At 42.7% G+C, this 53,345-nt stretch carries 64 protein-coding genes and 4 tRNA genes (1 of these 68 only partly in view); 46 read left to right on the top strand and 22 right to left on the bottom strand.

Annotated features, from left to right (window positions below):
- The coding region (locus FTU66_RS08085; protein ID WP_180112604.1) for an RNA-guided endonuclease TnpB family protein at positions 1-919 on the top strand (919 nt) is incomplete at its 5' end.
- 127 nt (positions 920-1,046) lie between these two features.
- On the top strand, positions 1,047-1,382 hold the full coding sequence (locus tag FTU66_RS08080) for a type II toxin-antitoxin system HicB family antitoxin (RefSeq protein WP_004974672.1): 336 nt from the start codon (positions 1,047-1,049) through the stop codon (positions 1,380-1,382).
- A 90-nt stretch (positions 1,383-1,472) separates the two neighbouring features.
- On the opposite strand, the gene plsB is transcribed toward FTU66_RS08080, so the two are convergent.
- Positions 1,473-4,037 (bottom strand): glycerol-3-phosphate 1-O-acyltransferase PlsB, encoded by a 2,565-nt coding sequence (plsB, locus tag FTU66_RS08075; protein WP_180112603.1) that lies wholly within the window; start codon positions 4,035-4,037, stop codon positions 1,473-1,475.
- Between the two features lie 304 nt (positions 4,038-4,341).
- On the opposite strand from plsB, the gene FTU66_RS08070 reads away from it, so the two are divergent.
- Together FTU66_RS08070 and FTU66_RS08065 are read left to right on the top strand one after the other, a co-directional pair.
- Positions 4,342-5,214, top strand: coding sequence for an acyl-CoA thioesterase II (locus FTU66_RS08070; RefSeq protein ID WP_004974677.1), 873 nt, complete (start codon positions 4,342-4,344; stop codon positions 5,212-5,214).
- 165 nt (positions 5,215-5,379) lie between these two features.
- Positions 5,380-6,621: a dicarboxylate/amino acid:cation symporter gene (locus FTU66_RS08065; RefSeq protein WP_180112602.1), complete on the top strand. Its 1,242-nt coding sequence runs from the start codon at positions 5,380-5,382 to the stop codon at positions 6,619-6,621.
- Positions 6,622-6,699: 78 nt separating this feature from the next.
- Here the strand turns inward: FTU66_RS08065 and FTU66_RS08060 are convergent, their stop codons facing one another.
- The 6 genes from FTU66_RS08060 to FTU66_RS08035 all read right to left on the bottom strand — a co-directional run bounded on the left by FTU66_RS08060 (position 6,700) and on the right by FTU66_RS08035 (position 13,155).
- Positions 6,700-7,113: a VOC family protein gene (locus tag FTU66_RS08060; protein ID WP_019836869.1), complete on the bottom strand. Its 414-nt coding sequence runs from the start codon at positions 7,111-7,113 to the stop codon at positions 6,700-6,702.
- A 215-nt stretch (positions 7,114-7,328) separates the two neighbouring features.
- A complete protein-coding gene (gene yihA, locus FTU66_RS08055; protein ID WP_180112601.1) occupies positions 7,329-8,201 on the bottom strand; it encodes a ribosome biogenesis GTP-binding protein YihA/YsxC in 873 nt (290 codons plus the stop codon).
- A gap of 130 nt (positions 8,202-8,331) precedes the next feature.
- Positions 8,332-8,775, bottom strand: a complete 444-nt coding sequence (locus FTU66_RS08050; protein ID WP_004974689.1) for an Rrf2 family transcriptional regulator — start codon at positions 8,773-8,775, stop codon at positions 8,332-8,334.
- A 91-nt stretch (positions 8,776-8,866) separates the two neighbouring features.
- Entirely contained in the window at positions 8,867-10,078 is a 1,212-nt protein-coding gene (gene hmpA / locus FTU66_RS08045; RefSeq protein ID WP_004974691.1) for an NO-inducible flavohemoprotein, read from the bottom strand.
- 239 nt (positions 10,079-10,317) lie between these two features.
- Positions 10,318-11,901 (bottom strand): helicase HerA-like domain-containing protein, encoded by a 1,584-nt coding sequence (locus tag FTU66_RS08040; protein WP_180112600.1) that lies wholly within the window; start codon positions 11,899-11,901, stop codon positions 10,318-10,320.
- Positions 11,902-11,961: 60 nt separating this feature from the next.
- Positions 11,962-13,155 carry a PLP-dependent transferase gene (locus FTU66_RS08035; protein ID WP_180112599.1) on the bottom strand — a complete coding sequence of 398 codons (1,194 nt, stop codon included), beginning with the start codon at positions 13,153-13,155 and terminating at the stop codon, positions 11,962-11,964.
- A gap of 160 nt (positions 13,156-13,315) precedes the next feature.
- Between FTU66_RS08035 and FTU66_RS08030 the strand changes: the two genes are divergently transcribed.
- From FTU66_RS08030 to FTU66_RS07885, 30 genes are all read left to right on the top strand, one after another.
- Positions 13,316-14,053 carry a type 1 glutamine amidotransferase gene (locus FTU66_RS08030; RefSeq protein ID WP_019836863.1) on the top strand — a complete coding sequence of 246 codons (738 nt, stop codon included), beginning with the start codon at positions 13,316-13,318 and terminating at the stop codon, positions 14,051-14,053.
- 278 nt (positions 14,054-14,331) lie between these two features.
- A complete protein-coding gene (gene rpsJ / locus FTU66_RS08025) occupies positions 14,332-14,643 on the top strand; it encodes a 30S ribosomal protein S10 (protein WP_000070912.1) in 312 nt (103 codons plus the stop codon).
- Between the two features lie 59 nt (positions 14,644-14,702).
- A complete protein-coding gene (rplC, locus tag FTU66_RS08020; protein WP_026438075.1) occupies positions 14,703-15,341 on the top strand; it encodes a 50S ribosomal protein L3 in 639 nt (212 codons plus the stop codon).
- A gap of 11 nt (positions 15,342-15,352) precedes the next feature.
- Complete coding sequence (rplD, locus tag FTU66_RS08015) at positions 15,353-15,955, top strand: 50S ribosomal protein L4 (RefSeq protein ID WP_019836861.1); 603 nt, start codon at positions 15,353-15,355, stop codon at positions 15,953-15,955.
- Positions 15,952-16,272, top strand: coding sequence for a 50S ribosomal protein L23 (rplW, locus tag FTU66_RS08010; protein WP_004974703.1), 321 nt, complete (start codon positions 15,952-15,954; stop codon positions 16,270-16,272). Before rplD ends, rplW begins: the two co-directional genes overlap by 4 nt.
- Before the next feature lie 11 nt (positions 16,273-16,283).
- Positions 16,284-17,108, top strand: a complete 825-nt coding sequence (gene rplB / locus FTU66_RS08005; protein ID WP_004974706.1) for a 50S ribosomal protein L2 — start codon at positions 16,284-16,286, stop codon at positions 17,106-17,108.
- Positions 17,109-17,127: 19 nt separating this feature from the next.
- Positions 17,128-17,403, top strand: coding sequence for a 30S ribosomal protein S19 (gene rpsS, locus FTU66_RS08000; protein ID WP_004673001.1), 276 nt, complete (start codon positions 17,128-17,130; stop codon positions 17,401-17,403).
- Positions 17,404-17,414: 11 nt separating this feature from the next.
- Positions 17,415-17,744 (top strand): 50S ribosomal protein L22, encoded by a 330-nt coding sequence (rplV, locus tag FTU66_RS07995; RefSeq protein WP_001982638.1) that lies wholly within the window; start codon positions 17,415-17,417, stop codon positions 17,742-17,744.
- 1 nt (position 17,745) lies between these two features.
- Positions 17,746-18,498, top strand: a complete 753-nt coding sequence (gene rpsC / locus FTU66_RS07990; protein WP_004974711.1) for a 30S ribosomal protein S3 — start codon at positions 17,746-17,748, stop codon at positions 18,496-18,498.
- Between the two features lie 3 nt (positions 18,499-18,501).
- Positions 18,502-18,915: a 50S ribosomal protein L16 gene (gene rplP / locus FTU66_RS07985; protein WP_004691317.1), complete on the top strand. Its 414-nt coding sequence runs from the start codon at positions 18,502-18,504 to the stop codon at positions 18,913-18,915.
- Positions 18,915-19,112: a 50S ribosomal protein L29 gene (gene rpmC / locus FTU66_RS07980; protein ID WP_004650482.1), complete on the top strand. Its 198-nt coding sequence runs from the start codon at positions 18,915-18,917 to the stop codon at positions 19,110-19,112. Before rplP ends, rpmC begins: the two co-directional genes overlap by 1 nt.
- A complete protein-coding gene (gene rpsQ, locus FTU66_RS07975) occupies positions 19,109-19,366 on the top strand; it encodes a 30S ribosomal protein S17 (protein ID WP_004974714.1) in 258 nt (85 codons plus the stop codon). The genes rpmC and rpsQ overlap by 4 nt, the downstream gene beginning before the upstream one ends.
- Before the next feature lie 91 nt (positions 19,367-19,457).
- Complete coding sequence (rplN, locus tag FTU66_RS07970; protein WP_001982634.1) at positions 19,458-19,826, top strand: 50S ribosomal protein L14; 369 nt, start codon at positions 19,458-19,460, stop codon at positions 19,824-19,826.
- Positions 19,827-19,835: 9 nt separating this feature from the next.
- Positions 19,836-20,153, top strand: a complete 318-nt coding sequence (gene rplX / locus FTU66_RS07965; RefSeq protein ID WP_004974717.1) for a 50S ribosomal protein L24 — start codon at positions 19,836-19,838, stop codon at positions 20,151-20,153.
- Between the two features lie 16 nt (positions 20,154-20,169).
- Positions 20,170-20,706, top strand: a complete 537-nt coding sequence (gene rplE / locus FTU66_RS07960; protein ID WP_004974719.1) for a 50S ribosomal protein L5 — start codon at positions 20,170-20,172, stop codon at positions 20,704-20,706.
- A 9-nt stretch (positions 20,707-20,715) separates the two neighbouring features.
- Positions 20,716-21,021: a 30S ribosomal protein S14 gene (rpsN, locus tag FTU66_RS07955; protein ID WP_180112598.1), complete on the top strand. Its 306-nt coding sequence runs from the start codon at positions 20,716-20,718 to the stop codon at positions 21,019-21,021.
- Between the two features lie 12 nt (positions 21,022-21,033).
- The gene (rpsH, locus tag FTU66_RS07950; RefSeq protein WP_004974720.1) at positions 21,034-21,429 is read left to right on the top strand and encodes a 30S ribosomal protein S8; all 396 of its coding nucleotides are present in this window, start codon (positions 21,034-21,036) and stop codon (positions 21,427-21,429) included.
- Positions 21,430-21,445: 16 nt separating this feature from the next.
- Complete coding sequence (gene rplF, locus FTU66_RS07945; protein WP_004974722.1) at positions 21,446-21,979, top strand: 50S ribosomal protein L6; 534 nt, start codon at positions 21,446-21,448, stop codon at positions 21,977-21,979.
- A gap of 14 nt (positions 21,980-21,993) precedes the next feature.
- The gene (rplR, locus tag FTU66_RS07940) at positions 21,994-22,344 is read left to right on the top strand and encodes a 50S ribosomal protein L18 (RefSeq protein ID WP_004281497.1); all 351 of its coding nucleotides are present in this window, start codon (positions 21,994-21,996) and stop codon (positions 22,342-22,344) included.
- Positions 22,345-22,346: 2 nt separating this feature from the next.
- A complete protein-coding gene (gene rpsE, locus FTU66_RS07935) occupies positions 22,347-22,844 on the top strand; it encodes a 30S ribosomal protein S5 (RefSeq protein ID WP_004974725.1) in 498 nt (165 codons plus the stop codon).
- Between the two features lie 6 nt (positions 22,845-22,850).
- Entirely contained in the window at positions 22,851-23,027 is a 177-nt protein-coding gene (rpmD, locus tag FTU66_RS07930; RefSeq protein WP_004786899.1) for a 50S ribosomal protein L30, read from the top strand.
- A 3-nt stretch (positions 23,028-23,030) separates the two neighbouring features.
- Positions 23,031-23,471: a 50S ribosomal protein L15 gene (gene rplO, locus FTU66_RS07925; RefSeq protein WP_004974728.1), complete on the top strand. Its 441-nt coding sequence runs from the start codon at positions 23,031-23,033 to the stop codon at positions 23,469-23,471.
- 45 nt (positions 23,472-23,516) lie between these two features.
- Positions 23,517-24,836 carry a preprotein translocase subunit SecY gene (secY, locus tag FTU66_RS07920; protein ID WP_171062591.1) on the top strand — a complete coding sequence of 440 codons (1,320 nt, stop codon included), beginning with the start codon at positions 23,517-23,519 and terminating at the stop codon, positions 24,834-24,836.
- A gap of 20 nt (positions 24,837-24,856) precedes the next feature.
- The gene (rpmJ, locus tag FTU66_RS07915) at positions 24,857-24,973 is read left to right on the top strand and encodes a 50S ribosomal protein L36 (RefSeq protein ID WP_000867907.1); all 117 of its coding nucleotides are present in this window, start codon (positions 24,857-24,859) and stop codon (positions 24,971-24,973) included.
- Positions 24,974-25,080: 107 nt separating this feature from the next.
- Positions 25,081-25,437, top strand: a complete 357-nt coding sequence (rpsM, locus tag FTU66_RS07910; RefSeq protein ID WP_004974734.1) for a 30S ribosomal protein S13 — start codon at positions 25,081-25,083, stop codon at positions 25,435-25,437.
- Positions 25,438-25,456: 19 nt separating this feature from the next.
- The gene (gene rpsK, locus FTU66_RS07905) at positions 25,457-25,843 is read left to right on the top strand and encodes a 30S ribosomal protein S11 (RefSeq protein ID WP_001040166.1); all 387 of its coding nucleotides are present in this window, start codon (positions 25,457-25,459) and stop codon (positions 25,841-25,843) included.
- A 12-nt stretch (positions 25,844-25,855) separates the two neighbouring features.
- A complete protein-coding gene (gene rpsD, locus FTU66_RS07900; protein ID WP_004974744.1) occupies positions 25,856-26,482 on the top strand; it encodes a 30S ribosomal protein S4 in 627 nt (208 codons plus the stop codon).
- A 17-nt stretch (positions 26,483-26,499) separates the two neighbouring features.
- Positions 26,500-27,507, top strand: coding sequence for a DNA-directed RNA polymerase subunit alpha (locus FTU66_RS07895; RefSeq protein WP_004974745.1), 1,008 nt, complete (start codon positions 26,500-26,502; stop codon positions 27,505-27,507).
- 18 nt (positions 27,508-27,525) lie between these two features.
- Positions 27,526-27,891, top strand: coding sequence for a 50S ribosomal protein L17 (rplQ, locus tag FTU66_RS07890; RefSeq protein ID WP_004974746.1), 366 nt, complete (start codon positions 27,526-27,528; stop codon positions 27,889-27,891).
- Between the two features lie 201 nt (positions 27,892-28,092).
- On the top strand, positions 28,093-29,583 hold the full coding sequence (locus FTU66_RS07885; protein WP_180112597.1) for an NAD(P)/FAD-dependent oxidoreductase: 1,491 nt from the start codon (positions 28,093-28,095) through the stop codon (positions 29,581-29,583).
- 75 nt (positions 29,584-29,658) lie between these two features.
- Here FTU66_RS07885 and FTU66_RS07880 read toward each other — a convergent pair whose 3' ends face one another.
- Entirely contained in the window at positions 29,659-30,831 is a 1,173-nt protein-coding gene (locus FTU66_RS07880) for an acyl-CoA dehydrogenase family protein (protein WP_179993949.1), read from the bottom strand.
- Between the two features lie 185 nt (positions 30,832-31,016).
- Here FTU66_RS07880 and FTU66_RS07875 point away from each other — a divergent pair, with 185 nt between their 5' ends.
- From FTU66_RS07875 to FTU66_RS07855, 5 genes are all read left to right on the top strand, one after another.
- Positions 31,017-31,274 carry a succinate dehydrogenase assembly factor 2 gene (locus tag FTU66_RS07875; protein ID WP_004974752.1) on the top strand — a complete coding sequence of 86 codons (258 nt, stop codon included), beginning with the start codon at positions 31,017-31,019 and terminating at the stop codon, positions 31,272-31,274.
- A complete protein-coding gene (locus tag FTU66_RS07870; protein ID WP_096901367.1) occupies positions 31,267-31,689 on the top strand; it encodes a protein YgfX in 423 nt (140 codons plus the stop codon). Before FTU66_RS07875 ends, FTU66_RS07870 begins: the two co-directional genes overlap by 8 nt.
- Positions 31,690-32,134: 445 nt before the next feature.
- Positions 32,135-33,181: a hypothetical protein gene (locus FTU66_RS07865; RefSeq protein WP_179989878.1), complete on the top strand. Its 1,047-nt coding sequence runs from the start codon at positions 32,135-32,137 to the stop codon at positions 33,179-33,181.
- A 103-nt stretch (positions 33,182-33,284) separates the two neighbouring features.
- Positions 33,285-33,866, top strand: coding sequence for a rhombosortase (rrtA, locus tag FTU66_RS07860; protein ID WP_179989929.1), 582 nt, complete (start codon positions 33,285-33,287; stop codon positions 33,864-33,866).
- A 220-nt stretch (positions 33,867-34,086) separates the two neighbouring features.
- Positions 34,087-36,294 carry a TRAP transporter large permease subunit gene (locus FTU66_RS07855; protein ID WP_154320307.1) on the top strand — a complete coding sequence of 736 codons (2,208 nt, stop codon included), beginning with the start codon at positions 34,087-34,089 and terminating at the stop codon, positions 36,292-36,294.
- Between the two features lie 105 nt (positions 36,295-36,399).
- Here FTU66_RS07855 and FTU66_RS07850 read toward each other — a convergent pair whose 3' ends face one another.
- From FTU66_RS07850 to rnr, 6 genes are all read right to left on the bottom strand, one after another.
- Positions 36,400-37,293 (bottom strand): DMT family transporter, encoded by an 894-nt coding sequence (locus FTU66_RS07850; RefSeq protein ID WP_180112596.1) that lies wholly within the window; start codon positions 37,291-37,293, stop codon positions 36,400-36,402.
- A gap of 101 nt (positions 37,294-37,394) precedes the next feature.
- Entirely contained in the window at positions 37,395-37,805 is a 411-nt protein-coding gene (locus FTU66_RS07845; protein ID WP_180112595.1) for a hypothetical protein, read from the bottom strand.
- Positions 37,806-37,826: 21 nt separating this feature from the next.
- Positions 37,827-38,036, bottom strand: coding sequence for a YheV family putative zinc ribbon protein (locus tag FTU66_RS07840; RefSeq protein WP_171324836.1), 210 nt, complete (start codon positions 38,034-38,036; stop codon positions 37,827-37,829).
- A gap of 40 nt (positions 38,037-38,076) precedes the next feature.
- Positions 38,077-40,116, bottom strand: a complete 2,040-nt coding sequence (locus FTU66_RS07835; RefSeq protein WP_131260579.1) for a M3 family metallopeptidase — start codon at positions 40,114-40,116, stop codon at positions 38,077-38,079.
- Between the two features lie 74 nt (positions 40,117-40,190).
- Positions 40,191-40,775 carry a hypothetical protein gene (locus tag FTU66_RS07830; RefSeq protein ID WP_111885424.1) on the bottom strand — a complete coding sequence of 195 codons (585 nt, stop codon included), beginning with the start codon at positions 40,773-40,775 and terminating at the stop codon, positions 40,191-40,193.
- A gap of 79 nt (positions 40,776-40,854) precedes the next feature.
- Entirely contained in the window at positions 40,855-43,278 is a 2,424-nt protein-coding gene (gene rnr / locus FTU66_RS07825; protein ID WP_180112594.1) for a ribonuclease R, read from the bottom strand.
- A gap of 264 nt (positions 43,279-43,542) precedes the next feature.
- Between rnr and FTU66_RS07820 the strand changes: the two genes are divergently transcribed.
- The 6 genes from FTU66_RS07820 to FTU66_RS07795 all read left to right on the top strand — a co-directional run bounded on the left by FTU66_RS07820 (position 43,543) and on the right by FTU66_RS07795 (position 45,509).
- Positions 43,543-43,632: transfer RNA gene (locus tag FTU66_RS07820), tRNA-Ser, on the top strand.
- A gap of 15 nt (positions 43,633-43,647) precedes the next feature.
- Positions 43,648-43,724: transfer RNA gene (locus tag FTU66_RS07815), tRNA-Arg, on the top strand.
- Positions 43,725-43,773: 49 nt separating this feature from the next.
- A tRNA-Arg gene (locus tag FTU66_RS07810) sits at positions 43,774-43,850 on the top strand.
- A 212-nt stretch (positions 43,851-44,062) separates the two neighbouring features.
- Positions 44,063-44,139, top strand: a tRNA-Arg gene (locus FTU66_RS07805).
- Positions 44,140-44,332: 193 nt separating this feature from the next.
- Positions 44,333-44,830 carry a YcxB family protein gene (locus FTU66_RS07800; RefSeq protein WP_096901373.1) on the top strand — a complete coding sequence of 166 codons (498 nt, stop codon included), beginning with the start codon at positions 44,333-44,335 and terminating at the stop codon, positions 44,828-44,830.
- A 40-nt stretch (positions 44,831-44,870) separates the two neighbouring features.
- Complete coding sequence (locus FTU66_RS07795) at positions 44,871-45,509, top strand: fumarylacetoacetate hydrolase family protein (RefSeq protein ID WP_179997259.1); 639 nt, start codon at positions 44,871-44,873, stop codon at positions 45,507-45,509.
- Between the two features lie 71 nt (positions 45,510-45,580).
- Here the strand turns inward: FTU66_RS07795 and msrA are convergent, their stop codons facing one another.
- The 7 genes from msrA to lgt all read right to left on the bottom strand — a co-directional run bounded on the left by msrA (position 45,581) and on the right by lgt (position 50,761).
- Entirely contained in the window at positions 45,581-46,102 is a 522-nt protein-coding gene (msrA, locus tag FTU66_RS07790) for a peptide-methionine (S)-S-oxide reductase MsrA (protein WP_070153293.1), read from the bottom strand.
- Between the two features lie 62 nt (positions 46,103-46,164).
- Entirely contained in the window at positions 46,165-46,632 is a 468-nt protein-coding gene (locus tag FTU66_RS07785; protein WP_004974787.1) for an META domain-containing protein, read from the bottom strand.
- A 153-nt stretch (positions 46,633-46,785) separates the two neighbouring features.
- A complete protein-coding gene (locus tag FTU66_RS07780) occupies positions 46,786-47,841 on the bottom strand; it encodes a DUF4105 domain-containing protein (RefSeq protein WP_180044017.1) in 1,056 nt (351 codons plus the stop codon).
- A 70-nt stretch (positions 47,842-47,911) separates the two neighbouring features.
- On the bottom strand, positions 47,912-48,424 hold the full coding sequence (locus FTU66_RS07775; protein ID WP_004974792.1) for a dihydrofolate reductase: 513 nt from the start codon (positions 48,422-48,424) through the stop codon (positions 47,912-47,914).
- 91 nt (positions 48,425-48,515) lie between these two features.
- A complete protein-coding gene (thyA, locus tag FTU66_RS07770) occupies positions 48,516-49,358 on the bottom strand; it encodes a thymidylate synthase (protein ID WP_004974795.1) in 843 nt (280 codons plus the stop codon).
- 98 nt (positions 49,359-49,456) lie between these two features.
- Positions 49,457-49,840 carry an AzlD domain-containing protein gene (locus tag FTU66_RS07765; RefSeq protein ID WP_004974797.1) on the bottom strand — a complete coding sequence of 128 codons (384 nt, stop codon included), beginning with the start codon at positions 49,838-49,840 and terminating at the stop codon, positions 49,457-49,459.
- 111 nt (positions 49,841-49,951) lie between these two features.
- Complete coding sequence (lgt, locus tag FTU66_RS07760; RefSeq protein WP_096901379.1) at positions 49,952-50,761, bottom strand: prolipoprotein diacylglyceryl transferase; 810 nt, start codon at positions 50,759-50,761, stop codon at positions 49,952-49,954.
- Positions 50,762-50,854: 93 nt separating this feature from the next.
- Here lgt and FTU66_RS07755 point away from each other — a divergent pair, with 93 nt between their 5' ends.
- Entirely contained in the window at positions 50,855-51,637 is a 783-nt protein-coding gene (locus tag FTU66_RS07755) for an NRDE family protein (protein ID WP_180112593.1), read from the top strand.
- Between the two features lie 40 nt (positions 51,638-51,677).
- On the opposite strand, the gene FTU66_RS07750 is transcribed toward FTU66_RS07755, so the two are convergent.
- A protein-coding gene (locus FTU66_RS07750) for a PhoX family phosphatase (protein WP_180112592.1) crosses the window boundary here: on the bottom strand, positions 51,678-53,345 show its 3' portion. The gene runs 648 nt beyond the window's last position; only the last 1,668 of its 2,316 coding nucleotides appear in the window; the start codon falls outside the window, past its right edge — the gene reads right to left on this strand; its stop codon occupies positions 51,678-51,680.

Here is a 53,345-nt window from a genome sequence, read left to right as displayed (position 1 = left end):
TGATATTGCCAAATATACGAAAGGCACATCCAAAGAATGTAATTTACATAGTCAAACCATTCAGGCTGTAACTGAAGAATTAGTCACCCGAAGAAAGCAATTTAAAAAGGCAAAGCTGAAATGGCGTATCAGCAATAAAAAATCAGCAAGGCGCTCTTTGGGATGGGTTCCCTTTAAAAAGGTGGCTATCAAATATGCCACTGGATATGTCCAGTATGGAAAACACCAATTTAAGCTTTGGGATAGCTACGGTTTAAGCAAATACACGTTAAAAATAGGTTCATTTGTAGAGGATAGCCGTGGGCGTTGGTATGTATGTCTTGTTGTTGAATCGCCTAAGCAAGATAAATCGACAGCAACCAAAGCGATTGGTATTGATCTAGGCTTGAAAGATATTGCCACCTGTTCTGATGGCACTGTAATTTCAAATCCAAAATTCTATCGAAAATATGAGCAGACATTAGGTATTGCTCAGAGAGCCAGGAATAAGAAGCGTGTTCGTGCATTACACGCCAAGATTGCAAATAGTCGAAAAGATCATTTGCATAAAGCAAGCACCAAGCTTGTGAATGAAAATGCATTGATTATTGTAGGTGACTTGAGTGCTAAAAAATTAGTAAAAACCAAAATGGCAAAATCTGTTTTGGATACAGGATTTTCGGCACTAAAAACAATGCTCAAGTATAAATGCGAGAACGCAGGCGTATTGTTTGAAGAAGTCCAAGAAGCCTATACCACCCAAATCTGTTCGTGCTGCGGTGAGATCACCTCAAGTAGTCCCAAAGGTAGGACAGATCTTGGAATAAGAGAATGGGAGTGCATGAGCTGTGGTACAGCTCATGATCGAGATATAAACTCAGCTTTAAACATTCTTGCGCTTGGGCATAAGCGTCTAGCTGTAGGAATCACCCTCTTTTAAGGGGGGGAGGATGTCAAAACCTCAAAACCGAGCACATGATTTTACTGCATCGACCTCACCCTGAAAATGAAATCAAAGGTGGGGCATTGAAAGCTGTAAAGCAAGCACTCAAGCAGGAGGGTTTTTTATGAGTTATTTTAAATACAAAGGTTATCTCGGGACGATTGAACCAGACCTTGAAACAGGTGAGTTGTTTGGAAAATTGGCGTTCATTCGAGATCTTATTACTTATGAGGCTGAAACCTTAAAAACACTTGAGCAAGCTTTTCAGGAATCGGTAGATGGATATTTAGATTCTTGTGCAGAATTAGGGAAGAAACCTGATCAGCCATTCAAGGGAACATTTAATGTTCGTATCAGTCCTGAATTACATCGCAAAGCTGTTTTAGCTTCGGAGGAGAGTTCTTTGAATGCATTTGTGAGTGATGCAATTCAAGAGAAATTAATGCGCTTAGGTGTATGATTTTATCAATGCTATAAACTTTATTCTATATTCAATTTAAAGCATAGCGACCTATTGCTATACAGATCGCTATGTTTTTTTGTGTGAAAATTACTTCTTCTTACGTTTTAAGCGTTTCTTCGCCTGTTGTGCAGCAAGAGCCTCTAACGCCTCACGCAATTCTTCATCGCTAAAGGTGGTGATGTGTTGCAGCATCTGTAAAGTCACATCATCCAACACCAAATTGGCGTATTGTGCGACGTTTTTAAAGTTATCATCAAACACAATCGCATTGTCACTGTTGGTGCTGATATAACCTTGCTGAGTTAAGACTTTAATAAAGCTTTGGAACAAGGCTTTGTCAAAGAATTCAGGTGAGTTGAATTCATACAGCACCGACAAACGCTGACCGACCAAATGGCTGAGTTCTTCGACCTGACGTGCCGAAATATTGCCTGAGCCGCGTTGTGTAATCAGCGCCAGTGTCATGTAATAACGCTCTAAACTCTGCATTACAGGTGCAGCCAATACTACCAACTGGTTATGGTCTTCACTATTTGGTGCAGGTGAAATTAAGTTGCCTTCCACATCTTCAGAAATCAATTTGGCCTGAATTAACGCTTCTACATAGGCACAAATCCGTTCTTTGAGTTCCTGATCTTGCCATTTCAAGAACAACTCAGCTTTCAGGAACGGATATAAAGTACGAATGACGTTGATTAAATCACCACGACGAATCGAACCATTATGTTTCACCAATGCTGCAATTAAAGATGGTAAGACAAAGGCATGCAAAATATTGTTGCGGAAGTAGGTGAGTAACACCGCCTGATGGTCTTCAATCGCGATAATATCGCCCAAAACGTGCTGCACTCGTTTAATCAGTTTGAGTTTTAAGCCGTAGGCAATAATTTCTTTACCTGATAATGGTGTGACTTGAGTGCGCTCATCATAAGGCAGGGCAGTGAGCAGATTACGGTAAGTGTCTAACTGCTTCACACAAATTTCTTCATCCAAGGTATGTTTTGGTGTTGCCAGTAAAATCAGCGATAACAAAGATACCGGGTTAATTACCGCAGCACGGTTAATGTTTTCCAAAATCGCATGTGCTGAAGTATTCACTGCATCTGACACTTGTGGTGGAATAGGATCATCATTTTTTTCAATGCTGATGTGTTCGGCATCGTGTTGTTTTAGAACATCATCTAAAAACACAGGTTCGCCAAAATTGACATGCACCTTGCCAAAAATCCGTTCAATCTTGCGCATGGTTTTTAAAATGCCCATTAGCGATTCAGATTCTTTTGGCTTGCCTTGCATTTCACCGACATAGGTTGAACCTTCCATCAGGCGTTCATAACCAATATAAGTTGGCACAAAAGCAATCGGTTTAGCACGACCACGCAAATGACTGTGAATGGTCATGGCGAGCATGCCTGTTTTTGGTGGCAACAAGCGGCCTGTACGTGAACGTCCACCTTCAATAAAGTATTCAAGCGGCGTGTTACGCGACAAAATACTGAATAAATATTCTTTAAAGACGGTTGTGTATAAGCCGTTGCCACGGAAAGTACGACGGATAAAAAACGCACCGCCACCACGAAGCAATTGACCTACAAATGGCATATTCAGGTTATCGCCCGCAGCAATGTACGGCACCATCATGCCGCGTTTGTAAATCACATAAGACAGCAATAAATAGTCGATATGACTGCGGTGACATGGGGTATAGATAATTTCATAGTCTTTGGCCAGTTCGCGCACGGTACTAAAATTATGCACTTCCACGCCATCGTACAATTGTGTCCATAAGCGGGTCAGTGCCATATCGGCAAAGCGTACCGCTGCATGAGAGTAGTCCGACACGATTTCATTTAAATAACCAATCGCACGACGCTCGGCTTCAATCACGCTAATTTTACTGCGTAAACTTTCACGACGAATGGCATCTTGCACATCGGGAGATTTAATCAGACTGAGCATGACATTGCGGCGGTCAGACAAGTCTGGGCCAAGTACGACTTCACGTTGTCCATCTAAGTAATTATTTAGAGTGTTAACAATAAAGGTCGCAGACGACAGGTTCGGATGCTCAGTTTTGGCATGTTCAATTAAAGCGCGTAATGATTGTGGCTCGTGAAATTCCAAATAAGACTGACGACCATGCACCCCAATATTCATTAACTGCTTGACTGTGCCAGGCGTTGCCCACGTATCGGTAAACAGTAGTTTAAACCACGAATCCTCTTTGTCTGGAGAACGTCCCCACAACACGGTCACAGGTACCAATTCAATATCAAGTTCTGGGTGTTGTTCTAATTGTTCAATTAAACGTAACAAGCGTGGCGGAAAAGCATAAGGTGGTGGATTGAGTAGGTTGTTCTCATCGTGATGCTGTAAAAACAGAATCGAGGCTTTTTCTTTATGTGAACCCATCACCAATGGATCAAGCGCAGGCGTGAGTTTTAAGCGACGTGTTTCGCCATCGACCACCAAGGCATTGCTGCGTGAGTGATTTTGCAATACGTAGCAAGTTATCTTGGTGCGAGTGGCATTTGAGTCTACACTTTGCGCATCCTTGACAGGGACTTCACCCAAAACATGCGGTGTCACCACAAGGTCAAGCAGCTTACCAGAAAGCTGACGATACATTTGACCAAAACCACGCTTGGACATATTCACTCCTACTTCATCACCTAAGTCCCTAGCCAGTAGGGAATTTATTTTGCGTCATTGTATCTAATAATCGCGCTGCATTTTTAGATAATTTGCATGAATATTGTTAGATTTTATCGTTAAAAATCGTATTTTTAGCAAAATTGATCGGCTAAGTTGTGACACAGCGGTCAGTCTTTGATGGGTAAAAGATGCAGAATCTATGGCAAAATAGCAGGCTTAAAATAGTCAGTTTATTTTGACGATTTATTTTTTCATCGACGTCGATCTTGCATCCCCAATTTCCGCCATACATAGGTTAGTTATGAACGCACTCACACAAGAGCTGGTTGAACTTCTTTGTTTAGAAAAGTTAGAAGAAAATATCTACCGAGGTATCAGTCGTAACTTGGTGGGTAAACGTGTTTTTGGTGGACAGGTTTTGGGACAGGCTTTACGTGCTGCATCTTATACCACTGATCGTCCTGCGCACTCATTGCATGCCTATTTCTTGTTTGGTGGCGATGTCAACGCACCTATTATTTATGAAGTTGACCGTTTGCGTGATGGTAAAAGTTTTTCTAGCCGTCAAGTACGTGCCATTCAGCATGGGCGTACCATTTTTACTGCGATGGTGTCCTTTGCGCCGTTGGAAGACGGTCTGAATTATCAAATTTCAGAGCCAAACTATCCTGCAGCAGAAGCTTTAAAAAACGAAGCGGAACTCAAACAGCATATTGTCGAGTTTGTACCTGAAAATGTGCGTGCCAGTTTTATGCGTGATCGCTTGGTGGAGATTCGCCCGATTAATCCGAGCAATCCATTTTTACCGCAGCCTGAAGCACCTGCTTATGCACACTACATTCGTACCCATGACAGCATTTCACCAGAGGTGGATGAAGTGTCTTTGCATCAGGCAATTGCGGCATTTTATTCAGACTTCACGTTAATGACCACAGCACTGCGTCCGCATGGTTTGAGCTATTTATCACCAAGTTTGCAGTGTGCCAGTATTGACCATGCCATGTATTTCCATAAACCGTTCCGTGTGGATGACTGGATGCTGTACGACATGGAAGCCACCATTAGCACTAGTTCGCGTGGTTTGAACTTTGGGCGCATGTGGCAAAATGGTGAATTGGTGTGTAGCACCAGTCAGGAAGGCTTGATTCGTTTACGTGAAATCGAAACGCAATAAAATATAGCCTTTAAAATCTACATTCATCAGCCGACATTCATGTCGGCTTTTTTACATCCTGAAGCACGATCTGAACCTAATCAAAGTGCGCTAGAAAAATAATACTCGATTCAATTTCAGCCACATGGCATAGTCCACACATCACATTAAAAAACTCAATTGCGTATGAGCCTCAATACACAAATTCTAATTGCCGCAATTTTGGGTGTGGTGTTTGGTTTTATTCTGAATCTATTTCCAGACAGCACATTTTTTAGCGCCAGTTTGTATGGCATTGGTTTAATGAGCAGTATTTTTATTGGTTTACTGAAAATGCTGCTGATCCCACTAATTTTTAGCTCAATTGTGGTCGGTGTGTCGAACTTACAGGCTGTAGGGCAATTGAGTCGAGTCTGGAAAATTACGTTGGCGTGTTGTGTCACCACCACGACTTTGGCTTTAATTTTAGGTTTGGCGTGTGCGCATTTATTTGCAGTGGGTAAAGGCGTAGATATTGTGATGTTTCAAGATGCTATGGCGCAGCATCAAAGCCCAGACACGCTTACGCCGTCTTCGTTTTTTACCAATTTCATTCAAAACACCTTAATCAATCCGTTTAAAGCTTTTGCCGAGGGTAATGTTTTGGCAGTGGTGATATTTGCCTTATTGGTGGGTGTGGCGCTGGTCAAAGGCGGGGAGCACTTTAAAACGGTACGTAAACTCAGTCAGCAATTTTTTGAAATTATGATGTTGATGATTGGCTGGGTAATGAAACTGGCACCTTTGGGGATTTTTGCTTTATTGACTAAGTTGGTTGCGACCGAAGATATTTCAGTCCTGAGTCGTTTGGCAGAGTTTGCTGCAGTGGTCACGGGCACCACGATTTTTCATGGTGTGGTGGTCTTGCCTTTGCTGTTGTGGATATTTGGCAAAATGGATCCGATCACCTTTTTTAAAGGCACACGTGCTGCCTTAATTACGGCTTTTGCCACCAGTTCCAGTTCTGCCACTATGCCACTTTCGATGAAATGTGCGCAGGAAAATTTAGGTGTGCGTCCGCAAACTGCAGGCTTTGTGATCCCGTTAGGTACACAACTGAATATGGATGGAACGGCATTGTATGAAGCTGCAGCGGCTTTGTTTGTTGCCAATTTAATGGGGCTGGATTTAAGTTTAGGACAGCAATTAATTGTCTGTGCCACAGCCATGATCGCTTCTTTGGGCGCGCCTGGTATTCCAAGCGCAGGTATGGTGACGATGATTATGGTATTACAATCGGTGGGCTTGCCTGCAGAAGCGATTGCGATTTTATTGCCGATCGACCGTTTGTTGGATACTGTGCGTACTGTGGTCAATGTGCAGGGCGATATGATGATTAGTGTGGTGGTCGATCGGCATACTCGTGATGACCCTGCACTGCATTCCTGATAATGGGTTTAAAATCGAATCAAGTTTTCAGCATCATTCTGTTTTATTGTGCTATGTAAAGACATGAGCCAAAGCAGATTAATCCCAACATGGGCTGTAGGCCACTTCCCAAATATGACCATCTAAGTCCTGAAAATAACCTGCATAACCGCCGTAAAAGGTGCTCTGTGCAGGTTTTAAAATTTTCGCACCTGCATTTTTTGCTTGTTTCAATACCTGATCGACCTCGAGTGGGCTATGTACATTATGTCCTAAAGTGATTTGTGCAGCACTGCTGGCTGTACCTGTTAAGCCTGTATCTTGTTGTAAACTTTGTTTAGACCATAAAGCCAGTTTTAAGCCTGCTTGCAGTTCAAAAAAGACCACCGCACCTTGTTCAAATTCCTGTCCAATAATGCCTTCAGTTACAAGTCCTAAGCCGTCGCGGTAAAAATCGAGTGCACGTTGTAAATCTTCTACCGCTAAGGTAATCACTGAAATGTGTGCCTGCATGTTTGATCTCCATATCTCATGTCATTATTGAAGTGGCTAATTGTTATGATCTTGACAGTAGGGCATTTCTTGAGGGGTTGTAAAGTGCAACTTTGGTGGTGAGGCAAATTGTGATTACGCTGTAAAATGTAGGTGGACATACAAATAAAAAGTCCTATTCGAGATTGAACGAATAGGACTTTATTTGATAGACCAATAGTCAGTAATTTAATGGATTATTTGGTTTCGGTATTAGATGCAGTTGGCTTGTCAGTTTCTAAAAATTCAGGCTGATCAACATCAACATCAACATCAACATCAACATCAACATCAACATCAACATCATCGCCTGTTGCTTCAGGAATGCTGTCTAAATCAAATTGATGCGCTTGTTCTAAGGTAAAGTTCAAACGTCCGCCCATCACACTTGCCAGCTCTTCCAAGCCTTGCTTGTTGAGTGATGAAAACAATTGAATCGAGAAATCTAGTTTCATCTTTTTCAACTGTTGTTTGACTTCAAGCAATACTTTATTGGCTGGGCCACGGTTGAGTTTATCCGATTTGGTGAGCAATACATGCACGAATAATTTACGCGAATACGCCCATTCCAACATCATCACATCAAAGTGTTGTAAGGGATGGCGAATATCCATCAGTAACACCAAGCCTTGTAAGCTTTTACGATGAATCAAGTAATTTTCGAGTTCTTTTTGCCACACAATTTTCATGGCTTCAGGTACGGCTGCATAACCATAACCAGGTAAATCGACCAAACGCTGTTCAGGGTTGCCCAAACTAAAGAAGTTGATCATTTGAGTACGACCCGGTTTTTTAGAAGCACGTGCCAATTGTTTTTGATTGGTTAAAGCATTAATTGCACTGGACTTACCTGCGTTGGAGCGTCCTGCAAAAGCCACTTCGTAGCCAGTATCTTCTACACATAAATTCAGTTTAGGCGCACTCATTAAAAACTCGGCTTTACGCAGCCAGTTTAAGGCGCGAACAGAGTATTCAGTAATGGCAGGGTCTACTTTTTTCTCGTAGCTAATTTTCTGCCGTGGCTGTGCTGCTGCCTTACTGTTTTTCGATTTTCCTCTGCTATGGTGCATAACTTAACTTCAATTCATGGTCTACAAACAGGCATTATAAAGCAAGTCATACAGGCAAGCGACCTTTGCGCTCTGAATGCCCGAAAAAAGCAACATCTAGGATGATATTGCTTTGACCGTTTAAGTTGCTTTAAAGATGAATCAGTGGGATTGGAGATTGTGTACTGAACTGTAAATTGGGTACAGGCTGTAATACTTCACCCAAGCTGTATTGATCTAAGCTTTGATAAAACTGTTCCATTGCCTGATTGAGAATGCCTTTTAGTCCACATTGCGCACGCAGCACGCAGGGCGGGGTATTACACTCTACAATTTGATTTTCACCTTGCAGGATTCTCACCACATGACCTAAACGCAAAGGCAATGCTTCAGGATGCAAGCGAATCCCGCCACCTTTACCACGAGTGGTAATTAGCCATCCTTGCTTACCCATAAAGTGAACGATTTTTACCAGATGGTTCTGGGAAACATGCAAATCCTGTGCAATTTCCGCAATGGTATAGGGTACATCTCGAGGACGCGAGATATACATTAAAATACGCAGCGCATAGTCGGTGAATTTATTTAATTGCATGATCGCACAGATGTTTTTTTAAATACAAATAAATTAAGGCTAGTCTAGCATAACTAGACTAGCCTTACCTATTAGCTTTTAACGCTTTAGATTAGTGGCGAACACCACCTGTACCAAACGCTTCGCTATGGATTTGCTCATCTTTGATGCCACGCGCAAGTAAAGCTTTGCGCTGTTCTGCCATGAATGGCATTGGACCACATAAGTAGTAATCTGCATCGGCTGGTAACAGCGCTGCATCTACAGTGCTGAGGTCTAAACGACCAGCAACATCGTAATCTTGACCCAGTACATCACCTTCGTTCGGGAACTCATACGCAGTCAACGTATGAATACGTGGACATTTCGCAGTTAAGTCTTGAAGATGCTGTTTCATCGCATGCACTTGTTTGCTACGACATGCGTGAATGAATGTCACAGGTTGTGGTACATCTAAAGTCACTAATTGATTCAACATCGCAATCATTGGTGTTAAGCCTACGCCACCACTAATGAAGACATTACGTTTGTTGCTGTCGATGAGGAAGAAGTTACCTGTTGGTGCAGATACTTCAACTTCAGAACCTTCTGGTAATTGGTGCAATACGTTCGATACCCAACCTGCAACTTTATCTGCACCATTGCCTGGCTCACGTTTTACAGAAATGCGTAAGTAATCTTGTTGTGGGCTAGTCGATAGTGTGTATTGACGTGGTTGCTTCAAGCCAAGTTCAGGAACAAATACACGTACTGAAATATATTGACCTGCTTCGTATTTTGGTAAATCGCCGCCATCTACTGGCTCAAAGTAGATTGAAGTGATTTCGTCACTTTCTACAACTTTCTTGGCAATTTTGAAATTACGCCAGCCTAACCAGCTGCCTTTAGTTTGTTCGTGTTGTTCGTAGATTGCACGTTCAGCATTAATAAACACTTCTGCTAACTGACCATAAGCAGCTGCCCATGCATCAATTAGAGGATCTTCCATTGAAATATTTAATACTTCGCTAATAGAGTGAAGTAGGTTTTCGCCCACAATATTATAGTCAGGTGCTTGAATGTTTAAGCTCACGTGTTTGTGGGCAATCAATTCAATCACAGGCGCAAGCACAGAAGGATCTTCAATGTTTTCAGCATAAGCCAATACAGCACCTGCAAGCGCTTGAGCCTGCGCACCACTACGTTGGTGACCCATGTTAAAGGTTTCTTTTAGATCAGGATTATTCCCCAACATGCGGTTATAGAAATAACCAGTCAGTGCGACACCATTTTCACGGAGTACAGGAACAGTTGCTTTTACAAGGTCAATTTGCTGTGGAGTCATGTTCGATCTCTCATGGCTGTTATTTATAAGATGTATTCAAAATACATCTTATAAATAAGGATTGCAAACATTTTTTTGTGAAACCTTAAAAAAAATATGGATTATAAAAATATCCCATTATTTTTAAAGTTTTTATGGGGTTTGTAGATGTGACAGCGAGAGGTTTGTAAGTGTTCATTTAGGTTTTGGATGGTGCATCCATGAATGAAATCTATACAAACCTCATCGTTTATAACATGCTATTTCTTACCAAATAATGACCCTAACAAACCTCGTACAATTTTCTGCCCTGTAGAACCGCCTAAGCTGCGTGCTGCGCTTTTGGCAAAGGTACCCACAATATCCTGAGTCAGTTTTTCACGCTGTTTGGCAGCGCGTTCTGCTTCTTTTTGCTGTTCGCGGGCTAGACGTTCTTGCTCGCGCGCTTGTTGTTTGGCCAGTGCCTCGGCCTCTTTAGCCTCTTGCTTGGCGCGAGCTTCAGCTTCTTTGGCTTCAATTTTAGCTTGTTCTGCTGCTGCCGTTTGTTGCTGACGTTGTTCAACTTTTTGTTGCAGCATTTCATAAGCACTTTCACGATCTAGCTGCTGCTCATAAACACCTGCAATAACACTTTGGCTGATACAGGCTTGACGTTCTTCTGTGCTAATTGGGCTAAACGATGAGTAGGGCGGCATTACCCAAGCGCGTTCTACAATTTGCGGTGTGCCTTGTTCATCTAAGCAACTAATTAAGGCTTCACCTACCGCAAGTTCGGTAATGGCTTGTTCAACTTTAAAGTCTGGGTTGGCACGGAATGTATCTGCGGCAGTTTTTACTGCTTTTTGATCTTTAGGTGTGAAAGCACGTAAAGCATGTTGTACACGGTTACCCAACTGCCCCAACACGCTTTCAGGGAGGTCTAGCGGGTTCTGGGTCACAAAATAAATCCCCACGCCTTTAGAGCGAATTAAGCGTACCACTTGTTCAATTTTTTCTTGCAGGGCTTTGCTGGCATTGTCAAATAACAAGTGTGCTTCATCAAAAAAGAACACCAGTTTTGGCTTGTCCATATCGCCCACTTCAGGCAATTGTTCAAACAGTTCCGATAACATCCACAATAAAAAGGTAGCGTACAGTTTTGGCGTGTTCATGAGTTTGTCTGCAGCCAAGACATTAATATTGCCGCGTCCCTGACTGTCAGTTTGAATAAAATCCAAAATATCCAAACTCGGTTCACCAAAGAATTTATCACCGCCCTGATCGGCTAAAGCCAGTAAATTACGCTGAATCGCACCCAAACTGGCCGGAGAAAGATTGCCATACTCGGCTTTAAATTCACTGGCATGCTCGCTGACATAGGTCAGCATGGCTTTTAAATCCTTAAAATCAATCAGCAATAAGCCCTGATCATCGGCAATACGGAATACCGCAGACAACACGCCTTCTTGGGTATCATTCAAGTTCAGCATTTGCGCCAATAATAACGGGCCAATTTCAGAAATGGTGGTACGAATTGGATGACCCTGTTCGGCAAATAAATCCCAAAACACCACAGGAGATGCTGCAAACGGAATGCTTTCAATGCCCAAGCTCTTAATACGTGCATCAAACTTTGGGCTGCTGCTGCCTGCTTTGGCAAGGCTAGATACATCACCTTTAGCATCGGCCAAAAATACAGGCACGCCAATGCGGGAAAAGTTTTCTGCTAAGACTTTAAGCGTGACGGTTTTACCTGTACCTGTTGCTCCTGCAATTAACCCATGGCGGTTGGCAAATTGAGAATGTAAAACCACATCTTGTTGAACATCGGCAGTTTTTTTAGCAATGACGATGGCTGTACTCATATTTTATCCTTAATCTGTCACTATTATTAAAATTGAAAGTATTGACGTCAGACCTAATTTTTAGGTATTGGGCAAATGCTGCAAGGCTTGCTGAATATCTTGAATTAAATCTGCAGGATGTTCTAAGCCTATACAGAAGCGAACCAAGATGCCTTGGGCTAAATGCTTATGCTCAAGATGGCGCATTGGTTTTAAATCGTACAACATGACCAAGCTAAGCGGGCCACCCCAACTAAACCCCAGTTTAAATAAAGATAATCCATCACAGAATTGACGTACAGCGGCTAAATCATATTCAGGCTTAAAAATTACGCTAACCAAACCTGCACTGTGCCCATCGCGACAAATTTCTTTCCAATACACATGCCCTGCAGATGTGGCATCGGTAGGATGCAACACCTGAGCAAATTGCGGTTGTACTTTTAGCCAGTTGAGTAAATCAATCGTACTTTTTGCTTGGTGCTCATAACGTAGTTGCATCGAAGCCAAACTGCGTTGTACTTGCGCGACATCATCACCCGATACACAAATACCTTGAATGGCATGCATACGAAACAGTTGATGATGTAAGTGTTGATCACGGGTCACGACAGACCCCATTAAAATGTCACCACCACCACTTGGGTATTTGGTCAGGGCATGGACGCTTATATCGACACTTAAATGTTCATCACCAAAATTGAAAGCATTAAACGCAAGTCCTGCACCCCAAGTATTATCTAAGGCTGTGAGCATGTGATGTGATTTGGCTTTTTTGACTAATGCAGTTAGGTTTGGAAACTCTAGTGTGACCGAACCTGCCGCTTCTAGCCAAATCAGTTTGGCTTGGGCAGAAGGTTGAAAGCTATCGACATCAATTGGATTGTAGACTTGAACGGTGATGCCGTAACGCTGCTCTAAATTGCGTAAATGCTCCATGTTTGGGCCGTAAATATTGTCGGCCACCCAGACTTCATCGCCTTGACTTAAAAAGCAGGAATTCACCAAATTAATGGCAGACAGTCCGCTCGGTGCAAGTAAGGCGTATTGCCCACCTTCTAATTGCGCAATTTGGTCGGCAAGGGTAAAGGTGGTTGGGGTGCCGTGTGTGCCATAACTATAGTCATAAGCATCTGTCCAATGGCGGTTGAATAAGGCATTGGTATTTTCAAAAATAATGGTCGATGCACGAAATAGGGGAGGTTGTACACTTGAAATATATTGTGGGGCACGTCTTGGTGCATGAATTAAAGCAGTTTGAGCATTTTTTTTCACAGGTTCACTCAGGTAAATCAATCTGTATTGGCTTTAGCTTAAGAGAAACACAGACTTTAGGCTATAAAAAATCGGAACTGTTTAAAAATACAACATGACTGTTGAAGTTGGCGCTATTTTTGCAGAAGCTCAGGGGTAGACATGAGAAAGGATGAGTAAAATGCAAGCGCCATTAAGAGTGCATTATTTTCAGCACATTGCTGGAGAAGGGTTCGGAAGTTGCTATTCCTATTTAAAGCAGATGCAGGCACAAATCAGTGCAACAGAATTTTTTGCCTTGCCGCCTGAACAAAATATCGAAATTGAAGCCCTGCCACGGGTAGAAGATGTTGATTTGTTGATTGTGATGGGCGGCGCCATGAGTGTAAACGATGAGGCAAATTTCCCATGGTTGAAAATAGAAAAACGCTGGATTCGTCGCTATTTGTCTCTGGGTAAGCCTGCAATTGGTTTGTGTCTGGGTGGGCAATTAATTGCTAATGCACTTGGCGCAGCAGTCAGTCGTAATCCTGAACAAGAACGTGGTTGGCATGATGTGTATAAGGTCAGTGATGTACCTGCTTCCTGTTTTGAGCTGCCTGATCAAATTAAGGTGATGCAATGGCATGGTGAAACCTTTGAATTACCAAAAGGTGCTATACGCTTAGCTACCAACCCCGTTTGTACCAATCAGCTTTATCAAATAGGCAACCATGTCCTCGGTTTCCAGTTCCATCCTGAAATCACCCCACAGGTACTACAATTGTTTTTAGATAATGATGCCGAGAAAAATATCTTTTCTGGCGCGTATGTGCAAGCGGCTGATGAATTGAAACGCAGCACAAGTCGTCAATTTCAGCCAGGTAATCAATTGCTAAATCGAGCAATTGATTATTTACTCGCACAAACAAGCACTTGAGAGCTAATGGCTGGAATTGATCTATCATTAAATTGGTAGAACATGAAAAATAAAGCAATAAAGGCTAAAAGGGATTTGCTTATGCATTAAACAATCGTTATAATGGGCGACCCTTTATGCAAGGGGGTTAACTGCGAAGAAAGTAGTTAACATCGTGACAGTCGTGGCATCGATCATGACCTTAGTGATAATTCACTGCCTTTGACACTTGCCTTAAATTAGTGGGGTGAGATGCGTCAAGGGTGATTCTTTATATATTTGGCTTGGAGTTAACTGGTATGTCTAACCAGAGAATTCGTATCCGTTTGAAGTCTTTTGATCACCGTCTGATTGATCAATCTGCTCAAGAAATCGTAGAAACCGCTAAGCGTACTGGCGCACAAGTGTGTGGTCCAATCCCGATGCCAACTCGCATCGAACGCTTCAACGTTTTAACATCACCACACGTAAACAAAGATGCGCGTGACCAGTACGAAATTCGTACTTATAAGCGTTTGATCGACATCGTTCAACCTACAGATAAAACTGTTGATGCGTTGATGAAATTAGATCTAGCAGCTGGTGTTGATGTTCAGATTGCATTGGGTTAAGGCTTTCGGTTAATTAACACTCTAAGTTAATTAGGCCGCTTTTTTAGAGGTTTATGCACATGGCTATTGGTTTAGTCGGTCGCAAGTGCGGTATGACCCGTATCTTTACAGATGCTGGTGTTTCTGTACCTGTTACAGTGATTGAGGTTGATCCTAACCGCATCACTCAAATCAAAACGCTTGAAACAGATGGTTATCAAGCAATTCAGGTTACTACTGGTGAACGTCGCGAATCTCGCGTAACTAACGCTCAGAAAGGTCACTTCGCTAAAGCGGGTGTTGCTGCTGGTCGTTTAGTTCAAGAATTTCGTGCTACAGAAGCTGACCTTGAAGGTCGTGAAGTTGGCGGAACTATCGGTGTAGATTTGTTCACAGTAGGTCAGATCGTTGACGTTACTGGTCAGTCTAAAGGTAAGGGTTTCCAAGGTGGTGTTAAGCGTTGGAACTTCCGTACTCAAGACGCTACTCACGGTAACTCTGTTTCTCACCGTGTTCTAGGTTCTACAGGTCAAAACCAGACTCCTGGTCGCGTATTCAAAGGCAAAAAAATGGCTGGCCATTTAGGTGCTGAACGCGTAACTGTACAGGGTCTTGAAATTGTATCTATCGACACAGAGCGTTCAGTTCTTGTTGTTAAAGGTGCGATTCCTGGTGCGACTGGTGGTGACGTAACTGTACGTCCTACGATCAAGGCTTGAGGGGAAATAACGTGAATTTAAATACTGTTTCCGGCTCTGCTGTTGAGTTATCTGAAGTTGCGTTCGGTCGTGAATTCAATGAAGCACTTGTACACCAAGTTGTTACAGCTTACTTAGCTGGTGGTCGTCAAGGCTCTAAAGCTCAGAAATCACGTGCAGACGTTTCTGGCGGTGGTAAAAAACCATTCCGTCAAAAAGGTACTGGCCGCGCTCGTGCTGGTTCTATTCGTAGCCCAATCTGGGTTGGTGGTGGTAAAACTTTTGCTGCTCGTCCACAAGATTGGTCTCAAAAAGTTAACCGCAAAATGTACCGCGGTGCAATGCAATGTATCTTAGCTGAACTTGTTCGCCAAGATCGTCTTGTATTGGTTGAAGAGTTTGTTGTTGAAGCTCCTAAAACTAAAGCATTGCTTGCAAAACTTAACGACTTGAATGCAACTCGCGCATTGATCGTAACTGAAGCTGTAGATGAGAATCTATATCTTGCAGCGCGTAACCTTCCACACGTTGATGTGGTTGATGCTACTGCAATCGATCCTGTTAGCTTGATCGCGTTCGACAAAGTTGTAATGTCTGTTGCTGCTGCTAAGAAAATTGAGGTAGAACTCGGATGAACAACGAACGTTTATATCAAGTCCTACAAGGACCTGTATTTTCAGAAAAAGCACAAGTTTTAGGCGAAACTGCTGGTGTTCAAGTATTCAAAGTTGCATTAAATGCAAACAAACTTGAAATCAAAAAAGCAGTTGAGCAATTATTTGGTGTGGAAGTTGTTAAAGTTAACACGACTATCACTAAAGGTAAGACTAAGCGCTTTGGTCGTACATTGGGGCGCCGTTCTGATGTTAAAAAAGCATACGTCACCCTGAAAGCTGGCCAAGATGTTGAAATGGCTGACTTGGGCGATACCGCTGAAAGCGCAGCGGAATAAGGACGAAATTTATGCCGATTCAAAAATGTAAGCCAACGTCTCCAGGACGTCGCTTTGTAGAGAAAGTCGTTCACGACCATCTTCACAAAGGTGCGCCTTATGCGCCGTTGGTAGAAGCTAAAAAACGTACTGGTGGTCGTAACAACAACGGTCACATTACTACACGTCACGTTGGTGGTGGTCATAAGCAACACTACCGTATCGTAGACTTCAAACGTAATAAAGATGGCATTCCTGCTGTTGTAGAGCGTATTGAATACGATCCAAACCGTACTGCACACATCGCATTGTTGAAGTATGCTGACGGTGAACGTCGTTATATTATTGCGCCTAAAGGTTTACGTGCTGGTGATCAAGTTCAATCTGGTAACGATGCTCCAATTCGTCCAGGTAACTGCTTACCACTTCGTAATATGCCAATCGGTGCTACTCTTCACAACATCGAACTTAAAATCGGTAAAGGTGCTCAATTAGCGCGTTCTGCTGGTACTTCGGTTCAATTGTTGGGTCGTGACGGTTCATACGCTATCGTTCGTCTACGTTCAGGCGAAATGCGTAAAGTGCACGTTGAGTGTCGCGCTGTGTTAGGTGAAGTATCTAACTCAGAAAGCAACCTTCGTTCACTTGGTAAAGCAGGTGCTTCGCGCTGGCGTGGTGTTCGTCCTACCGTTCGTGGTATGGCAATGAACCCGGTTGATCACCCGCACGGTGGTGGTGAAGGGCGTACTAAAGGTATCCAACCTGTAAGCCCATGGGGTCAAAAAGCTAAAGGGTACAAGACACGTACCAACAAGCGTACGACTAAGATGATTATTCGCGACCGTCGCGTTAAGTAACAAGTAAAGGAATCTGACAATGCCTCGTTCTCTGAAAAAAGGCCCATTCGTCGATGCGCACTTGTTCGCTAAGGTTGAAGCGGCAATCGCGGCTAATAACCGTAAGCCGATCAAAACTTGGTCGCGTCGTTCGATGATCCTCCCAGATTTTGTTGGTTTAACAATTTCTGTTCACAATGGTCGTAACCATGTTCCAGTGATTATCTCTGAACACATGGTTGGTCATAAACTCGGTGAATTCGCGCCAACTCGTACCTATCGTGGTCACGGTGTTGACAAGAAGTCTAAACGTTAATAGGTGCTATGATGGAAGTAACTGCTAAATTACGCGGTGCCGCTATCTCGGCACAAAAAGCACGTTTGGTTGCAGATCTTATCCGCGGCAAATCTGTTGCGCATGCACTTAACATTTTAAACTTCAGCAACAAAAAAGCTGCTGTTTTAGTTAAGAAAGCATTGGAATCTGCAATTGCAAATGCTGAACACAATAACAGTTTAGATGTAGACGACCTTAAAGTATCTACGATTTACGTTGATGAAGGCATGAGCCTTAAACGTATTATGCCACGTGCTAAAGGCCGTGCAGATCGTATTACTAAGCGTACTTGTCACATCACCGTTAAGGTAGGGGTTTGATATGGGTCAGAAGGTTCATCCAATCGGTATCCGCCTAGGTGTTGTGAAACGTCATAACGCTAACTGGTATGCGAATCCGAAACAATACGCTGAATACTTGCTTAAAGACCTTCAAGTTCGTGAGTTTTTAACTAAAAAACTTAAGAACGCAATGGTAAGCAATATTCTTATCGAACGTCCAACGGGTGCTGCTAAAGTAACAATTAGCACTGCGCGTCCTGGTATCGTAATCGGTAAAAAAGGCGAAGACATTGAGAAATTACAACGCGAATTAACATCTATTATGGGTGTTCCTGCGCAAGTAAGCATCAACGAAATTGACCGTCCAGACTTAGATGCACGTTTAGTTGCTGAAGCAATCGCTTCTCAATTAGAAAAGCGTGTAATGTTCCGTCGTGCTATGAAGCGTGCGGTACAGAACTCTATGCGTGCTGGTGCTAAAGGTATCAAAGTTGAAGTTTCTGGTCGTTTAGGTGGTGCAGAGATTGCACGTACTGAATGGTATCGTGAAGGTCGTGTACCTTTGCATACACTTCGTGCGGACATCGACTATGCAACTATGCGTGCTGAAACTACTTACGGTACGATTGGCGTTAAAGTTTGGGTATTCCGTGGTGAAATCTTGGGTGGCATGAAACAAGTCATGAACCCAGCACCTGCTGAAGAACGTCCAGCTAAACGCGGTCGCGGTCGTGGTGAAGGTCAAGAGCGTCGTGGTCGTCGCAATGATCGTTCTGCTGAAAAAGGAGAATAATCCATGTTGCAACCTAAACGTACTAAATTCCGTAAGGTGCAAAAAGGCCGTAACACTGGCTTAGCGCACCGTGGTAGCTCAGTATCTTTCGGTACTATCGCTCTTAAATCAGTTGAACGTGGTCAAATGACTGCGCGTCAAATTGAAGCGGCACGTCGTACAATCAGCCGTCGTATTAAGCGTGGTGGTAAGATCTTTATCCGTGTATTCCCAGACAAACCAATTACTTCTAAGCCTCTTGAAGTGCGTATGGGTAAAGGTAAAGGTTCTGTGGAATATTGGGTTTGTCAAATCAAACCAGGTAAAGTCTTGTACGAAATTGATGGTGTGAACGAAGAATTGGCACGTGAAGCATTTACGCTTGCTGCTGCTAAACTTCCGTTTAAAACCACTATCGTGACTCGGACGGTAATGTAATGAAAACTAAAGATCTACGTGAAAAGTCGGTAGAAGAGTTGACAGCTTTGCTTGATGAGCAACAGCTTAACCAATTCCGTCTTCGTATGGCGAAAGCAACTGGTCAATTGGGTAAATCGCATGAAGTTGCGCTTACTCGTAAAACTATTGCACGCATCAAGACCCTCCTTACCGAAAAACAGGGGAACGGGCAATGAGTCAAAATACAGTCCGCACGTTAACTGGCAAAGTTGTAAGCGACAAAATGGAAAAATCTATTGTTGTCCTTATTGAACGCCAAGTTCAACACCCGTTGTATGGCAAATTGATTCGCCGTTCAACCAAATTACACGCTCATGATGAGAACAATACCGCCAAGATTGGTGATGTTGTAACCATCAAAGAAAGCCGCCCAATGTCTAAAACTAAGTCATGGACTTTAGTTGAAGTTGTTGAAGCTGCTGCTGAGTAATTAACGTTCTTGTTGCATCATCGGTCAATTTCGAGTACTCTTTGAGCCTTTCGAAATTGTGACCGGTGATGCTCGGTTTTGGAGTAGGGCAATGATTCAAACCGAAACGATGCTTGACGTAGCTGACAACAGTGGTGCTCGCCGCGTACAATGTATTAAAGTACTAGGTGGTTCACATCGTCGTTATGCTTCTGTTGGCGACATTATTAAAGTTACTGTAAAAGAAGCTATTCCACGCGCACGTGTTAAAAAAGGTGACGTGATGAATGCTGTTGTTGTACGTACAAAGTTCGGTATTCGTCGTCCAGACGGTTCTGTGATCCGTTTTGATGATAACGCTGCTGTTATTTTGAATAACAACAAAGCACCGATTGCAACTCGTATTTTCGGACCAGTGACTCGTGAACTTCGTACTGAACAGTTCATGAAAATCATTTCATTGGCTCCTGAAGTTCTATAAGAGGCAATCATGGCTAAGATTAAAAAAGGCGATCAAGTAATTGTGATCGCAGGTAAAGAAAAAGGCAAACAGGGTACTGTTCTGTCAGTTTCTAATGACCGTGTTAAGGTCGAAGGTCTTAACTTGGTTAAGAAGCACCAGAAGCCAAACCGTGCTACGGGCGCTGAAGGCGGTATCGTAACGCAGGAAGCTTCGCTTCATATCTCAAACGTGGCAATTTTTAATGCTACAACCCAAAAGGCTGACCGTGTTGGTTACCAAACGATTGATGGCGTGAAAACTCGCGTTTATAAATCGAATGGTGAATCAGTGGCGGTGGCGAAGTAATAGGTTGAAATAGGCAATGGCCAGACTTAAAACACGTTACAACGACGAACTTAAGGCTCAATTACAAGAACAATTGGGCGTTAAGAATGTGATGGAGATCCCTCGCATCACTAAAATTACCATCAACATGGGTGTTGGTGCTGCAGCTGCTGACAAGAAATTGTTAGATGGCGCTCTTTCTGATATGCAAGCTATTGCTGGTCAAAAACCAGTTTTAACATTAGCTCGTAAATCAATCGCTGGTTTTAAAATCCGTGATGGTTGGCCGATTGGTTGTAAAGTTACTTTACGCGGCGAACGTATGTACGAATTCTTAGACCGTTTGATCTCTATCGCGATCCCTCGTATCCGTGACTTCCGTGGTTTCTCTTCGAAATCATTCGATGGTCGTGGTAACTACTCTATGGGTCTCAAGGAACAAATCATGTTCCCTGAAATCGATTTCGATAAGATTGATCAAATTCGTGGTATGGACATCACCATCACTACGACTGCTCGCACCGATGACGAAGGCCGTGCGCTTATGCGTGCATTCGGCTTCCCGTTCAAATAAGAGGTCGATATGGCTAAGAAAGGTATGATTAATCGCGAATTGAAACGCGAAGCTACTGTTGCGAAATACGCTGCAAAACGTGCTGAATTTAAAGCAACGATTGCAAACGTAAATGCAAGCGACGAAGAGCGTTTCGAAGCGATGATGAAGTTACAAGCATTACCACGTAATGCGTCTCCAGTACGTCTTCGTAACCGTTGTGGTTTAACTGGTCGTCCTCATGGTTACTTCCGTAAGTTCGGTTTAAGCCGTAACAAATTACGTGACACAGTAATGCAAGGTGATGTACCGGGCGTTGTTAAGGCAAGCTGGTAAGGAGCACTATAAATGAGTATGCAAGATACCGTTGCCGACATGCTAACGCGTGTTCGTAACGCCCAAATGGCAAAGAAACAAACTGTTTCTATGCCTAATTCTAAGTTGAAGGTTGCTATTGCAAACGTACTTCAACAAGAAGGTTATATCGCAAATGTAGAAGTGGCTGACAACGAAGGCAAACCTACATTAACGATTACTTTAAAATACTATGAAGGCAAACCAGTTATCGAAACTGTGAAACGCGTAAGCCGTCCAGGTCTACGTCAGTATCGCGGTAAAGATGCACTTCCAAGCGTTAAGCAAGGTTTAGGTATTGCAATCGTTTCTACAAGCAAAGGCATCATGACTGATCGCGCTGCACGTGCTGCAGGTATCGGTGGTGAAGTTATTGCTTTTGTTTCTTAATAATAGGTGATTCCTCATGTCTCGTGTGGCTAAAGCCCCAGTAACTGTACCTAACGGTGTTACAGTTACTCAGAACGGCCGGCAGGTCGAAGTGAAAGGCAGCAAAGGTACATTGTCTTTCAACCTGCATGCGCTGGTCGAGCTAAAACAGGAAGACGGTATTTTAGCTATTGCTCCTAAAGCTGAGTCGAAAGACGCTTGGATGCAAGCTGGTACTGCTCGCGCTGTGCTTAACAACCTTGTAAAAGGTGTGAGCGAAGGCTTTGAACGTAAGTTGCAATTGATTGGTGTTGGTTATAAAGCTGCGGTAAAAGGTAACGTTGTTAACCTTAACCTTGGTTTTTCACACCCAATCGATTACACCCTTCCTGAAGGTGTGACTGCAGAAACTCCAACTGCAACTGAAATTATCCTTAAATCTGCTGATAAAGCAGCTTTAGGTCAAGTTGCTGCGGATATCCGTGGATACCGTCCACCAGAGCCATATAAAGGTAAAGGTGTTCGTTATTCGGATGAAGTTGTTCTTCGTAAAGAAGCTAAGAAGAAATAAGGCGCGAGGTTCTTATGAACGAAAAGAAACAATCCCGTTTGCGTCGTGCGAAAAGCACACGCTTGCACATCCGTGCATTGGGTGCGACTCGTTTGTGTGTAAACCGCACGCCGCGTCACATCTATGCTCAAGTTATTTCAGCAGATGGTGGCAAAGTTTTAGCGCAAGCTTCAACTTTAGATGCTACTTTACGTGCTGGTACAACTGGTAACGTTGAAGCAGCTCAAAAAGTAGGTGCTTTAATTGCAGAACGCGCGAAAGCAGCTGGCGTAACTAAAGTTGCGTTTGACCGTTCTGGTTTTAAATATCATGGTCGTATCAAAGCCTTGGCTGATGCTGCTCGTGAAAACGGCTTGGAGTTCTAATCATGGCTAAAGTTGAACAAAACGAAGGTCTTGTTGAAAAGCTGGTTGCCGTTGATCGTGTAGCCAAAGTTGTTAAAGGTGGTCGTATCTTCTCTTTCACAGCATTAACTGTTGTGGGTGATGGTAATGGTCGCGTAGGTTTTGGTCGTGGTAAAGCACGTGAAGTTCCAGCTGCTATTTCTAAAGCACTTGAAGCTGCACGTCGTAACATGATCACTATCGAATTGGCAGATGGTACTTTACAACACCCGATTCATGCGCGTCATGGTGCAAGCCGTGTTTACATGCAACCAGCATCTGAAGGTACTGGTGTAATTGCGGGTGGTTCTATGCGTGCAGTTTTAGAAGCTGCAGGTGTACGTAACGTATTGACTAAATGCCGTGGTTCTACTAACGCTGCAAACGTAGTGAACGCAACTTTTAACGGTTTGCGTGACATGACAACTCCTGAAAAGGTTGCTGCGAAACGTGGTCTTTCAGTAGAACAAATTCAAGGGTAATCAATCATGAAAACGATTAAAGTTACCCAGACTAAATCTGCATCGCACCGCTTGAAAAATCACAAGCTTAGCCTTAAAGGTTTAGGTCTGCGTCGTATTGGTCATACTGTAGAAGTGCAAGATACGCCTTCTAACCGTGGTATGATCAACCAAGTCTACTATATGGTTAGTGTAGAGGAATAAGCCATGACTCTGCGTTTAAATGAACTTGCACCTGCAGAAGGTGCTAAGCGTGAAGCCCGTCGTCTAGGCCGTGGTATCGGTTCTGGCGTTGGTAAGACTGGTGGTCGTGGTATCAAAGGTCAAAACTCACGTAAGAGCGGTGGTACACGTCCTGGATTCGAAGGTGGTCAAACTGCGTTATATCGTCGTTTACCTAAATTCGGTTTCACTAGCCAAATCGCTTTGAAAACTGCTGAAGTACGTTTATCTGAGCTTGCTAAAGTGGAAGGCGACATCGTTAGCCTTGAAACTTTAAAAGCAGCGAACGTTGTACGTAAAGATATGGCTCGTGCTCGTATCGTACTTTCTGGTGAAATTACTCGCGCATTCACTATTCAAGGTGTTGCTGTGACTAAAGGCGCTAAAGCTGCTGTTGAAGCGGCTGGCGGTAAAGTCGAGGAGTAATCCCCAGTGTCTATGTCTCCTAGTTCTTCAGGTCATGTTCACATGATGAAAGGCCAACCATTTCACGTGAAATACCGTGAAATTATACGCCGAATGATGTTTCTCATTGGTGCGTTATTGGTATTTCGACTAGGAGCGCATATTCCAGTACCAGGCATTAATAATGCCGCACTTGAACAATTGTTTAATGCAAACCAAGGTACAATCCTTGGTTTGTTTAACATGTTTTCGGGTGGTGCATTAGAGCGGATGTCGATTCTTGCTTTAGGGATCATGCCATACATTTCTGCTTCGATTATCGTACAGTTAATGTCTACCGTGGTTCCTTCGCTTGAAGCTTTGAAAAAAGAAGGCGAGCAAGGCAAACGCAAAATTAATCAATATACGCGCCAAGGCACATTGTTTCTTGCACTTGTGCAAGCGATTGGGATGTGTGCAGGTCTGATTGGTCAAGGTATTACCTTAACGTCAGGTCTGGCTTTTTACGTTCCAGCTGTGACCTCTTTGGTTGCAGGCACAATGTTCTTAATGTGGTTGGGTGAACAAATTACCGAACGCGGAGTGGGCAATGGTATTTCCATGATCATTTTCGCAGGTATTGTTGCAGGCTTGCCTAATTTAATTATGCAATCCTTCACATCTATTGATAGTGGCCAGTCAAGCCTGATTGGTTTGGCAATTTTTGGTTTATTGTCTTTGGGTGTACTTGCAGCAATTGTGTTTATTGAGAAGGCGCAGCGTCGTATTCCAGTAAACTATGCTCAAAAACAACAAGGTCGTCGTGTATTTACTGCTCAGCAAACGCATTTGCCATTAAAAATTAATATGGCAGGTGTGATTCCAGCAATTTTTGCCAGTTCATTGCTTTTGTTCCCAGCGAGCTTAGGTCAATGGGTCGGCAGTGCGGATCCTAGTGCTGGATTAATCAAGCGTAGTCTACAAGACTTGGCATTGGTATTGTCGCCTGGACAACCGTTGTATTTGGTGCTCTTTGGTGCGTTAATTATCTTTTTCTGTTACTTCTACACTGCGCTGGTTTTCAGCCCTAAAGAAGTTTCGGAAAACTTGAAACGCAGCGGAGCTTATGTGCCTGGTATTCGCCCAGGTGAGCAAACTGCTCGTTACTTAGATCATATTCTCAGTCGTTTGACCTTTATTGGCGCGATTTACATCACTGTAGTCTGCTTAATGCCGATGATTCTACAAAGCTCATTTGGAATTCCATTTAGCTTAGGTGGTACATCATTATTAATCGTTGTAGTGGTTGTGATGGACTTTATGGCTCAGCTTCAAGCACATCTCACCTCGCACCAGTACGATAATCAAACGTTAATGAGAAAAACGACTGCTCATCCTAAGGGATAAGCGCACTTAGAGGTTTCATCATGAAAGTACAAGCTTCTGTAAAGAAAATTTGTGGTAGCTGCAAAGTTATCCGTCGTAATGGGGTTATTCGCGTAATTTGCAGCGCAGAACCTCGTCATAAGCAGCGTCAAGGTTAATTTGATTAAGACCTGTTGATTTCAGTAGGCTAATTAGGTTATTATCCGCCCCTCAAGATTTTTGTGGGGCGGTTGATTATCTTAACTGCCTTTTTGGAGAAAATTGAATGGCTCGTATTGCCGGTGTAAACATTCCGGATAACAAGCACGCTGTTATCTCTCTCACTTATATCTTTGGTATTGGTCGCCACACTGCTAAGACTATCTTAGCTGCTGCTGGTATCGCACCAACAACAAAGATCCGTGAATTAGATGACGCTCAGCTTGATGCGATTCGTGCAGAAGTTGCTAAGGTTCCGACCGAAGGTGACTTACGTCGCGAAATTTCCATGAACATTAAACGTTTAATGGATTTAGGCTGCTACCGCGGTCTTCGTCATCGTCGCAGCTTGCCTGTCCGTGGTCAACGCACCAAAACTAACGCACGTACCCGTAAAGGTCCGCGCAAACCGATTAAGAAATAAGATTTCTGGAAGCTAAAAGATGGCTAAAGATACTCGCACACGCAAGAAGGTCACTCGTACCGTCTCTGAAGGTGTTGCACACATTCACGCTTCTTTTAATAACACCATTGTGACCATTACCGATCGTCAAGGTAATGCACTGGCTTGGGCTACCTCAGGTGGACAAGGCTTCCGTGGATCACGTAAATCAACTCCGTTCGCTGCTCAGGTAGCTGCTGAAGTTGCTGGTAAAGCTGCTTTAGATTACGGTTTGAAAAACTTGGACGTCCTTGTTAAAGGTCCTGGTCCAGGTCGTGAGTCTGCGGTTCGTGCATTAGGTGCAGTGGGTTATAAAATTAACAGCATTACCGATGTGACTCCAATCCCTCACAACGGTTGCCGTCCACCTAAAAAACGTCGCGTGTAAGGAGAAACATTCATGGCTCGTTATATTGGTCCAAAATGCAAACTCTCTCGCCGCGAAGGGACAGACCTGCAACTAAAATCTGGCGTTAAACCATTTGACGTCAAAACTAAAAAACACGCTAAAGCTCCTGGCCAACATGGCGGGGCTCGTGGTGGTAAGCAATCTGAGTACTCACTACAATTACGTGAAAAACAAAAAGTACGTCGTATGTACGGTGTTTTAGAGCGTCAATTTAGTAACTACTATAAAGAAGCTGCTCGTGTGAAAGGCGCAACAGGTGAAAACTTGTTGAAATTGCTCGAAAGCCGTCTTGATAACGTTGTTTATCGCATGGGTTTTGGTTCTACACGTGCAGAAGCTCGTCAGCTTGTATCTCACCGTAGCATTACTTTAAATGGTCGTCGTGTTAACATTGCGTCTATTCAAGTTAAAGCTGGTGATGTAATTGCAGTTCACGAAGGTGCAAAACAACAATTACGTATTAAAAACGCAATTGAATTGGCTGCTCAACGTGGTATCCCTTCATGGATGGAAGTTGACCATTCTAAATTTGAAGGTACGTTTAAAGCTGCACCAGATCGTTCTGATTTACCTGCTGAAATCAACGAAAGCTTGATTGTAGAATTGTATTCTAAATAATCCTTGAGGTAGCAATAATGACGCGTACTGCAAATGAGTTTCTTACTCCGCAAGCGATCAAGGTCGAAGCGGCAAGCGGGACCTCGGCAAAAGTTATTCTAGAACCATTAGAGCGTGGCTTTGGTCACACTCTTGGTAATGCTTTACGTCGCATCCTTCTTTCTTCTTTACCTGGCGCAGCTGTGGTAGAAGTTGAAATTGAAGGTGTCGAGCACGAGTACAGTACTTTGGAAGGCTTGCAGCAGGACATCGTCGAGCTCTTGCTGAACCTGAAAGGATTGTCTATTAAGCTGTTCGATCAAAATGAAGCTTATTTGACATTGGAAAAACAAGGTCCAGGCGATGTCACAGCTGCAGACCTTCGTTTACCGCATAATGTTGAAGTGGTTAACCCTGAACACTTGATTGGCACTTTAAGTGCTACAGGCAATTTAAAAATGCGCCTTAAAGTTGCTCAAGGTCGTGGTTATGAAACATCTGACTCACGTTTCCCAGAAGGCGAAACTCGCCCTGTAGGTCGTTTGCAGTTAGATGCTTCTTATAGCCCAATCAAACGTGTGTCTTACATCGTAGAAAATGCGCGTGTAGAACAACGTACTGACCTTGACAAGTTGATCATTGATCTTGAAACCAATGGTACAGTTGATCCAGAAGAAGCGATCCGCAAAGCGGCAACAATCTTGCAACAACAAATTGCAATTTTTGTTGATCTTCAGAAAGATCAAGCTCCTGTTGCTCAAGAGCCTCGTGAAGAAGTTGACCCAATCTTGCTTCGTCCAGTAGATGATCTAGAGCTTACTGTTCGTTCTGCTAACTGTTTGAAAGCAGAAAATATTTACTACATTGGTGATCTTGTACAGCGTACTGAAGTTGAGCTACTTAAAACGCCTAACTTGGGTAAAAAATCGCTTACAGAGATCAAAGATGTTCTGGCTTCTAAAGGCTTACAGCTCGGCATGCGTTTAGAGAACTGGCCACCGGCTAGTCTCCGTATGGACGATCGTTTCGCCTATCGTAGCCGTTAATTAAGTAGGACTATCACCATGCGTCATCGTAATAGTGGTGTGAAATTAGGCCGTACAAGCAGCCATCGCAAAGCGATGTTCCAAAACTTGGCTAATTCTTTGTTCGAACACGAGTTAATCAAAACAACTGTTCCTAAAGCAAAAGAATTACGTCGTGTTGCTGAGCCTTTAATCACTTTAGCTAAAAACGATACAGTAGCAAACCGTCGTTTAGCGTTTGCTCGTACTCGTTCAGCAGCAACTGTTGGTAAATTATTTACCGTTCTTGGCCCTCGTTACAAAGAGCGTAACGGCGGTTATCTACGTGTTCTTAAAGCGGGCTTCCGTGCGGGTGATGCTGCACCGATGGCTTACGTTGAGCTTGTAGATCGCGAAGTTAAATAATTTCGCCAAGAATAACGCACGTTGTTCAGAAAAAGACCGGTTTTACCGGTCTTTTTTTATGAAAAAAATATATTGAATCTCAATAAATGATGAAATTGTCCCGAATTGATATAAATTTTAGTAACTTTTGCTAAACTTGACATTGTGTATTGTCAAATTTATGCTTTAATAAAAAACATCATTCAAGCTGGACAATAAAACATGGATAAGCAGGTTGATATATTAATTATTGGGGCAGGGATTTCGGGCATTGGTGTAGCAGCACATTTAAGTCAAAACTGCCCACAGCGTTCTTTTGAAATTATTGAGCGTCGTCAAAGTTTTGGTGGCACTTGGGATTTATTCCAATATCCGGGCATTCGTTCAGATTCGGATATGTCGACTTTTGGTTATAATTTTAAGCCTTGGAAAAAAACCAATGTACTTGCCGATGGCGCATCTATCAAAGACTATCTAGAAGAAGTCATTCAAGAAAAAGCCTTACACTCAAAAATTCATTTTCAGCATCGTGTGTTATCTGCCAATTATGACTCTCAAACACGTAAGTGGACGTTACGTATAGAAAATGCAGTGCAACAGATTGAAACTTGGGTGGCTAATTTTGTTTTAGGTTGCACAGGCTATTACAATTACGATCAAGGTTTTCAGCCTGACTTTCCGAATCAACATGCGTTTAAAGGTACATTTATTCACCCACAGCATTGGCCTGAGAATTTAGATTATCGTGGTAAAAAGGTCTTAATTATTGGTAGTGGTGCAACCGCCATTACCTTAGTACCTGCTATGTCAAAAGGTGGTGCAGCGCATGTCACCATGCTACAACGCTCGCCGACTTATATTGCTTCAGTGCCTGCAATGGATTTTGTTTATCAGCAAATGCGTAAAGTTTTGCCTGAAGATGTTGCTTACAAAATCACGCGCGCACGTAATATTGGCATGCAACGCGCCATTTATGCTTTAGCACAAAAACAGCCGAAATTACTGCGGACTTTGTTGCTGAAATCTATCCAAATGCAGCTCAAGGGCAAGGTAGATATGAAGCATTTCACGCCACATTATAATCCGTGGGATCAGCGTTTATGTGTTGTGCCTGATGGTGATTTATTTAAGATTTTACGCGAAGGGCATGCCTCGATTGAAACCAATCAAATTGCAAGTTTTACTGAAACAGGTGTGCAATTAAAATCGGGTAAACATTTGGATGCCGATATTATTGTGTCTGCGACAGGTTTGAATATTCAGATTCTAGGCGGTATTCAAGCCACAATTGATGGTGTGCCTTTAGACACCTCGAAGCACATGCTATATCAAGGTCTGATGATCAGCGATGTACCGAATATGGCGATGATTATTGGCTATATTAATGCCTCTTGGACGCTTAAAGTGGATGTGGCTGCGGATTATATTTGTCGTTTGCTCAATTATATGGATCGACAAGGTTATGACGTGGTAATTCCTCAAGGCGATCAAACTGAGTTATTGGAAGATACGGTGATGGGCAGTTTGAGTTCGGGCTATATCGCGCGTGCTGCTGATGTGATGCCAAAGCAAGGCAAACATGCGCCATGGCGAGTGACCAACAATTACTTAGAAGATCGCAAAACTTTAAAACAAGCAAGTTTTGAAGATGGTATTTTAAAATTCAAACAAGCTGTGCCTGCACAGCAGCGTAAACCTAAATTAGTGTCCTAAATCGTTGGGTGCAAAAATAATATGGCACAAGAAATTTAAAATTGCTTGCGCCATTTTTATGTTGAGGTGGAAATTTCATAAAGAACGTGAAATCAGCTCTTTCATAATTTCATTGGTGCCTGCATAAATACGATTGGCCCGATTGTCTAAGTAAGCACGTGCAATTGGATACTCAAGCATATAGCCATAACCACCATGCAGTTGTAGACATTCATCCACCACTTTGGAGTACATCTCTGAAATTTTATATTTGGCGGCCGCTGCAGCTTCAACACTGAGCTGATCTTGAAGTTGTAACTGCATACATTGATCTAAAAAAGCACGACAGAAATCAATTTCGGTGCGTAATTCTGCCAGTTTAAAGCGCGTATTTTGAAAGCTATGAATACTTTTGCCAAAGGCTTGACGTTGCTGAGTATATTGCAGTGTATGTGCAAAAGCAGCTTCTGCACCTGCTTGGCAAATAATCGCGACAATTAAGCGTTCCCAAGCCAGTTCTTTCATCAGCATGATAAAGCCCATGCCTTCTGCACCCAATAAATTGCTGCGAGGCACGCGGACATTATCAAAAAATAATTCGCAAGTGTCCTGACCTTTCATACCAATTTTATTCAGTGGTTTGCCTTTGCTAAATCCCGCACGGTCTGCTTCTACCAATATTAAAGACAGATTGGCTGAACCTTTGTCTGTGTTCGCTGTTTTACATACCACAATCGCCATGTCGCACAAATAGCCGTTGGTAATAAAAATTTTAGAACCATTAATCACGTATTCATCGCCATCCAATACCGCAGAGGTACGCACAGCTTGTAAGTCTGAACCTGTACCGGGTTCGGTCATGGCAATCGCGGTTATCACTTCGCCTGTGGCCATGCGGGGTAACCAGTGTTGTTTTTGTTCAGTTGTGCCAAAGTTATTAATGTAATTGGCGACAATATCTGAATGCAGTGAAAAACCGGTAGCACTGTCACCTGCATAGGCTTGTTCTTCAATCAAAATCATGCTGTATAAGCGGTCTACCCCTGAACCTGCATATTCTTCAGGCATGGTGCTACACAGCAAACCCAAAGCACCTGCTTTACGCCATAGCTCACGATCTACATGCTGCTGCGCTTCAAATTTTTCAGTATGGAGGATGACTTCCTGCAAATAGAATTTTCGTACCAAATCACGAAAACTGTCGTGTTCAGCACTGAATAAGGTGCGCGGTAACATATTGGCAATGGGGCGAATTGCGGCAGATTGCATGGTTTTATCTTCCTGATGTTGTTATTTTGAATTCACCTTAGAAGAATTTATAGGGGGCAACAAGGTGCAAAAGTTTCAATTGCAAATGAAAGATGATGCTTTTGGTCAATGCTGCATAAAAGTCATCGAAACTTTAAAAGGGGTCGGTTAAACTAGCCTGAGTTTAATTTTAATGGGGAAACCGCATGAGTGATGACATCAGCTTAGAAGAACGCAAAGTGATTTACCGTGCCCGTCGTGGTTTAAAGGAAATTGATGTCTATTTTGACCCGTATGTGAAAAATCATTATTTGACTGCCAGTGCGGAAGAAAAACAAATGTTTGCCGATTTGGTTGAGCAGGAAGACCCAGATTTATTGGATTGGTTTATGGAAGTGTCTGAGCCACCACGTCCTGAGTTGAAAGATTTTATCCGTAAACTAAAGCATTATGTGCATGGCTAAGCAGCAGTTTCAGCTGAAACCTAGTGTCATCGCAATAGTGTTTCAGCTGATGATCGCTCTACTCATCGTTTGGCTTTTACTACAAGTGTTAAAGCCATGGCTTAGCGTTGTATGTATTGTCATTATGGGCTGGACATATTTTAAATTTGTTCGTGCAAACCGAATTGTTGGTTTAGATCAATTAGATGACCGTGAATGGTCAATTTCCTATCTCGCGCCTCGTGTAGTATCACAACAGATTAAAAGCACAGCTCGCCAAATTGAAATTCAGCGTGTGCAACTGCGTCAAGTGATAGATCATCAAATTTATATCGTCATGGAATTTCAGCAAGCCTTTAAACCTCTGGTGATTTGGTGTGATCAGGTTTCCAAGGCGGAATGGAAGGCTCTAAAAGTATTGGCGAAAATGCTCTAATTTACAGACAGCTGTATATTTTTATAATAATAAAAAACTATAAGTATCATAAAGATAAAATTATCATCTATTTTTCGTGTCCTGATCAGTCATTTTATATTGGCATAAAAGATTACACATATCCCTATTTTCAGTTATATTCATTCCAGACAAGTGTAGATCAATACAAATCAGATTCCTGAAATGTGCAGATTTAAATTTAGTCGAAAGATTTTTTAAGATAAGCCCGAATTGGGCATCAGTTAATAAGTAGCATGTGCTGAACCGTCGCAATGCTACTTTTTTTTGCCTAAATTTTGTCGGATGACAGATTTCAGTCAATTTTAGTCACTTTAAAACATGGCAAAGTTATCCATCTGAAGCAGCAAGTAGACGCTTTTATTCAGATATTGCTTCTGCTATGTTTGTTGCAATGGACATAAACACAATTATAGAGGACAGGAAAATGTCGCAAGTCCAAAAAATAGGCCAGGGTGTGGCCGTATTTGCAATCACAAGTTTATTATTATCAGGTTGTTCACAAGTGATCAAAACAGGTGCCAATGTCGCACTTGGATTTACTGAAAAACATATTGTGCCGCCAATTTTAGCGATGGAAGATGCTGAAATGGTGTGTAATTCTGGTAATTCCTTAACCCCTGCCATTATGGCGACTAAAGATATGGGCGCAGACCCAACCCGTGTTGCGGTACTAATGTATTCGGCTGCGGGTATTTGTGCCGAAGAAAAAGCTTTGGATGCTGAATTGCGTTATTTACGTGCAGCAAAAGCAGGGCAAGTGGGCGAAGCGCAAGATGCGCGGATTCAGCAAAAACGTTGGGCGGCTTTGGCGGCACAGCGCCAATACACAGGCTATCAATTGTTTCAGCATCGTTGGGAAAAGAAATATCGGAAACCTTTGGGCGAAGGTTGTCCAAAAATGAACAGTGATATTGATCAAACTGTGTATATGTTGGGGATGTTGAGTGGCTTGCAAGCCATGACCAATGATATTAATTCAGGCGGGGCAGTGCATGTGCCTAAAGATATTGCCGCGATTGTTGAACGTGGTATGACCTGTTTAAACAATGAAAAATTCTGGGGCGCACCAGAGGCTACACGTGCCGTAATTTGGACTTTGCTTCCAGGTGCGGGAGATGGCAAACCTGATCCGTATCAAACCTTAAAGCAGTCGATGCAAATCGGTGAAAATAAAGGCGTGCGTTTATCACACGCTTTATACGCGGTTGCTGCCCAAGCCAGTGGTGAAGATGCCAAAATCCGCGACGCACTCAAAGCCTTTTCTAATGCACGCAGTGACGAAAAACCTGTAAATCCACAATTTAAATTGATTGATGCCATGGCGGGAAGCATGGTACAAGGAATTTCAGACCGTTACTGGACTGAACATACAGGTGTGCGTACGGGTGATCAGCAGCGTTTCTGGGATGAGCAAGATAATTCTTCTGAATTAGATGATTTATTTAATGAGGATACGGCAGCTCAATTGTAAAAATATCAAGATTGCCCAATTCAATATTGACCAGAGGTTTTAGGATTGGGCAATCCGTTTGCCGAAGCACATAACAAGAATAATTTGGAGGATGCAAGCGCCTATGCAATATTCATCTCAATTTCTCAGTCGAAAAATTGTGTTTATTGCGACATGTATGTCGGTTTCGGCATGTTTGCAGATTTTTGCAGAGCATTTTATTTATTGGTCTACACATTTATTGGATGAATTCTGGCGCTTATGGACAGGGCATTGGGTGCATGTGGGCTGGATTCATTATTTGCTTAATATGATCGCCTTTGCCTGTTTACCTTTTATTTTTCCGCATGCCAAAGTATGGCACTTTGTGGCGCTTTTGTTGGTACTACCGCCAGCGATTAGTCTGAGTTTCTATTACTTCCTTGCCGATATTGATGCCTATGCAGGACTTTCTGGGGTGTTGCATGGTGCTTATGTGGCGGTGGCATGTGTGCATTTGCTTTATAAAAAAGAACGTGGCTTTGCCACATTGGTCTTGCTGCTTATTTTATCTAAACTGATTTGGGAAAATACAGTGGGCAGTTTGGGTACAGCAGAATTAATCGGCAGTCCTGTATTAGTTGAGGCACATTTATTGGGGGTGATTTGGGGAGTAATTTTTGCACTGGCTTATATTATTTGGGCCTATTGCATTGATCCGCATTAAAATTACATCAAAATGATGGCAAAAAGGGCTCACAAGAAATCTCACAATTGACCATTTTTACTTAAAAGAAAATCTATATTGTCATTTTAAAAATAACGACGTTCATTCACATTTAAACTGAATACAAAAATGCTCAATGGAAGATGGATATTCCGTTGAATAAGGACAGACAGAAATTCGAGTGTCTCGGTTTCTGCATAGAATAAAAACAGGAAAATATATGCACAATAACGGACAACGCAGGTCTGGCTTGGCTTTGCTCAGACATATATGGACAGAATGGATTTCTACATTCGTTATTTTGATCTTGTTGCTACTGACACTTATTATTGGTACAGGTGAAATGGTACATGGTCAGTTGTTGCGCATGGGTGAACGCCTATACGGTGACCCTGCAACGGGTATGCAGTATTCATTTTTGCGTGCCGAACCCACTGCACCTGACTGCGAACGCAACCCCGATATCGATGCACAAGTACATGCCCAAATGCAAGCCAATGCTGCTGATGAGTTTGCCGATATTTTTGGTACTGCCTCTGAATCAGATGTCCGCGCTTCCATTTTAGCAGCCAAACAAATTTGTGAAGAAAAATTTCAATTTCATGATCAGGCGATTCAGCATATTCAAGCCCATCCAAGCTTGAAAATGTATCGAACCATTGAAACCTCTTTTTTTGGTATTTTTAAATTTGGTACTGAAAACCGTGCCATTTTATTGGTATTGATGGTGGTCTTTGCTGCAATTAGTGCCACTTTAAAGACCCATCACATTGGTTTACGTGGCCCTGCGACCAAAATTGACTTCAAGGTGTATTCGACCTTAATGGTGGTGGCGAATGGTTTCTTAACCTCGTCAAGTATCAGTCAATATCGTTCAGTACTCAATTCAGGCGTACCGATGAGTGGTGAAACGCAAATCATTTACTGGATGTGGATGATTCTGTTTGCAACTCTGACTTTAATTAGTTTATTCCAGCTTATTAAGCCACCTGCACCGACCCGTGAAGGCGGTAGTTTAGGTCTTGCTTTCCTGAGCGTACCTTTGTATGCCTATATGGCAATTAGTACGGGTTTCTCTTTTACCTTCCTGATGGATTATCCAATGGGGCAAGGGATTTACCTAGGGCAACTGGTCGAATTCTCTAGTATTTTCTTGAACTTGGCTTTGTTTATTTGGGCGGGGATGTTGCTCAAACAAACCCGAATTGTGGATTTGTTCCTGAATATTCTGCGTCCGTGGAATTTGGCACCTGAAACTTTAACCTGGCTGATTCTGATTGCTGCTGCATTACCAACGGCTTATACCGGTGCATCGGGGATTTTTGTCATTGCTGCAGGTGCGATCATTTATAAAGAAGTTTGGAATGCGGGTGGACGACGTCAGTTTGCACTGGCGGCAACAGCTATGTCGGGTTCAATGGGGGTCGTGCTTCGTCCATGCCTATTGATTGTTGTGGTGGCATCGCTGAATAAAGAAGTCACAACGGACATGCTGTATCACTATGGTTTGTATGTGTTCCTACTGACTTCAACCCTATTTTTAGTGATTTCGTTGTTCTTTGCTGAAAATAAATTCCGCATTGCTGCACCGAACATAGCTGCGCCATTGTCCTTACGTGCTTTTGGCCCTGTACTACCATATATCCTCATTTTTGTGTTGATTTGGTTGTTCTATAAATATGCTTTAGACACCAATATGAATGAATTTACTGCACCTGTAATGATGCCGGTTATTTTATTGATGATGGTGTTGTTTGATAAATTGCGCCATGAACCTGCGCCTATTCCAGCGATGGGGCAGTGGGATCAGACTTTAGATCACAAGCCTGTAGCACAACAGACAGCAGCTTCATCTGAGCGCTCATTATTGACTGCACCTGATTCACCATTGCGTCAGTATGGTTTCTTCAAAGCTCTGCATTTATCGACCAGTGAAACGGTGGGACATATTGGAGCATTGGTAATTTTGATGGCGCTTTCAGTCAGTGTAGGTGGCTATTTAGAACGCATTGAAATTATGGAAGCGTTCCCAACCGACATTAGCAGCATCTTTATTGTGATTAGCCTGATTGTTGCCTTGATGATTTTTGTGGGCATGATTATGGATCCATTCGGTGCGGTGATTCTAATTTCTGCAACGGTTGCGCCTGTAGCTTATCAATATGGGATACATCCTGCGCATTTCTGGATGATTACCCTAATTGGTTTTGAATTAGGCTATGTGACGCCACCTGTAGCGCTGAATCACTTATTGGCAAGGCAGTCGATTGGAGATGAAGAAGTCGCTGCAGCCGATGCAGAAGTTCGTCATAAATCGTTCTATTATCGTTATGAGCGTTGGATTTTGCCTATGATTGTGATGCTTCCTGCGATGTTGATTATTGCCTATGCACCGTATGCGTTCAAGCTATTCGGCTGGTATGAATAAGCACATGGATACTTAATCACTGTCATCTTATTATTTAAAAACACCCTGTGGTTCACTACGGGGTGTTTTTTTAATAGGTTGATATGTAGGGAATACAAAGCAGCATTATGAATGCGGGGAGTGATGATTCAGGTGTTTTTGTAACAGTGGACTGCACAAAATAATGGCAAGCAAAATTAGGGCAAAGCCAATTAAACTAAATAAGTCTGGCGTTTCATGCCAAAAGCTAAAGCCCCAAATCCCTGCAAAAATAATCGCAATGTAATTGACAGGGCCAATTTGCCCAGCAGGGGCAAGACGGTAGGCATTGGACATAAAGATCTGACTGATATTGGCCAGCAATCCTGCACCAATTAAAAAACTCAATTCTTTTAAGTTGTAAGGACGCCATGACCAGAACATCGGTACAACAGAAATGAGTGTCCCAATTATGCAAAAATAAAACACAATGCGTTCAGGCGGTTCGGTTTGAGTCAGGGCGCGTACCGTGACAAAAGCCATCGCTGCTAAAAAACTGGCACTGAGTCCAATTGCGGACATGCTATTAAACATACCTGCATCGGGTTTGGCGACAAATAACACGCCAAATAAACCAATGAACGCAGCCCATAGCATTGGTTTGGTGATTTTTTCTTTAAGGAATAGCCATGCAATTAAGGGAATAAAAATAGGCGATGAATAGGTGAAGACCATTGCATTGGACAGTTTTAGATTGGCAATCGCGTAGAAAAAACCATACATGGCGGTTAATCCGACTACCGAACGCCAAGTGTGCATCCATAACTTTTCAGTTTTAAAAAAGCCCAAGCCTTTATTGAAAATGAGCGGGATAAAAATAAACAAACCAATGAAATTACGGAAAAATACCACTGTGGCATTATCTACCGTTTCTGAGGCGTAACGAACGCACACTCCCATGAGTGAAAACAGAAAGGCAGAGCAGGTCAACAGCATAATTGCTTTGAGCAAATTTTGTTGGGCAGAACCAGAAGATGTCATACAAATAAAGCCAGAATAACCTCTGGCTATTCTAGCTTAAATTGGCTACAACACTGACCCTTTATCGTATTTTAAAATGACTGATGTGAAGCAGAGGAGGCTTACTGTGCCAGTTGGGCTTCCAGTATTTTGATTTGTTCTTCTTTCAGTTTAATCAATTCATCAGCATCGTTATGTTGCTGTTTTAATAAGGCACGTTGATCATTCAGCTGATTTTGAATGTCATCTAATTTAGCCACTTCTTCTTTGGCAAGCGCTGCATTCTCAGATATAGGTGCTTTGAGTAAATCTTCTGTGACCAACTGTTTTGGTGCTGCTGCATCTTCTTGCAATGGCGTTGCTTCAGCAGGTACAGCTTTCGCTACAGACGCCGTAGTTGGGGCAGTTTCTATAGGCGCAGTATTGTCGCTATCGCCCATCCATTGAAAGATAAATACGGCAATAATGACAATAATTAACCCACCCGTAATCGCCCATAAAAGCTTAGGGTTATGTCGTTGATCTTCAGTCATGCGTTGTTGAACCTTATTGTTTTACTTTGACTGACGCGGCTTAAACTGGATCACCCCAATTTCATCTGAAACCTCTGGGATTTCAGGTTCATCAATATGTGTTGGACGGTTTTCCGTATAATCACACTCGATACATTCGATCCATTCAGCTTCGTCAGCGGTGAGCATGACAACCCGATCCATCGCCTGACATTTCGGACATTTTGCGCCTGCAATGAAACGACGTTTAATGGTCATCACGACTCCCCTAACTTCATCTAAAGTTCTTAGTTTAAGCGTTTTTGACTATGTTCGTCCAACCTTGATGACGTAATAGTGCGTCTATTTTTGGCTCGCGTCCGCGGAAATTGATAAATGCGTCAAGCGCTGAATCTTTTCCGCCAACTGCTAGAATAAACTGTCTAAACTGCTTGCCAGTTTCGGTGTTAAATAGCCCTTCATTTTCAAAGCGATCAAAGGCATCGCTGGCCAAAACCTCTGCCCATTTGTATGAATAATATCCTGCAGCATAGCCGCCTGCGAAAATATGGCTGAAGCTGTGCTGGAAGCGGTTGTAAGCTGTAGTTGGCGCAACGGCATAGTTTTGACGAATATCATCTAGCATGGCTTGAATCTGTTCCGCATTTAAAGCAGGGTTGCTGCGATGAATACTTAAATCGAACAGGGCAAATTCAATTTGGCGCAGGCTCTGCATTCCCGACTGGAAGAAACGTGCATCTAACAGTGCTTTAAGCAGGTGTTCTGGCAGGGTGTCTTGGGTTTCAATATGCGCACTCAGCATATCTAAACTATCTTGATCCCAAGTCCAAAATTCCATGAATTGGCTTGGTAATTCCACCGCATCCCAAGCGACACCATGTGTACCTGCCACAGCAATATTATCTACTTCAGTTAGCATGTGATGTAAGCCATGTCCAAATTCATGGAATAGGGTGATGACTTCATCATGCGTTAAAAGCGCGGGTTGGTCTGCAACAGGTGGGGTAAAGTTACACACCATATAGCAAATTGGTTTTTGTAAACCTTGTGCCAATTGCATGCGTGAACGGAAACCACTCATCCATGCGCCGCCGCGTTTGCCTGTACGGGCATATAGATCAAAGTAAAAACCACCAATCACTTGACCTTGATCTTCAAGTTCAAAATAACGTGCATCAGGATGCCAAACAGGGGCAGCGCGCTCAATAATATCGACATCGTATAAACGCTTGACGATGCTAAATAGACCTTCAACCACTTTCGGTGCAGGGAAATATGGTTTTAACATTTCTTGTGAAAGGTTAAATTGCTGTAATTTTAATTTTTCAGAATAGTAGCCTGTATCCCACGGTTGTAAGGTATCAATCCCATCTTGGGCGGCAATGGCTTTGAGTTCGGCAATTTCTTGTTCTGCAGGTGCACGAGCATGTTCTGCCAGTTCACGCAGGAATTGATCGACTGCTTCGACACTTGGTGCCATTTTGCTGGCAAGGGATAATTCTGCATAGTTGTTAAAACCGAGCAATTGCGCCATTTCTTGACGTAAACGCAAGATTTCTTCCATGATCGGGGTGTTGTCAAATTCAGACTGGGCTGATTGATCGGACGCGCGAGTAGTGTATGCCTGATACAAGGTTTCGCGCAAAGCACGATCATCGGCATAGGTCATAATGGCTAAATAGGCAGGAATATCCAGTGTTGCCACAGCTTGTTCCAATTCGCGTTGCTGACCATATTGTTTCAGCAATTCAACGCTGCTTGGCGGTAAACCTTTGAGCTGATCTTCGGACAATACTTTGTAATAGGCTTGGGTGGCATCCAATACATGATTGGAAAAGTCTGATGACAGTTGCGATAAACGCGCTGAAATTTCAGCATAGCGTTTTTTAGCTTCACCTTCTAAGGCCACACCTGACAGTTTAAAGTCGCGCAATGCCAGTTGAATTGCGCTTTGTTGTGCAGCAGGCAAATCTTTAAAGGTGTTGGCGTCGTGAATATGTTGATAGCTTTGATACAACACCGTGTGCTGACCCAATTGAGTGTAGTAGTCGCTTAAACTTGGTAACAGCGCTTGATACACTTCGCGGGTTTCAGGATTATTCATGACCGCATTTAAATGTGACAGCACGCCCCATGCTTCGCTCATGTTATTTTCGAGCTGATCAATCTGTTCTAAAACATTTAATTGCGCCGTCGTATTTTCAGGTACTGCAGTCAGATTATTTAAAAAGTTTTGTCCCTGCTGAATGGCATGCTCAATTTTTTGTTTTAAATCTGCCAGGGTAATTTGATCAAATTGTGGAACAGGCAAAGTTGCCTTTTCTAATGTCATGTCGGTCTGCCGATTTATTTCCTGTGTTATTTGTAGAAGTAAGGCTTCTAGAAGGATAAATCAAGCCTTGGGTGCTATTTATTCGCTCTTGTTTCACCGTGGATAGATTGAATATCTTGGATGTAGGTGCCAAAGCGCCCCTCAATGACCGATAATTTTATGAATAGATTTTGATTTTTGTAGTGTTCATATTCATCTACATTGATTCGAAACATACCAGTAGAGTCATACGGTGTTTCAATAGAATAGTAGACACTTCCTTTTTTACCATGTTTTTTAACAGCGCTTGCTTCCAATGTCACCACAGTAGGTGTACCCAAAACTAGGGTATGAAGCAGAGGAGGATAGACAACTAGATTTAAGTAAAGAAACAGAATTACAAAAATAGGGAAGAGGAGTAAAAAATAGAATTTTGGCTTTTTTTGTACATTTGTCCATGTACGTGGAATGATCCATTGTCCGTATCTATGCAGAACATAAAAGTAGATCAAAACAGCCAAATAAATCAACGTTGCAACAATGAAGGCTGTGATTTTGACTTGATTTGTTGGGGTGAAGTCTATAAAAAAGAGAGCAATCAGTGCTGAAATACTAAGTACAAAGACTAAGCATATTACATATTCATGGTAATAGTATTTAGTAATTTTCTGTGATGTCATGATTTTTAAGTGGTTTATTTTTATAGAGATATATTAAATGAAAAAGAGCGCCGTAGCACTCTTTTTTATTTAGTAAAATTTACTCACCCTTTGCTTTGGCATTGGATTTTTTCTTTTTCACCTTGGTCTTTTTTTTGGCTTTGTCTTTCGGTTTAGCTTCCGACTTCGCTGAGGTTTTTTTACCGTAAGAGCTCGGTTTGCTTTTTGGCTTTTTCTTCGGCACAGGTTGCTCACCGTTTTCACTTAAAGTCGCCTTGCTTGGACGCTCAGAAAAAACTTCTTCAGTGGCTTCACGGCTGAACGGTTTTGCCACGCGCGGTGCGCGCATACGAATAGCACGACCTGCATGGGTGAGTTGCTTCATGAGCTCAAAATCAATTTTGCGATCTTCTAAATTGACAGCCGCGACTTTAATTTTAACTTCATCGCCCAAGCTAAAGCTTTGACCACGTGCTTGTCCAATTAGACTTTGGCTGGCTTGGTCAAATACAAAGAAGTCATCGCCCAACTGGCTGACATGAATCATGCCATCGACATAAAGGTCTTTGAGAGTAACAAATAAACCAAATTCGGCTACTGCAGAAATTACGCCCACAAATTCTTCACCCAAATGCTGCTGCATATAGTGGCATTTTAGCCATGTGGTGACAGAGCGTGAGGCTTCATCGGCACGACGTTCAGTTGCAGAATAATGTTCGCCTGCATCATCTAAAGCTGCGCCCGAAAGTGGTGATGGTTTTTGTTTTAAATGCGCTTTAATGGCACGATGCAACAATAGGTCAGGGTAGCGACGGATTGGTGAAGTGAAATGCGTGTAGGCATCGTAAGCTAAACCATAGTGACCTGAATTATTGGCGCCATAATAGGCTTGCATCATTGAGCGTAATAACACCGCGTGAATACTTGGTGCATCAATACGATCTTTAGTGGCTTCAATCACCGCTTGATAGTCGGCCTGAGTGGGTTGTTCTGGGAAATGTAGCCCAAGTAATTTGACAAAATCACGGACTTTTTGAATACGTGAAAACTCAGGCGGTTCATGTACACGGTACAGCATCGGCACATCATGTTTGAGTGCATATTCTGCTGCTGCGACGTTGGCGAGTAACATACATTCTTCAATCAGTTTATGCGCAACGTTACGGGTGCGCGGCAAAATTTCTTTAATTCCACCTAACTCATCAAAGGTCATGTAGGTTTCAACGGTTTCAAACTCCATGGCATGACGTTCAGCACGTAAACCTTTCAGCACTTGATACAGTTGGAACAGAGTATTTAATGATTTGCGCACCTCCCGATCTTCTGGAATTGCCGCACTGTCACCCTCAAAATATTGTGCCACTTGGGTATAGGTTAAACGCGCTTTGGAATGCATGACCGATGGATAAAATTCAAAACCTGTGACCCGACCTGCGCGTGACAGTTTTAAATCGCAGACCATACACAAACGGTCAACCTGCGGATTCAGCGAACATAAGCCATTCGATAAAGCTTCAGGCAACATCGGCAATACAAAATGCGGGAAATAGACTGAAGTCCCACGTTCCTGAGCTTCATCATCCAACGGTTTGCCTGTGCGGACGTAATGGCTGACATCGGCAATTGCGACTACGACACGGTAACCACCGCCTGGACGTTTTTCGGCGTATACCGCATCGTCAAAGTCGCGGGCATCTTCACCATCAATAGTCACTAAGGCTAAATCGCGTAAATCAACACGTCCTTCACGGTCTTGGGCTGTCGGTTCTTGAAAGCTTTCGGCTTCTTGAATGACATCTTCAGGAAATTCATACGGCAGACCAAATTCTAAAATGGTTTGCGGAATAATAATTTCAGTTTCGGCTTTGTCTGCCATCGACTGAATAATATGTCCTGTGGCAAATTCTTCGCGGGTTGGATAGTCGTCAATCGCAATGCGCACAGAATCGCCCAATTTAACTTGGGCATGTTCAATTAATTCTTTTTCAAGGGTAATGGGTTGATGGCTATTTGGCTGGGCAGGCTGAATAAAATATTCACCATCGTATTCTGACAATTTACCAATGATTTGTTTGACACGACGCTGGGTGACTTCGGTAATAAACCCCCATGCCTTGCCTTTACGATCTACCGATGTCTGGCGGACTTTGACTTGATCGCCATTAAACACCAAACGTAGTTCGCGTTCAGGCAATAAAATATCTTCATGACCTGCAATATTGGCTGTGCCTAAACCTTTACTGTTGATGTAAACCGTGGCGTCATGAGTCGGTTGTTCTGCAGCCAGCTGGAACTTGAATCCATCTTTCATGAGCTGACCATCACGTACCATGGCAATTAAACGATGGCTCAGGGCATCAATACTTTTTTGATCGGCAATCGCAAAATGCTCTACCAAGTCTGCATGTGACTGTGCCGCTTGCAAGGTTTCAATGGTTTCTAAGATTAAGGTACGGCTTGGAATAGGATTTTCGTAGCGTTCGGCTTCAGCTTTCGCTTCAGGATCGACCCAATTTTTCATCATGGAATAAACTTCATGTCAGAAGATAGGTTTAGCATAAGTCATGTACGGAAAGACTGCACGTAAATGATTGCAATAATGTGTTTTCTGTCGTTATTTTACGATGTTTCTAGTTTTTGTTCAGCGATTGCCAAAAGTTCAGGCGTAATTCTGGTGATGAATCCTGAAAATTGTTTAAAAAATATTTAATTGAGCAAAAATATGCAAAAATTGTGGTATCGAAGCTTGCAGTGCTAGCACTTAATTTGTATTATGGCGGCACGTTACGGTGAGATGGGTGAGTGGCTGAAACCACGTCCCTGCTAAGGACGCATACGGGTAACTGTATCGAGGGTTCGAATCCCTCTCTCACCGCCACGCTTTACTTATGTCGCGCTCATAGCTCAGCTGGATAGAGCACTTGGCTACGAACTAAGGGGTCGGGAGTTCGAATCTCTCTGAGCGCACCAATAAGTAAACCGAACAGTAACGTATCGCCTAAATTGGCACACAAGTAATGCGCTCATAGCTCAGCTGGATAGAGCACTTGGCTACGAACTAAGGGGTCGGGAGTTCGAATCTCTCTGAGCGCACCAACTTAAACAATCAACCGCTTAAATGCGGCTTTTTTGTGCCTGAAATTTAGTAAACTCAAACAATAATCAGTTTATTAAAAAGAATAGCGTACTCATGGTTTTACGTTAAAATTCTTTTGAATCGTCCAATATCTGTGCATTTGATTGCAAAATGATGAATTAATACTTAACAGCCAGAAAAAAACACGTATAATGCACCCCATCAAGTCGTCGCGCTCATAGCTCAGCTGGATAGAGCACTTGGCTACGAACTAAGGGGTCGGGAGTTCGAATCTCTCTGAGCGCACCAACTTGAAATAAAAAACCGCACTTTTGATGCGGTTTTTTTGCATCTACACTATCTAAAAATGATGAAATTTTTGTGTCAAAAGCATGACCATTGTTTTACGTCTGGCTTTGAGCGAATAAACACGAAAAAAATAAGGAAAGTGCTCAATCTAGTGTAAGATTTAGCTCAATTTGAATGACTTGATGATGAGCTTATGTCTGACACGCAGCCAGCATTGTCTTTGCGCTATTTTTTAAATTTAGAAGAATCTCAAGACGGCTTTGCCCTTGCGACTTTTGGTAAAAAACAATTTACCCGTTTTATTACACCGTTGATTAGTGTGGCGATTATTGCTTGGGGCTTTTATTTGGGCTTCGATGGGGTAGGTCGCTATTATGTTGCACTCGGTGCTTTCTTTTTAATCTTGCAAACTTTAATGCGTTATTGGTTTTTGCCAATGATGTTTAAACGCCAGTTTGTAAAATACCAATTTGGAAAAAGCGAGCAAGGCATTGATTTATTTCAGGACTATGCCGAGCTGTATGCCAATGGTCGTAAACAGGTATTTCATTATAACGAGGTGCAAAATTTCGCTGTGGGTAAACTCACCTATATGCTGGAATTAAAAAATCGTACAGTGGTGATTGTACCGAAACGTGCATTTAATCTGCCTGCAGAACAAACGGTTTTTGAAAATACTTTTAAAAAGTAAGTTCTAATTTTCCCAATTTACGAGTTATTCGAGGATGATCATGAGTACACGTCCATCTAAAATTGTCTGTGTCGGTCGCAGTTATGCAGACCATGCCAAAGAATTAGGTAATGCTGTACCTGATCATCCTGTGTTATTTATTAAACCGCCAAGCAGTTTACGCAGTTTAAGTGATGGGATTACGTGGAATAAGGTCTGGGGCAATTGTCACTATGAATGTGAATTGAGTTTACGCATTGACCAGCCTTTAAATGCAGACACAGATCCTGCCAAAGTATTGGATGCTGTAGGTGCAGTGACTTTGGGCTTGGATTTAACTTTGCGTGAATTGCAGGATGAACTTAAGAAAAAAGGACAGCCGTGGGAACGAGCCAAAGCGTTTGACGGTTCTTGTGTGTTGGCAGATTGGGTGGATGTATCGGAAATTCAGGACTGGAAAAACGTGCAATATTGTTTGGACATTAATGATGAATTACGTCAGCAAGGCGATACCAGTTTATTGATTTTTGATATTGTGGCATTGTTGGCAGATATTAGCCAAGTATTTAGTTTAGAACCTGGTGATGTGGTAATGACTGGTACACCTGCAGGGGTGGCAGCATTACAGTCGGGCGATCAGTTGAAGATGACCTTACAAGGACGTACTCAGGCATTTGTCTGGACGACTTTTGTAAAATAAATAGTGGTGTAAACGGTGATGTCATCAAAAGATGAGTATCACCGTTTTGTACTTGCTTTTAAATCCAATGGTTATACTTTCAGTAAATGCTGAAATTTACTGCGTAATTTATTCAGTTTCGGTGGAATGGAAAAATTGCAGTAGCCCTGATTTGGATTTTTGGCAAAGAAATTCTGATGATAGTCTTCTGCAGGGTAAAATTCAGGTGCTGCACTGAGTTCAGTCACAACATTCACACCTTCAGCTTGTAATGCTGCAATCATCTCGGTGGCAGCTTGTTGCTGTGTAGCATCTAAATAATAAATCACAGAGCGGTATTGTGTGCCGACATCATTGCCCTGACGGTTTAATGTGGTTGGGTCGTGTGTGGCAAAAAACACCTCAAGTAATTGTGAATAGCTGATCTGCTGCTCATCAAAATCAATCAAAATGACTTCTGCATGTCCGCTGTCGCCACGGCAAATATCTTCATAGCTTGGGTTTAAGGTATGTCCACCTGCATAACCGCTGGTGACTTTTTCTACGCCTTGCAGTTGTAAAAATACGGCTTCGACACACCAGAAACATCCGCCACCAAACAATGCTTGTTGCATGATTTTGTCCTTATATTTTATGAATAAACCATTTTAAGCCTGTCTATTATTAGGCTTAGCCGTTAACGTGCAGCCGTTGGTGTTTCAAATTGAATCAGTAAATTTCCATGGCGATCTAGCAATTTCAGGGTTTTACCATAGACCTGATAATGCGTCACTTTATTTAGGGCTTCATGAAATTTCTGATCTAAGTTGTTGTTATTTAAGCAAGCCATTCGCGTGGTTGCCAATTGCCCCAATTGTAGGGTGTCACGTCCTGCGACATAACTACCGCTGAGTCGGTTACAACTATCTGAACCTGTGACTGTTTGTGTGGCGGCATCAAAGTTTAAATATGGCAAGTTTTGGCGGTTTGCTTCTGTTTTTAACATGCTGTTGCCCAATTGCGTAGCAGTCCATGTACGTTGTACTAAGTTGGCTTGATTGATTGCGCTAATTTGGCTTGCACTCGTTTGAGTTGGCATAGTTTCACATCCTGATAAAGCAATCATTGCACCCAATAAGGTGATCCCGAAGTATTTTTTTAGCATGGAATGATCTCTAATTTTTTGAAATTGTTGCTATCTAAACAAATTATGCGCCGTGGCTCTAGTTAAATTTGTATGTTTGCTGCAACTTTTTCCAAGATATGGTGTGGTTTTTTCTCTGAATTGATTGTATCTGCGCAAAATGACCAAAATAGGTCAGGGCAGCACTTTGTTCTGATAAGTCGGATGCGAATAAGGCGTGCTGATGTTTGCTGAAGAATCGAGCTGCACGCCTTGTCGAATGAGCGCGGAAAAGTCTTGGCTGTGGATATCTTTTAAGTTTTCCACACGTGGGTTAATGTGGGCACGTTGATACCAAGTTTGCATATCCCAACGATGATCCAGCGCATGCAAATCATATAAATAATTGGGTAAATAACCCGAAGCAAACAGACGATAGTCGGCAGGGAAACGTTTTTGAGATACTGCCTGAATCATGTCAAACAGCAGCGTGGTGCAATTACTGGTCAACGTATTATACCAATGCGCTTTGGCGGCTAAAGCATCGGCTTTATGCAGATATTCCTGAAACAGTGCTTGTGCTTCTTGTGGATTGAGCTGGATCGGGAAAAAATAAACTTGCTCACCCCGAATATTGCTGCGGGTGTAGATGATATCTTTTTCATCGGCAGCGACAAGGCTGAGTTCATATTGCCGAAAGAAGCCACCAATCGCAGAAAACTCTTCGTGTTTTTCTTTGCGAATTTCAATGGAAAAGGTGAGTGGCGCTTGATCGGCAAAGTCAAAACTGACTAAGGTATGCGCAATTTTTGGCCCCATCCAGTAAGAGGTGATGATATTCACCCCCGTAATCTGTTTCAGGTTAAATTGGCGGGTTTCCCAACGTTCGGTATAGCGACCATCGGCATGCCAGTCAAAATTGCGGACATTGTGCAGCGTGACCTGATCTTGTACTTGTTCATAATGCAGCATACGGGCTACTTCAGGGTTCCAGTCACGGTCTTGCTTGGCATCCATCCCAAAATACCAAAACAGCCCCAAGGTAAAACCCAAAAGATAAACCAAAATATCCTGATTGCGACTGAGCAAATGCTGAGTGATATAAATGCCCAAAATGCTGAGGGTGAAGGCTAGCCAAGTCCCAATCAGCACACGGCTCATTAACCAACCCAAAGGCTGATGAATCCACAAGGCCATACTGAGCCAAATAGAAGAAAGAACGACACCTAAACTGAAGATGAAATGCAGCATCCGCCATTCCTGAGGCAAAGTTAAATTCCGTTTAAGTCATCATAATCAAATATTGCCAAGGCTGTCAGCATTATTTTTGATAGCGGGCAAACTCAAAGGCAATCCCTGATTTTTCATCGACATGCTGTTCTGAGGCCACTTTTTTAAACTCGGCAGGAATGGCAGGATAATGCGCATCTCCTTGAACATCTAGTTCAATATGCGTCAGTTCCAAACGGTCAGCAATCGGCATAGTTTGGCTAAAAATTTCACCACCACCAATAATAAATAAAGTGTTTGGTTTTTCTGAGGCTTGAACATCGGCAACGGCTTGTTGCAAGGCATCTTCAATGCTATGCGCCACTTTTGTGCCTTCAAATGCCCAGTTTGGGTCGCGGGTAATCACCCAATTGACACGTTTAGGCAGGGTGCGTCCCATCGACTCCAAGGTTTTGCGTCCCATAATCACCACGCCACCTTGGGTGATTTCTTTGAAGTGTTTTAAGTCTGCCGAAATATGCCACGGCAATTGGTTACCCTGACCAATGCAGCGTTGTTGATCCATAGCGACTACGTGTACAACTTCTAAATTTTGAAATGACATAATTAGGCTCGTATTTTCTTAGTCTGCCAAGCATCTTTTGGGGACGTTGGGGCAATTTAAATGTTGAGATGATAAATCTAGCAACAGGCAATTAAACAGCGACAGGTGCTTTAATTGCAGGATGTGACTCATAGCCTACAATTTCAATATCTTCAAATTTAAAATCGAAAATATCTTTGATTTCAGGATTGAGTTTTAACTGACATAACGCCAGTGGTTCACGGCTTAGCTGTAACTGTGCCTGTTCAAAGTGGTTGGCATATAAATGCGTATCGCCACCTGTCCAGACAAAATCTCCGACTTCTAAATCACAGACTTGCGCGATCATGTGGGTTAGTAAAGCATAGCTGGCAATATTAAAAGGCACGCCTAAAAACACATCGGCACTGCGTTGATATAGCTGGCATGAGAGTTTGCCGTTGTGCACAAAAAACTGGAATAAAGTATGGCAAGGCGGTAAAGCAACTTGACCTGCTTCTTTCGGGTTCCAGCCTGACACGATTAAACGACGTGAATTTGGATTGGTTTTAATTTCATTGATTAACCATGCAATTTGGTCAAAACCATCTTGCTCATACAGACCATCGGCTTTTTGTGTTGCACCAAAATTACGCCATTGATGTCCGTACACTGGGCCAAGTTCACCTTCAGGACGACCAAAGCGCGCGGTTTGTTCTGCGGTAGACCATTCATCCCAAATACTGACTTTATGTTCTTGTAGATATTTGACGTTGGTATCGCCTTTTAAAAACCATAACAGCTCAATTACGATAGAACGGAAATGTACTTTTTTGGTAGTCAGCAGTGGAAAACCTTGTGCAAGGTTAAAACGCATTTGGTGCCCAAACACTGAACGTGTGCCTGTTCCGGTACGGTCACCTTTGTCGCCACCATGGTCAAGAATATGTTGGAGTAGGTCTAAATACTGGCGCATAGCGTTCTCTGGTCAAGCAAAAGAAATATTTTTTGTTTGGGCAATTCGATGCCCAGTAAATCAGAAAGAATAATAGCAGAGTTTTTAAAGTTGTGACTTTATTGTGTGTCGGAAGCGTGATGTTGATGCAGTAAAGCCAACGGCGAAAACAGGCAAATAGCCAAAGCGGTAAAGCCAATGCCTTGAGCGCCCGACAGTAAAATTTCACCGTGTTGAATCTGCATGAAAATTATTGCGAGTAACAACGCCAGTGGAATCCAAGTCAATAGTCGTGCCAACCAACCTGTGGGATGTTGTGCAGTAAAATGAATTTTGCAGTAACGACAAATTAAAAAAACAATACCTGTGGCCAGAAACATTAAAATCGCATCGAGCTTTAAGGGTTCTAAGAAGTATACCGCTGCAGTGACCAGCGCGATCACCATCAGCAGGGCAATTTTCTTTGTGACCGCAACCTGTGGGTTAAACCAAAATTCAAGCATGTGAGATATTGATGTCTGAAAAGTGTAAGTAATAGATAGCACTGTAGCATAAAAAAGGCGAAGATTGACTTCGCCTGAATGGATGAAACCTGCATTTAAATGGGTAGTAGCTTAGCTGTTTTTTTGCGGCCCCCAATCATAAATTTTCTTTTGATAGGCATACCACATCATCCAGAAACCGACCAAAATCATTGGTAAGCTCAGGAATTGTCCCTTACTCATCCATGCAATAAAGAGCTGACCATGATCGGGTTCGCGGAAAAATTCGACAACAAAGCGCGCCAAACCATAACCAATCAGGAATAGGGCAGACACTGCCATGCGTGGACGTGGCTTTGAACTAAACCACCACAGTACAATAAACAGGATTAGACCTTCACATAAGGCTTGATACAATTGCGATGGATGACGTACCAATTGCAAAGGATCGGTTGGGAAAATCATCCCCAATGCAAAGTTAGGATCAGTCACAGGGCGACCATATAATTCACCACCAATAAAGTTACCAATACGACCAAACATTAGACCTGTAGGTACACATGGGGCAATAAAATCCAAAGTTTGAAACCACGTCATTTTGTATTTTTTACACCAGAACAGCATGGCTAAAATCACGCCCAGAAAGCCGCCATGGAAACTCATGCCGCCTGTCCAGACTTGGAATAACCACAGTGGATTTTCCAAAAATTGTTCAAAGCCGTAGAAAAACACATAACCGACACGTCCACCAATCACCACGCCCAAAGCGCCGTAAAAGATCAGGTCGGAAACCATGTCTGGTGTCCAGCCACGTTGTTTGGCACGGTAAGTTGCCAAACCCCATGCAAATAAAAATGCCAGTAAATACATCAAGCCATACCAATGGACTTGTAAAGGCCCGAGCGAAATAGCAACGGGGTCAATATTTGGATAGGTGAGCATTCCTGTTCCTTGTGATTCTGTTTTGCACAGATTTTAGCTGAATGTGATGAAAAATGTTGTACATTCAATGTGTAAAGATCAAGAGTTTAAATTATGTGTATTGTGGCATTGGCTTGGCAGGTCTTGACAGACACACCACTGTGTTTGATTTCAAATCGAGATGAGTTCTATCGGCGTCCGACAGCAGCACTGGCAGCATGGTCTGATAGTCCAATTGTTGCAGGGCAAGATTTAGAATCGGGCGGTACGTGGATGGGCATTACCCCATCGGGACGCTGGGCTGTGATTACCAATTATCGTGATGCGAATGATGTTCGTGAATATCCAACTTCACGTGGGCATATTATTCAGGCTTTTTTAGAATCTGAGCAAACGCCTATCCGTTTTGCGCAAGCCATAGAAAAACAGCAATGTGAATATGCAGGTTTTAATTTATTTGTGGGTGACACCACTCAAGCGGTGTACATGAGTAACCGTGGAGAAGCGCCGCAGGTTTTAGCTAAAGGCGTTTATGTGGTGTCGAATGGATTGATGAGTGACCCTTGGGAGAAAACTGCACGCTTACGCAAACGCTTTACGCAGGAGTTTTTACCGATGCTGCAATTGCCTGATCTTGCAACGGCAGAGCTAAATGCTGCGGCGTGGGATATTTTGCAAGATGAACGCAAAGTTGCATCTGAATTGTTACCGCAAACAGGGATTTCATTGGAGATGGAAGCGTTGTTGTCATCGACTTTTATTCAAAGTCCACTTTACGGTACACGTTGTTCCAATTTTTTACGTATGCAGGCGCAGCAATTTACATGGCTGGAAAAAACACAATATGGTGAGCAAAAGGGAGATATTGTGCAGCAACAGTTGAACATTGAGGCATAAAAAATGCCGACGTGATGTCGGCATTTTTAATTTATGGATGTTATCCAGTAATTGCTTTGCCGTCTTTACGGGTGATGACAACCGTTGCTGAACGAGGACGTGCAGTTTTATTGTTCATGTCAGTTTGTGTTGCAGGCCAATGGCTGCTTGGCGCATCAAAACTCTTTGAATCTTCACCTGGGTGCTGAACGTTAATAAAGATTGCTTTGTAGTCAGGTGTCATGGTTACACCTGTAATTTCACATTCTTTTGGCCCAACAAGGAAGCGACGTAAGTTTTTATCGGTGACTTGAGCACCAGCAATTGTACTTTGATCACCAACAGTTTTTACAACACCGCCATCACCAACTTGACCAGGTAGTGCTGCTAACATCATACAGTTTGTAACATCTGTATATGCGCCATCATCTGTTTGAATCCAAAGAACACCACGTGGGTCAAACCACATACCATCTGGACTTGAGAAGTCGTTTGCATCGCTTAAATTAGAAAGGTTAATTGTCGGATCCATACTTGCTTCAGCACCAAATAGATAGATATCCCATTCAAATGATGTTGCTGCAGTATTCTCTTCTTTAAAGCGGATAATATGACCATTGACGTTACCTTTACCACCTTCAGGATCGGTGTAGTTACGTGGGTTTGCAGGATCTGTTGCATAGCTTGAACCACGGTTCGAGTTATTGGTTAAAGTCACGTACACTTCACCATTTTCAGGGTTTACAGCAACCCATTCTGGACGATCCATTTTTGTAGCTCCTACAGCATCTGCTGCAAGACGAGCAAAAGTAAGGACATCCGCTTGTGAGCTAAATGGGTAAATAGCGTTTGTTTCGGTTAAGCCATTTTTACCATAAGCCAGTTCAATCCACTCTCCTGTGCCTGATGCATTAAATTTAGCGACATAGAATTTCCCTGAATTCATATATTTGTCGCCAGCTCGATAACCACCATTCACATCTTTAGGATCCCATGTTGCATCTGATACAAATTTGTAGATGTACTCACCGCGCGAGTCATCGCCCATATAGAATGCAAATTTTTGCCCTTTAATTGCGCGGCTGGCGCGACAGTCTTCGTGAGCAAAACGACCTAATGCAGTACGTTTTACTGGGTTTGAGCGGCTATCGAATGGATCAATTTCTACAATCCAGCCAAATGTATTTGGCGCATTACGATAGTCTTGAGTTGCAGACTCTTTGGTTACGTTAGCAGCCCAACGATCATACATGTCTTGAGATTCAAAACCAGCTTCTGCTGTTTCCCAACCATAGCGTGAAGATTTATTCAAATACACGATGCGATCTTGCTCATCGCGTTCTGGAATTTTTTTAACATCAGCATCTAAAATATAAATGATGTTGTTTTTCGCATCACGTTTAACACTACCGTCTGCATTTTTTTCAGTTTGATAAGAGATCTCTAAGCCTAAGCCATAGCGTTTAAGTGCTATTTTTTCAGCTTCACTACGGGCTGAGTATTGGTCTGTACCTGAGCGTTGGAAATAACCAATAAAATTTTCTTCAGCAGTTAAATAAGTGCCCCATGGTGTATAACCATTACCACAGTTATTTTGTGTGCCTCGAGTTTGACGACCAGCGGGAGAGAATGCTGTGTGCAGTAATGGAGAACCAGCTACAGGCCCTGCAAAATCCATGACAGTCGAAGCTGTAATACGACGGTTAAATGGTGATGACTTCACAATCTC

It is taken from the genome of Acinetobacter sp. YH12131 (genome assembly GCF_013418635.1).
GTDB classification, from domain to species: domain Bacteria; phylum Pseudomonadota; class Gammaproteobacteria; order Pseudomonadales; family Moraxellaceae; genus Acinetobacter; species Acinetobacter towneri.
Note: the sequence above shows the minus strand (reverse complement) of the source record. Positions and strands in the feature narration are given on the sequence as shown.

Bases quoted from the DNA above. Each gene is read 5' to 3' on its own strand.
- secY (WP_171062591.1), top strand. From the start codon at position 23,517: ATGAAAGGCCAACCATTTCACGTGAAATACCGTGAAATTATACGCCGA.
- FTU66_RS08065 (WP_180112602.1), top strand. From the start codon at position 5,380: ATGAGCCTCAATACACAAATTCTAATTGCCGCAATTTTGGGTGTGGTG.
- rplE (WP_004974719.1), top strand. From the start codon at position 20,170: ATGGCCAGACTTAAAACACGTTACAACGACGAACTTAAGGCTCAATTA.
- FTU66_RS07850 (WP_180112596.1), bottom strand. From the start codon at position 37,293: ATGACATCTTCTGGTTCTGCCCAACAAAATTTGCTCAAAGCAATTATG.
- thyA (WP_004974795.1), bottom strand. From the start codon at position 49,358: ATGCGCCAGTATTTAGACCTACTCCAACATATTCTTGACCATGGTGGC.
- rplW (WP_004974703.1), top strand. From the start codon at position 15,952: ATGAACAACGAACGTTTATATCAAGTCCTACAAGGACCTGTATTTTCA.
- rpmJ (WP_000867907.1), top strand. From the start codon at position 24,857: ATGAAAGTACAAGCTTCTGTAAAGAAAATTTGTGGTAGCTGCAAAGTT.
- FTU66_RS07880 (WP_179993949.1), bottom strand. From the start codon at position 30,831: ATGCAATCTGCCGCAATTCGCCCCATTGCCAATATGTTACCGCGCACC.
- FTU66_RS08050 (WP_004974689.1), bottom strand. From the start codon at position 8,775: ATGCAATTAAATAAATTCACCGACTATGCGCTGCGTATTTTAATGTAT.
- FTU66_RS08070 (WP_004974677.1), top strand. From the start codon at position 4,342: ATGAACGCACTCACACAAGAGCTGGTTGAACTTCTTTGTTTAGAAAAG.
- rplR (WP_004281497.1), top strand. From the start codon at position 21,994: ATGAACGAAAAGAAACAATCCCGTTTGCGTCGTGCGAAAAGCACACGC.
- rpsS (WP_004673001.1), top strand. From the start codon at position 17,128: ATGCCTCGTTCTCTGAAAAAAGGCCCATTCGTCGATGCGCACTTGTTC.
- FTU66_RS07800 (WP_096901373.1), top strand. From the start codon at position 44,333: ATGTCTGACACGCAGCCAGCATTGTCTTTGCGCTATTTTTTAAATTTA.
- rnr (WP_180112594.1), bottom strand. From the start codon at position 43,278: ATGATGAAAAATTGGGTCGATCCTGAAGCGAAAGCTGAAGCCGAACGC.
- rrtA (WP_179989929.1), top strand. From the start codon at position 33,285: ATGCAATATTCATCTCAATTTCTCAGTCGAAAAATTGTGTTTATTGCG.
- rplB (WP_004974706.1), top strand. From the start codon at position 16,284: ATGCCGATTCAAAAATGTAAGCCAACGTCTCCAGGACGTCGCTTTGTA.
- rpsC (WP_004974711.1), top strand. From the start codon at position 17,746: ATGGGTCAGAAGGTTCATCCAATCGGTATCCGCCTAGGTGTTGTGAAA.
- rpsM (WP_004974734.1), top strand. From the start codon at position 25,081: ATGGCTCGTATTGCCGGTGTAAACATTCCGGATAACAAGCACGCTGTT.
- rpmC (WP_004650482.1), top strand. From the start codon at position 18,915: ATGAAAACTAAAGATCTACGTGAAAAGTCGGTAGAAGAGTTGACAGCT.
- msrA (WP_070153293.1), bottom strand. From the start codon at position 46,102: ATGCAACAAGCATTGTTTGGTGGCGGATGTTTCTGGTGTGTCGAAGCC.
- rpsJ (WP_000070912.1), top strand. From the start codon at position 14,332: ATGTCTAACCAGAGAATTCGTATCCGTTTGAAGTCTTTTGATCACCGT.
- FTU66_RS08080 (WP_004974672.1), top strand. From the start codon at position 1,047: ATGAGTTATTTTAAATACAAAGGTTATCTCGGGACGATTGAACCAGAC.
- rpsH (WP_004974720.1), top strand. From the start codon at position 21,034: ATGAGTATGCAAGATACCGTTGCCGACATGCTAACGCGTGTTCGTAAC.
- FTU66_RS07775 (WP_004974792.1), bottom strand. From the start codon at position 48,424: ATGTCATTTCAAAATTTAGAAGTTGTACACGTAGTCGCTATGGATCAA.
- FTU66_RS07875 (WP_004974752.1), top strand. From the start codon at position 31,017: ATGAGTGATGACATCAGCTTAGAAGAACGCAAAGTGATTTACCGTGCC.
- FTU66_RS08030 (WP_019836863.1), top strand. From the start codon at position 13,316: ATGCAAGCGCCATTAAGAGTGCATTATTTTCAGCACATTGCTGGAGAA.
- rplF (WP_004974722.1), top strand. From the start codon at position 21,446: ATGTCTCGTGTGGCTAAAGCCCCAGTAACTGTACCTAACGGTGTTACA.
- FTU66_RS07765 (WP_004974797.1), bottom strand. From the start codon at position 49,840: ATGCTTGAATTTTGGTTTAACCCACAGGTTGCGGTCACAAAGAAAATT.
- FTU66_RS07855 (WP_154320307.1), top strand. From the start codon at position 34,087: ATGCACAATAACGGACAACGCAGGTCTGGCTTGGCTTTGCTCAGACAT.
- rpsK (WP_001040166.1), top strand. From the start codon at position 25,457: ATGGCTAAAGATACTCGCACACGCAAGAAGGTCACTCGTACCGTCTCT.
- FTU66_RS07830 (WP_111885424.1), bottom strand. From the start codon at position 40,775: ATGACATCACAGAAAATTACTAAATACTATTACCATGAATATGTAATA.
- rplX (WP_004974717.1), top strand. From the start codon at position 19,836: ATGGCTAAGATTAAAAAAGGCGATCAAGTAATTGTGATCGCAGGTAAA.
- rpsQ (WP_004974714.1), top strand. From the start codon at position 19,109: ATGAGTCAAAATACAGTCCGCACGTTAACTGGCAAAGTTGTAAGCGAC.
- rplO (WP_004974728.1), top strand. From the start codon at position 23,031: ATGACTCTGCGTTTAAATGAACTTGCACCTGCAGAAGGTGCTAAGCGT.
- rplQ (WP_004974746.1), top strand. From the start codon at position 27,526: ATGCGTCATCGTAATAGTGGTGTGAAATTAGGCCGTACAAGCAGCCAT.
- FTU66_RS07895 (WP_004974745.1), top strand. From the start codon at position 26,500: ATGACGCGTACTGCAAATGAGTTTCTTACTCCGCAAGCGATCAAGGTC.
- rplN (WP_001982634.1), top strand. From the start codon at position 19,458: ATGATTCAAACCGAAACGATGCTTGACGTAGCTGACAACAGTGGTGCT.
- FTU66_RS07755 (WP_180112593.1), top strand. From the start codon at position 50,855: ATGTGTATTGTGGCATTGGCTTGGCAGGTCTTGACAGACACACCACTG.
- rpmD (WP_004786899.1), top strand. From the start codon at position 22,851: ATGAAAACGATTAAAGTTACCCAGACTAAATCTGCATCGCACCGCTTG.
- FTU66_RS07835 (WP_131260579.1), bottom strand. From the start codon at position 40,116: ATGACATTAGAAAAGGCAACTTTGCCTGTTCCACAATTTGATCAAATT.
- yihA (WP_180112601.1), bottom strand. From the start codon at position 8,201: ATGCACCATAGCAGAGGAAAATCGAAAAACAGTAAGGCAGCAGCACAG.
- FTU66_RS07785 (WP_004974787.1), bottom strand. From the start codon at position 46,632: ATGCTAAAAAAATACTTCGGGATCACCTTATTGGGTGCAATGATTGCT.
- rplP (WP_004691317.1), top strand. From the start codon at position 18,502: ATGTTGCAACCTAAACGTACTAAATTCCGTAAGGTGCAAAAAGGCCGT.
- rplC (WP_026438075.1), top strand. From the start codon at position 14,703: ATGGCTATTGGTTTAGTCGGTCGCAAGTGCGGTATGACCCGTATCTTT.
- FTU66_RS07845 (WP_180112595.1), bottom strand. From the start codon at position 37,805: ATGACTGAAGATCAACGACATAACCCTAAGCTTTTATGGGCGATTACG.
- rpsN (WP_180112598.1), top strand. From the start codon at position 20,716: ATGGCTAAGAAAGGTATGATTAATCGCGAATTGAAACGCGAAGCTACT.
- FTU66_RS07865 (WP_179989878.1), top strand. From the start codon at position 32,135: ATGTCGCAAGTCCAAAAAATAGGCCAGGGTGTGGCCGTATTTGCAATC.
- rpsD (WP_004974744.1), top strand. From the start codon at position 25,856: ATGGCTCGTTATATTGGTCCAAAATGCAAACTCTCTCGCCGCGAAGGG.
- lgt (WP_096901379.1), bottom strand. From the start codon at position 50,761: ATGCTCACCTATCCAAATATTGACCCCGTTGCTATTTCGCTCGGGCCT.
- FTU66_RS07795 (WP_179997259.1), top strand. From the start codon at position 44,871: ATGAGTACACGTCCATCTAAAATTGTCTGTGTCGGTCGCAGTTATGCA.
- FTU66_RS08040 (WP_180112600.1), bottom strand. From the start codon at position 11,901: ATGAGTACAGCCATCGTCATTGCTAAAAAAACTGCCGATGTTCAACAA.
- rplV (WP_001982638.1), top strand. From the start codon at position 17,415: ATGGAAGTAACTGCTAAATTACGCGGTGCCGCTATCTCGGCACAAAAA.
- FTU66_RS07885 (WP_180112597.1), top strand. From the start codon at position 28,093: ATGGATAAGCAGGTTGATATATTAATTATTGGGGCAGGGATTTCGGGC.
- rpsE (WP_004974725.1), top strand. From the start codon at position 22,347: ATGGCTAAAGTTGAACAAAACGAAGGTCTTGTTGAAAAGCTGGTTGCC.
- plsB (WP_180112603.1), bottom strand. From the start codon at position 4,037: ATGTCCAAGCGTGGTTTTGGTCAAATGTATCGTCAGCTTTCTGGTAAG.
- FTU66_RS07870 (WP_096901367.1), top strand. From the start codon at position 31,267: ATGGCTAAGCAGCAGTTTCAGCTGAAACCTAGTGTCATCGCAATAGTG.
- FTU66_RS07780 (WP_180044017.1), bottom strand. From the start codon at position 47,841: ATGCTGCATTTCATCTTCAGTTTAGGTGTCGTTCTTTCTTCTATTTGG.
- FTU66_RS08060 (WP_019836869.1), bottom strand. From the start codon at position 7,113: ATGCAGGCACACATTTCAGTGATTACCTTAGCGGTAGAAGATTTACAA.
- hmpA (WP_004974691.1), bottom strand. From the start codon at position 10,078: ATGACTCCACAGCAAATTGACCTTGTAAAAGCAACTGTTCCTGTACTC.